General features: G+C 68.6%; 40 protein-coding genes (1 of these 40 only partly in view). 22 read left to right on the forward strand and 18 right to left on the reverse strand.

The window, feature by feature from the left end; genetic code table 11:
* Nucleotides 1-417, forward strand: partial view of an RDD family protein gene (locus AU194_RS09820; protein ID WP_059089012.1) — the final stretch only. It extends 417 nt beyond the left edge of the window; 417 of the gene's 834 nt are visible here — the last part of the coding sequence; its start codon lies beyond the left edge, outside the window; its stop codon occupies nucleotides 415-417.
* Nucleotides 418-421: 4 nt separating this feature from the next.
* Here the strand turns inward: AU194_RS09820 and AU194_RS09825 are convergent, their stop codons facing one another.
* Nucleotides 422-1,759 (reverse strand): carotenoid oxygenase family protein, encoded by a 1,338-nt coding sequence (locus AU194_RS09825; RefSeq protein ID WP_059089087.1) that lies wholly within the window; start codon nucleotides 1,757-1,759, stop codon nucleotides 422-424.
* Nucleotides 1,760-1,880: 121 nt separating this feature from the next.
* Here AU194_RS09825 and AU194_RS09830 point away from each other — a divergent pair, with 121 nt between their 5' ends.
* The 5 genes from AU194_RS09830 (at nucleotide 1,881) to AU194_RS09850 (ending at nucleotide 6,561) form a co-directional block, all read left to right on the forward strand.
* On the forward strand, nucleotides 1,881-2,588 hold the full coding sequence (locus AU194_RS09830; RefSeq protein WP_059089088.1) for a GntR family transcriptional regulator: 708 nt from the start codon (nucleotides 1,881-1,883) through the stop codon (nucleotides 2,586-2,588).
* Between the two features lie 115 nt (nucleotides 2,589-2,703).
* Nucleotides 2,704-4,260 (forward strand): NCS1 family nucleobase:cation symporter-1, encoded by a 1,557-nt coding sequence (locus AU194_RS09835; RefSeq protein ID WP_059089013.1) that lies wholly within the window; start codon nucleotides 2,704-2,706, stop codon nucleotides 4,258-4,260.
* Nucleotides 4,261-4,320: 60 nt separating this feature from the next.
* Nucleotides 4,321-4,848: a PadR family transcriptional regulator gene (locus AU194_RS09840; RefSeq protein WP_059089014.1), complete on the forward strand. Its 528-nt coding sequence runs from the start codon at nucleotides 4,321-4,323 to the stop codon at nucleotides 4,846-4,848.
* Nucleotides 4,849-4,932: 84 nt separating this feature from the next.
* Entirely contained in the window at nucleotides 4,933-5,613 is a 681-nt protein-coding gene (locus AU194_RS09845) for a PadR family transcriptional regulator (protein WP_059089015.1), read from the forward strand.
* A gap of 69 nt (nucleotides 5,614-5,682) precedes the next feature.
* Nucleotides 5,683-6,561: an oxidoreductase gene (locus tag AU194_RS09850; RefSeq protein ID WP_059089016.1), complete on the forward strand. Its 879-nt coding sequence runs from the start codon at nucleotides 5,683-5,685 to the stop codon at nucleotides 6,559-6,561.
* 4 nt (nucleotides 6,562-6,565) lie between these two features.
* Here AU194_RS09850 and glpK read toward each other — a convergent pair whose 3' ends face one another.
* On the reverse strand, nucleotides 6,566-8,032 hold the full coding sequence (gene glpK / locus AU194_RS09855) for a glycerol kinase GlpK (RefSeq protein ID WP_059089089.1): 1,467 nt from the start codon (nucleotides 8,030-8,032) through the stop codon (nucleotides 6,566-6,568).
* Nucleotides 8,033-8,132: 100 nt separating this feature from the next.
* Between glpK and AU194_RS09860 the strand changes: the two genes are divergently transcribed.
* Nucleotides 8,133-8,897: a class I SAM-dependent methyltransferase gene (locus AU194_RS09860; protein WP_059089017.1), complete on the forward strand. Its 765-nt coding sequence runs from the start codon at nucleotides 8,133-8,135 to the stop codon at nucleotides 8,895-8,897.
* Between the two features lie 58 nt (nucleotides 8,898-8,955).
* A complete protein-coding gene (locus AU194_RS09865; RefSeq protein ID WP_059089018.1) occupies nucleotides 8,956-10,272 on the forward strand; it encodes an MFS transporter in 1,317 nt (438 codons plus the stop codon).
* A gap of 3 nt (nucleotides 10,273-10,275) precedes the next feature.
* Here the strand turns inward: AU194_RS09865 and AU194_RS09870 are convergent, their stop codons facing one another.
* Entirely contained in the window at nucleotides 10,276-11,934 is a 1,659-nt protein-coding gene (locus tag AU194_RS09870) for a catalase (protein ID WP_059089019.1), read from the reverse strand.
* Nucleotides 11,935-11,984: 50 nt separating this feature from the next.
* Nucleotides 11,985-12,788, reverse strand: coding sequence for an MBL fold metallo-hydrolase (locus AU194_RS09875; protein WP_059089020.1), 804 nt, complete (start codon nucleotides 12,786-12,788; stop codon nucleotides 11,985-11,987).
* A 60-nt stretch (nucleotides 12,789-12,848) separates the two neighbouring features.
* Between AU194_RS09875 and AU194_RS09880 the strand changes: the two genes are divergently transcribed.
* Both AU194_RS09880 and AU194_RS09885 read left to right on the forward strand, forming a co-directional pair.
* Entirely contained in the window at nucleotides 12,849-14,327 is a 1,479-nt protein-coding gene (locus AU194_RS09880; protein ID WP_059089021.1) for a hypothetical protein, read from the forward strand.
* 9 nt (nucleotides 14,328-14,336) lie between these two features.
* Nucleotides 14,337-15,011: a class I SAM-dependent methyltransferase gene (locus AU194_RS09885; protein ID WP_059089022.1), complete on the forward strand. Its 675-nt coding sequence runs from the start codon at nucleotides 14,337-14,339 to the stop codon at nucleotides 15,009-15,011.
* Nucleotides 15,012-15,033: 22 nt separating this feature from the next.
* Here AU194_RS09885 and egtE read toward each other — a convergent pair whose 3' ends face one another.
* The 13 genes from egtE to AU194_RS09950 all read right to left on the reverse strand — a co-directional run bounded on the left by egtE (nucleotide 15,034) and on the right by AU194_RS09950 (nucleotide 27,694).
* The gene (gene egtE, locus AU194_RS09890; RefSeq protein ID WP_059089023.1) at nucleotides 15,034-16,158 is read right to left on the reverse strand and encodes an ergothioneine biosynthesis PLP-dependent enzyme EgtE; all 1,125 of its coding nucleotides are present in this window, start codon (nucleotides 16,156-16,158) and stop codon (nucleotides 15,034-15,036) included.
* A complete protein-coding gene (egtD, locus tag AU194_RS09895) occupies nucleotides 16,155-17,120 on the reverse strand; it encodes an L-histidine N(alpha)-methyltransferase (RefSeq protein ID WP_059089024.1) in 966 nt (321 codons plus the stop codon). The genes egtE and egtD overlap by 4 nt, the downstream gene beginning before the upstream one ends.
* Complete coding sequence (gene egtC, locus AU194_RS09900) at nucleotides 17,117-17,809, reverse strand: ergothioneine biosynthesis protein EgtC (protein ID WP_059089025.1); 693 nt, start codon at nucleotides 17,807-17,809, stop codon at nucleotides 17,117-17,119. The genes egtD and egtC overlap by 4 nt, the downstream gene beginning before the upstream one ends.
* Nucleotides 17,809-19,101, reverse strand: a complete 1,293-nt coding sequence (gene egtB, locus AU194_RS09905) for an ergothioneine biosynthesis protein EgtB (RefSeq protein WP_059089026.1) — start codon at nucleotides 19,099-19,101, stop codon at nucleotides 17,809-17,811. Before egtB ends, egtC begins: the two co-directional genes overlap by 1 nt.
* On the reverse strand, nucleotides 19,098-20,372 hold the full coding sequence (gene egtA / locus AU194_RS09910) for an ergothioneine biosynthesis glutamate--cysteine ligase EgtA (protein ID WP_059089090.1): 1,275 nt from the start codon (nucleotides 20,370-20,372) through the stop codon (nucleotides 19,098-19,100). Before egtA ends, egtB begins: the two co-directional genes overlap by 4 nt.
* Nucleotides 20,373-20,506: 134 nt before the next feature.
* Entirely contained in the window at nucleotides 20,507-21,145 is a 639-nt protein-coding gene (locus AU194_RS09915; RefSeq protein WP_059089027.1) for a sensor domain-containing protein, read from the reverse strand.
* 5 nt (nucleotides 21,146-21,150) lie between these two features.
* Nucleotides 21,151-21,579: an organic hydroperoxide resistance protein gene (locus AU194_RS09920; RefSeq protein WP_059089028.1), complete on the reverse strand. Its 429-nt coding sequence runs from the start codon at nucleotides 21,577-21,579 to the stop codon at nucleotides 21,151-21,153.
* Between the two features lie 45 nt (nucleotides 21,580-21,624).
* Entirely contained in the window at nucleotides 21,625-23,169 is a 1,545-nt protein-coding gene (locus AU194_RS09925) for a catalase (RefSeq protein ID WP_059089029.1), read from the reverse strand.
* Complete coding sequence (locus AU194_RS09930) at nucleotides 23,166-23,636, reverse strand: Fur family transcriptional regulator (RefSeq protein ID WP_059089030.1); 471 nt, start codon at nucleotides 23,634-23,636, stop codon at nucleotides 23,166-23,168. The genes AU194_RS09925 and AU194_RS09930 overlap by 4 nt, the downstream gene beginning before the upstream one ends.
* Nucleotides 23,637-23,694: 58 nt before the next feature.
* Nucleotides 23,695-24,081 (reverse strand): hypothetical protein, encoded by a 387-nt coding sequence (locus AU194_RS09935; protein ID WP_059089031.1) that lies wholly within the window; start codon nucleotides 24,079-24,081, stop codon nucleotides 23,695-23,697.
* Nucleotides 24,082-24,238: 157 nt separating this feature from the next.
* Nucleotides 24,239-25,369 carry a DUF4185 domain-containing protein gene (locus AU194_RS09940; protein ID WP_059089091.1) on the reverse strand — a complete coding sequence of 377 codons (1,131 nt, stop codon included), beginning with the start codon at nucleotides 25,367-25,369 and terminating at the stop codon, nucleotides 24,239-24,241.
* A gap of 22 nt (nucleotides 25,370-25,391) precedes the next feature.
* Nucleotides 25,392-26,426 (reverse strand): aspartate-semialdehyde dehydrogenase, encoded by a 1,035-nt coding sequence (locus tag AU194_RS09945; protein WP_059089032.1) that lies wholly within the window; start codon nucleotides 26,424-26,426, stop codon nucleotides 25,392-25,394.
* 2 nt (nucleotides 26,427-26,428) lie between these two features.
* Nucleotides 26,429-27,694 (reverse strand): aspartate kinase, encoded by a 1,266-nt coding sequence (locus AU194_RS09950; protein ID WP_059089033.1) that lies wholly within the window; start codon nucleotides 27,692-27,694, stop codon nucleotides 26,429-26,431.
* A gap of 84 nt (nucleotides 27,695-27,778) precedes the next feature.
* Between AU194_RS09950 and AU194_RS09955 the strand changes: the two genes are divergently transcribed.
* The 10 genes from AU194_RS09955 to AU194_RS10000 all read left to right on the forward strand — a co-directional run bounded on the left by AU194_RS09955 (nucleotide 27,779) and on the right by AU194_RS10000 (nucleotide 38,462).
* A complete protein-coding gene (locus AU194_RS09955; protein WP_059089034.1) occupies nucleotides 27,779-28,378 on the forward strand; it encodes a nitroreductase family protein in 600 nt (199 codons plus the stop codon).
* Between the two features lie 178 nt (nucleotides 28,379-28,556).
* Entirely contained in the window at nucleotides 28,557-29,810 is a 1,254-nt protein-coding gene (locus AU194_RS09960; protein ID WP_059089035.1) for an ammonium transporter, read from the forward strand.
* A 110-nt stretch (nucleotides 29,811-29,920) separates the two neighbouring features.
* A complete protein-coding gene (gene glnT, locus AU194_RS09965; RefSeq protein WP_059089036.1) occupies nucleotides 29,921-31,231 on the forward strand; it encodes a type III glutamate--ammonia ligase in 1,311 nt (436 codons plus the stop codon).
* Nucleotides 31,232-31,253: 22 nt separating this feature from the next.
* On the forward strand, nucleotides 31,254-32,150 hold the full coding sequence (locus AU194_RS09970) for a glutamine amidotransferase (RefSeq protein WP_059089037.1): 897 nt from the start codon (nucleotides 31,254-31,256) through the stop codon (nucleotides 32,148-32,150).
* Entirely contained in the window at nucleotides 32,138-32,821 is a 684-nt protein-coding gene (locus AU194_RS09975) for a protein glxC (protein WP_059089038.1), read from the forward strand. Before AU194_RS09970 ends, AU194_RS09975 begins: the two co-directional genes overlap by 13 nt.
* Nucleotides 32,821-34,134: an FMN-binding glutamate synthase family protein gene (locus AU194_RS09980; RefSeq protein ID WP_059089039.1), complete on the forward strand. Its 1,314-nt coding sequence runs from the start codon at nucleotides 32,821-32,823 to the stop codon at nucleotides 34,132-34,134. Before AU194_RS09975 ends, AU194_RS09980 begins: the two co-directional genes overlap by 1 nt.
* Entirely contained in the window at nucleotides 34,134-35,321 is a 1,188-nt protein-coding gene (locus AU194_RS09985) for an FAD-binding oxidoreductase (RefSeq protein ID WP_059089040.1), read from the forward strand. Before AU194_RS09980 ends, AU194_RS09985 begins: the two co-directional genes overlap by 1 nt.
* Before the next feature lie 9 nt (nucleotides 35,322-35,330).
* Entirely contained in the window at nucleotides 35,331-35,984 is a 654-nt protein-coding gene (locus tag AU194_RS09990) for an XRE family transcriptional regulator (protein ID WP_059089041.1), read from the forward strand.
* Between the two features lie 168 nt (nucleotides 35,985-36,152).
* Complete coding sequence (leuA, locus tag AU194_RS09995; protein ID WP_059089042.1) at nucleotides 36,153-37,958, forward strand: 2-isopropylmalate synthase; 1,806 nt, start codon at nucleotides 36,153-36,155, stop codon at nucleotides 37,956-37,958.
* A 21-nt stretch (nucleotides 37,959-37,979) separates the two neighbouring features.
* Nucleotides 37,980-38,462 carry an NADPH-dependent FMN reductase gene (locus tag AU194_RS10000; protein ID WP_059089043.1) on the forward strand — a complete coding sequence of 161 codons (483 nt, stop codon included), beginning with the start codon at nucleotides 37,980-37,982 and terminating at the stop codon, nucleotides 38,460-38,462.
* Here AU194_RS10000 and AU194_RS10005 read toward each other — a convergent pair.
* Nucleotides 38,454-39,443, reverse strand: a complete 990-nt coding sequence (locus tag AU194_RS10005) for a DEDDh family exonuclease (RefSeq protein ID WP_059089044.1) — start codon at nucleotides 39,441-39,443, stop codon at nucleotides 38,454-38,456. The two genes, AU194_RS10000 and AU194_RS10005, sit on opposite strands and share 9 nt — an antisense overlap.
* Before the next feature lie 73 nt (nucleotides 39,444-39,516).
* Between AU194_RS10005 and AU194_RS10010 the strand changes: the two genes are divergently transcribed.
* Both AU194_RS10010 and AU194_RS10015 read left to right on the forward strand, forming a co-directional pair.
* Nucleotides 39,517-40,740: a Mur ligase family protein gene (locus tag AU194_RS10010; protein WP_059089045.1), complete on the forward strand. Its 1,224-nt coding sequence runs from the start codon at nucleotides 39,517-39,519 to the stop codon at nucleotides 40,738-40,740.
* A complete protein-coding gene (locus AU194_RS10015) occupies nucleotides 40,737-41,453 on the forward strand; it encodes a type 1 glutamine amidotransferase (RefSeq protein ID WP_059089046.1) in 717 nt (238 codons plus the stop codon). Before AU194_RS10010 ends, AU194_RS10015 begins: the two co-directional genes overlap by 4 nt.
* The last annotated feature ends 78 nt before the right edge of the window (nucleotides 41,454-41,531 follow it).

The following is a 41,531-nucleotide window of genomic DNA, read 5'->3' on the forward strand; positions in this document are numbered from 1 at the left end:
AAGCGGATCGGCGACATCTTCGCGGGCACGGTGGTGATCAGCGAACGCGCGCCGCGGCTCAGCGCACCGCCGATCATGCCGCCGCCGTTGGCGTGGTGGGCGGCGTCGCTGGAACTGTCGGCGCTCAACGCCGAGCAGGCCGAACTCGCCCGCCAATTCCTCGCGCGCGCAGACCAACTCGACCCGCGGCTGCGCGACCAGATGGGCTACCGCATCGCCGGTGAGGTGGTCTCGCGCATCTCGCCGCCCCCGCCGCCCGGCACACCGCCGCAGTACGTGCTGGCCGCGGTGCTGGCCGAACGCCACCGGCGCGAACTGGCGCGGCTGGTGCCCACCCACACACCCGGCCCGCCGCCGGCGACGCCGTCGTATGCGGCGGCGCCGCCGCGGGATTCGGGTTTCACCCCGCCGGGCTGAGGCCCTACCCCTCGATCCAGTTGCCGTGGAAGCCGTACGGAACCCGTTGCGGCATCGCGATCTTCGCGACCGGCGGCGCGGTGAAGTCGGCGGCGTCGAGGATCACCAGATCGCTGCCGTCACGTTCGGCGTCGTAGACGTAGGCCAGATACCAGCCGTTGCGCTCGTCGGCCGGACCCGATGCTGCGGGGACGAACACCGCCTCTCCCGGTCCGCCCGGCGCGTCGGCGGTACCGAACGGGTGTTCCTCGGCGGCGCCGGTGCTCAGGTCGTACCGGACCAGCTTGTGGTCGCCCACCGACACCGCGTACCGCGCAGGCAGCCCCGCCAGCCGGTCGTCGATGCGGGGGAACTCCACCGGTCGGTCGTCGAGCGGCCCTTCGCGCACCACCCCCGTCGTCAGGTCGACCGACCAGCTCCACAGCACACCGTCGGTGTCGAATCCGCCTGTGCCGCGCCAGAGTTCGGGGTACCGGACAGCTTGAACCACCAGCGTGGTGCCGGTTTCGTAGGCATTGGCGACGTGGAAGATGTAGCACGGGTCGATCTCGAACCACCGCACCTCGCCGAACGGGTCGTCGCGGCGCAGCACCCCGAGGCGGGCGCCGTAGGTGTCGTCCCATCGGTAGGGCATATCGCCCTTGCCCTGCAGCGCGATGTCCATGTTGAACACGATCGGCAGGTCGAGGAACACGACGTGCCCGCTGGTCATCGCGAAGTCGTGCATCATCGTCAGCGCCTTGACGTCGAGTGGTCGGTTGACGGTCAGGTTCCCGTCGGCGTCGGCGCGGTGGTAGGTGACGTGCGGTTCGAAGATGTTGCCGTAGCCGAAGAAGTGCAGCTCCCCGGTGGTGGGGCAGATCTTCGGGTGGGCGGTCATCGAATCGTTGAGCAGCCCGCCGAAGTCGTAGACCCCGACAGTCTCCAGTTCGTTGGTGATCTCGTACGGCAGCGAGGATTCGACGAGGGCCAGCGTCCTACCGGCGTGGCTGACGACGTGTGTGTTGGCGACGCTCGCGCGCAGGTCGCGCGTGCCGTCATTGCGGTAGAGCGGGAACGGTTCGATGAAGCTCTCCGTGCGCACCCACCGGTTGCGGTACCAGGCGGCGCGACCGTTCTCGATGCGCACGCCGTGGATCATCCCGTCGCCGGTGAACCAGTGTGCGGTCTCCGCGCGCGGGTTGGGGCCGTTGCGCAGGTACCAGCCCTGCAGATCCGCCGGGATCTGCCCTTCGACGGGCAGGTCGAAGGCGGTGAGTTCGTCGGCGACGGGTGCGTAGTTGCCGCGTTTGAAGAACTGCTCCTCGCCGAACAGCGTGGACGTGTCGGTGGTGTCGGTCATGTCGGACTCCTCGAGGTCGCGGGGAAAGTCTGCCACCAGACTGACACTCCTAATATGACATGTCAATAGTGGAATGTGTTCGAGGCGGCGCCCGGCGGCCTGGCGGAGGAAGATGTCCACCATGCCCGGTCGTCGACGCTCCGCCCTGTTGACGAACCTGGCGGCCAATCGATCCCCGGAGTCGCGTCGCGCCGTGGTCGACGAGTTGCGCCGCGTCATCCTCGACGGGGGCGCACCACCCGGATCGCCCATCCCGGTCAACGAGGTCGCCGAGGTGCTCGGCGTCAGCGCCATCCCGGTGCGCGAGAGCCTCAAGACGCTCGTCGCCGAGGGCCTCGTCGCGCACCAACCCAACGTCGGCTACAGCGTCGCGCTGCTGACCGCCACCGAACTCGCCGAGATGTACATCGTCCGCGAGACGCTCGAGTCGGCGGCGCTCGCCGCGGCCGTCGCCAACGCCTCGGAGACAGATCGCACCGCGGTGGCCGCAGCGCACCGCCTGCTGCAGCGCGCCGTTCTGGAGGACGACCGGCACGCCTACCACCGCCAGAGCCGGCATTTCCACATCGGCATGGCGCGTCCGTCGGGGATGCTGCGACTGGTGCACATGCTGGAATCCGCTTGGAACGTCACCGAACCCGTGCAACTGATGGTGCACGTCGAACCCGCCGAACGGGCAGCGCTGCACACCGACCACGGCCACATGCTCGAAGCCTTTCTCGACCGCGACGTCGATGCGCTGCTCGACACGAGCCGGGAACACCACCGACGGCTCAACTCCGTGGTCGCGACCCTTCCGCCCGACACCGGATTGGTGTCGCGCGGCTGACCGCACGCCAATGAGTCGGCCATGTTGCCGAAGGCGCCCAAATATATTTGCGGCGCAACGACGGTGAAACACATCGACGCTACGTTCCGTTCATCCCGATGGACAGGAACGCACCATGACAGAAACTCGTGACCTCCCGCCGAGCGCCGTCGTCGGCGCGGGCGACATCGTCGAAGCCGCAGGGCATCCCGTCGGCAGCGGGGTGATCAAGGAGCACTACGACCCGCGGCTGACCAACGAGGACCTCGCGCCGCTGGGCAAGCAGACGTGGTCGTCGTACAACATCTTCGCGTTCTGGATGTCCGACGTGCACAGCGTCGGCGGTTACGTCACCGCGGGCAGCCTGTTCGCGCTCGGTCTGGCCAGTTGGCAGGTGCTGATCGCGCTGCTCGTCGGCATCGTGATCGTCAACGTGTTCTGCAACCTGGTCGCCAAACCCAGCCAGCAGGCCGGGGTTCCGTATCCGGTGGTGTGCCGCAGCTCCTTCGGCGTCCTGGGCGCCAACATCCCGGCCATCATCCGCGGTCTCATCGCCGTGGCCTGGTACGGCATCCAGACCTACCTGGCCTCGGCAGCGCTCGACATCGTGCTGCTCAAGCTGTTCCCGGGGCTCGCGCCGTACGCCGACGTCGACCAGTTCGGCTTCACCGGCCTGTCCCTGCTCGGCTGGTGCAGCTTCATGCTGCTGTGGGTGTTGCAGGCCTGCGTGTTCTGGCGCGGAATGGAGTCGATCCGCAAGTTCATCGACTTCTGCGGCCCCGCCGTCTATGTCGTGATGTTCATCCTCTGCGGCTACCTGCTGTGGAAGTCGGGCTGGCACGTGAGCCTGACCCTCGGCGGGGAGAAGCAGGGCAACACCCTGGTGGTCATGCTCGGCGCGATCGCGTTGGTGGTGTCGTACTTCTCCGGGCCCATGCTGAACTTCGGTGACTTCGCCCGCTACGGCCGCAGCTTCGAGGCGGTCAAGAAGGGCAACTTCCTCGGCCTGCCGGTCAACTTCCTGATGTTCTCACTCCTCGTCGTCATCACCGCTGCGGCGACGGTGCCGGTGTTCGGCGAACTGCTGACCGATCCGGTCGAGACCGTCGCCCGCATCGACAACGTGACCGCGATCATCTTCGGCGCCCTGACGTTCACGATCGCCACCATCGGGATCAACATCGTCGCCAACTTCATCAGCCCCGCATTCGACTTCTCCAACGTCAGCCCGCAGCGCATCAGCTGGCGGATGGGCGGCATGATCGCCGCGGTCGGTTCGGTGCTGCTCACTCCGTGGAACCTCTACAGCAACCCGGAGGTCATCCACTACACGCTCGAGACGCTCGGCGCGTTCATCGGCCCGCTGTTCGGTGTGCTGATCGCCGACTTCTATCTCGTGCGCAAGCAGAAGATCGTCGTCGACGACCTGTTCACCATGACCGATACCGGGAACTACTGGTACAAGAAGGGTTACAACCCGGCCGCCGTGACCGCCACGTTGGTGGGCGCGGTTCTGGCCATGGCCCCGGTGCTGCTCGGCGGCGTCGTCTTCGGCATGGCCGGCGCTGCGCAGTACAGCTGGTTCATCGGTTGCGGGGTGGCGTTCGCCATCTACTACGGGCTGGCGACCCGCGGCCCGTGGCGGATGACGGCCCTGCGCGTCGCCGAGGGAGCCACGCTGGTGTCCAACTAGACGACGCGACACACGTGCGGTCCGACATTCCACCCATGGAATGTCGGACCGTACGCTTTCGTGGTGAGCCTCCGATTCGCCACCCTCGGCCTTCTCGCCCAGCATCCCGGCAGCGGGTACGACCTGCTCAAGCGCTTCGAGAAGTCGATGGCCAACGTATGGCCGGCCACCCAGAGCCAGCTCTACGGCGAACTGAACCGGCTGGCCGACGCCGGGCTGATCGAGGTCACCGACGTCGGTCCCCGTGGCCGCAAGGAGTACCGGGTGACCCCCGAGGGCCGCGCCGAACTCAGGCGTTGGATCACCGACTCCACTGACGACCCGCCGTTACGCAGGCCCGATCTGTTGCGGGTGTTCCTACTCGGTGAACTCTCTCCGGCGGCAGCCCGCAAGTACGCAACGGGGTTCGCCGAGCATGCCCGGACAGAACTCGCACGGCTCGAGGCGCTGCGCGATTCACTGCGCTGGGACGACGATGCTGCCGCCTTCTACGGCCGCGCCGCACTGGAATACGGGCTCCGACTCGCCGCGATGGAGGCGGAGTGGGCCGACGGACTGACTGCCGCAATCGACTCACAGCGCGATTGACCGTTGCATCGCGATAGCTTCCGATATATCGTCAACGTATCGGAAGCGCAGTCCGTGCTTCCCGCACACCAAAGGACTTCCCTCATGAGCAACCCCTTCCCCCCACCCGGTCCCTTCGGATTCGGTTTCGGCCCGCACGATCGCCGGCAGGCCCGTCGCGCCTTCCGCGACCACGTCCGAGCCCACGTCGGCGAGCACGGCGTCGAGGTCGGTCCCGGCTTCGGCCGCCACCCCGGCCGCGGCCCCGGTTTCGAGTTCGGCTTCGATCCACGCGGCGGATTCGGCTTCGGCCCCGGCCCGCGCGGACCCCGCGGCGGTGGCCGTGGACGCGGCCGCCGCGGCGACGTACGTGTCGCGATCCTCGCCCTGCTCGCCGTACGGCCCATGCACGGCTACGAGATGATCCAGCAGATCGCCGAACGCAGCAACGGCCTCTGGAAACCCAGCCCCGGCTCGGTCTACCCGACCCTGCAGCTGCTCGTCGACGAGGGCCTGATCGTCGGCACCGAGACCGAAGGCAGCAAGAAGCTCTTCGAGCTCACTGACGACGGCCGGGCGGCCGCGGACAAGGTCGAGACCCCACCGTGGGAACAGATCACCGACGACGCCGGCCCCGACCACGCCAACCTGCGCACCGCGGTCGGCCAGCTGATGGGCGCCGTCGCGCAGTCGGCGTACGCGGCGAACGACGAGCAGCGCGCACGCATCCTCGACATCGTCAACAACGCCCGCCGCGAGATCTACGGCGTCCTCGGCGAGGAATAGCCGCGATTTCGGTGTCGTTGGTTGCGCTGGACGCCACGAACGACACCGAAATCGACAGAAGAAGAGAGTATGCAGACCTTCCCGCTCGGATCCCACACCGTCCATCGCATCGGTTTCGGTGCGATGCAACTGCCCGGACCCGGGGTGTTCGGCCCGCCCCGCGACCACGATCAGGCACTCGCGGTGCTGCGCCGGGCGGTCGAACTCGGCGTCGACCACATCGACACCGCGGAGATCTACGGGCCCACGGTGGCCAATCAGCTGATTCGGGAGGCGCTGCACCCCTATCCCGAGAACCTCGCGCTGGTCTCGAAAGTCGGTGGCAGGCGCGGTGAACGGGGCGAGTGGCTGCCCGCCCAGGAGCCCGACGGCCTCCGCAGGCAGATCGAGCAGAACCTCGAAACCCTCGGCACCGACCGGTTGGCCGCGGTCAATCTGCGGCTGTTCGCCCGCGACGGCGGCGACGCACCGACCCACATCGAGGACCGCGAGCTGTTCGACCGTCAGCTCACCGTGATGACCAAGGCCCGCGACGAGGGTTTGATCGACGGGATCGGGCTGTCGAATGTCTCGCTCGAGCATCTGCGAGTCGCGTTGCAGCACACCGAGATCGTGTGCGTGCAGAACGCCTACAACCTGCTGGACCGCACCGCAGAGCCCCTGCTCGACGCGACCACCGAACACGGCATCGCGTTCGTGCCGTTCTTCCCGCTCGGTTCGGGCTTCTCGGCTGACAACCCGGTGCTCGGCCATCCCGTCGTCACCCGGGAGGCGCACCGGCAGGGCCGCACCCCGGCGCAGATCGTGTCGGCGTGGACCCTGACCGTCGCCCCCAACGTGCTGCTGATCCCGGGCACGTCCTCGGTCGCCCACCTCGAGGAGAACCTCGCGGTGCGCGACATCACGCTGCCCGCCGACGTCGTCACCGAATTGAACTCGGCCGCTTAGCGGTTCACTCCACGTCGACCCAGTCGAGGGTGCGTTGGACGGCCTTCTGCCATCCGGCGTACCCCTCGGCGCGCTGGTCGTCGTTCCATGCCGGGCTCCAGCGCTTGTCCTCCTGCCAGTTGCTGCGCAGATCGTCGGCGCCGTCCCAGAACCCGACCGCCAACCCGGCCGCGTAACCCGCTCCGAGCGCAGTGGTTTCGGCGACCACGGGACGCACGACGTCGACACCGAGCACGTCGGCCTGGATCTGCATGCACAGGTCGTTGGCGGTGATGCCGCCGTCGACCTTGAGCACCTCGAGGTGCACACCGGAGTCGGCCTCCATCGCGTCGACGACATCGCGGCTCTGGTAGCAGATCGCCTCCAGCGTCGCGCGGGCGACGTGGGCGTTGGTGTTGTACCGGGACAGCCCGACGATCGCGCCGCGGGCATCCGAACGCCAGTACGGCGCAAAGAGACCGGAGAACGCGGGCACGAAGTACACCCCGCCGTTGTCGTCGACCTGCCGCGCCAGCGCCTCACTCTGGGAGGCGCCGCTGATGATGCCGAGCTGATCGCGCAGCCACTGCACGGCCGACCCGGTCACCGCGATCGAACCCTCCAGGGCGTACACGGGTTTCGCATCACCGAACTGGTAGCAGACCGTGGTGAGCAGCCCGTTGTCCGAGCGGACGATCTTCTCGCCGGTGTTGAGCAGCAGGAAATTGCCTGTGCCGTAAGTGTTCTTGGCCTCGCCCGCCGACAGGCACACCTGTCCGACCATCGCGGCCTGCTGGTCCCCGAGGATGCCCGTGATCGGCACTTCGCCGCCGAGTGGGCCGTCCTCGCGGGTGACGCCGTGGCAGTCCGGACACGACGACGGTTTGATCTCGGGCAGCATCTGACGGGGAATCCCGAAGAACGACAACAACTCGTCGTCCCAGTCGAGGGTCTCCAGATCCATCAGCATCGTGCGGCTGGCGTTGGTGACGTCGGTGACGTGTACTCCACCGCGCGGCCCGCCGGTCAGATTCCACAGCACCCAGCTGTCAGCGGTGCCGAAGATCGCGTCACCCTTCTCGGCGGCCTCGCGCACCCCGTCGACGTTGTCGAGGATCCACTGCACTTTGCCCGCGGAGAAATACGTCGCGGGCGGCAGGCCGGCCTTGCGCCGGATCACGTCACCGCGGCCGTCGCGATCCAGGGCGGTGGCGATGCGGTCGGTGCGGGTGTCCTGCCACACGATGGCGTTGTAATACGGGCGCCCGGTGCGGCGGTTCCACACCAGCGCGGTCTCCCGCTGATTGGTGATGCCCAGCGCGCACAGATCGCTCGCCGACAGATTGGTCCGGTTGAGCGCCGACTGGATCACCGATGCGGTGCGCTCCCAGATCTCGACGGGGTTGTGCTCGACCCACCCGGCGCGCGGCATGATCTGCTCGTGTTCGAGCTGATGGCGGCCGACCTCGGCGCCGTCGTGGTCGAAGATCATGCACCGGGTGCTGGTGGTGCCCTGATCGATGGCGGCGACGAACTGGCGGGACTCGGCCACACTTCTCCTTCGTGTCCTTCACGCGTGTCAGTCGTCCATCATGGACCACATGGCAACGCAGATCGCCGACATCGACCGGATGCCCCGCGGCGGACCGCGCGCCTCGTGTCTGGACCGGCTGCTGGAGACGGACCGGCTCGAATACCTCGACCGCGATGACGTCGACGATCGGGTGAAGCGCAGCGTGGTGCGCGCCCTCGAGCGCACCGGCGAGCTGTTCGGCAACCACGACAAGTACGCCGAGATCGCGCTCGCCGAGATCGCCGACGTGCCCGACCCGAAGGTCCTCGAACTCGGCGCAGGCCACGGCGGGCTGTCGCGCCGGCTCCTCGATCAGCACCCCACCGTGGAAGTGACCGTCACCGACCTCGACCCGACGTCGGTGGCCGCGATGGCGGCCACGGACCTGGGCAGCCATCCGCGGGCCCGTGTGCAGGTGATGGACGCGACCGCGATCGACGCCCCGGACCGGGCCTTCGCGCTCGCGGTGTTCGCGCTGTCGTTTCACCACCTGTCCCCCGCGCAGGCCGCCGGCGCGATCGCCGAAGGCGTCCGCGTCGCCGACAAATTGCTCATCATCGACCTGCCCCGGCCGCCCGCGCCGCTGCATCTGGTCCGCCTGCTGACGATGCTGCCGCTCGCGCCGTTCGTCCCGTTCGTGCACGACGGGGTGATCAGCTCGCTACGCTGCTACAGCCCGTCGGCGCTGCGCGCACTCGCCCGCCACGCCGACCCGGCGATCGAGGTGGAGCTGCGGGGCGGTCTGGTCAGCGAGCAGATCCTGATCGCACGGAAACCCGACTAATAATCACGGCGCGCACAACTCTTGCGCGGACGCGCGAAGCCCGGGCTAATGGTCCAGCGTGACTATCGCCGACCTGCCCATCGCCGACGACACAGGCACCGACGACCGTCGGGTACGCACCGCCCTGCTGTCGAGCCTGGTCGGCACCACGATCGAGTGGTACGACTTCTTCCTCTACGCGACCGCCGCGAGCCTGGTGTTCAACCAGGCGTTCTTCCCCGACCAGAGCTCGTTCGTCGGGACCATGCTGTCGTTCGCGACCTTCGCGGTCGGCTTCGTGGTGCGCCCGATCGGCGGATTCGTCTTCGGGCACATCGGCGACCGGATCGGCCGCAAGCGCACGCTGGCGCTGACCATGTTCCTGATGGGCGGTGCGACCGCGCTGATGGGTGTGCTGCCGACGGCCGCGCAGATCGGCGTGCTCGCCCCGGTCCTGCTGCTGTTGCTGCGGGTGGCGCAGGGCTTCGCGCTGGGCGGTGAATGGGCCGGCGCGGTGCTGCTGGCCGTCGAGCACAGCTCACCCAAGCGGCGCGGCTTCTCCGGCAGCGTCCCGCAGATCGGGCTCGCGCTGGGCCTGGCGCTGGGCACCGGTGTGTTCGCGCTGCTGCAGGTGGTGCTGCCCGACGACGCGTTCCTGTCCTACGGATGGCGCATCGCGTTCCTGGTCAGCGTGATCCTGGTGATCTTCGGCGTGGTGGTGCGGCTGAAGGCGGAGGAGACGCCGGCCTTCGAGAAGGTCCGCGACGACGACAACCGTGCCGCGGTGCCGGTCAAGGAGATCTTCAAACCGCCGGTGCTAAAGACGACGGTGCTGGGCATGCTGTCACGCTGGGGCGAGGGTGCGGCGTTCAACACCTGGGGCGTGTTTGCGATCTCGTATGCCACGGCGACGCTGCACTTCGAGAAGGTGCCGGTGCTGATCGTGGTGACGGCCTCAGCGTTGCTGATGGCGGTGTTGCTGCCCGTCTCGGGCATGCTGGTCGACCGGTACGGCGCCAAGGTGGTCTACGGCTCCGGTATCGCCGCCTACGCGGTCGCGGTGTTCCCGGTCTTCGCGCTGTTCAACACCGGCAGCATGGTGGCCTACACGATCGGCATGATCATCGTGTTCGGCGTCATCCACGCCTGGTTCTACGGCGCCCAGGGCACGCTGTACGCGTCGCTGTTCCCGACGCCGATCCGCTACACCGGGCTGTCGACGGTGTACCAACTCTCGGGTGTGTATTCGTCGGGGCTCACCCCGCTGATCCTCACCGCGCTGATCGCCGCAGCGGGCAACACACCGTGGCTGGCGTGCGCATACCTGGTGGCCACCGCGCTGATCAGCATCGTCGCCACCGCGCTGCTGCGACCCCGGCCCATCGCCGAGCTCTGAGCGCTACCCGGCGACGACCACGCGCTCGTTCGGCACGCAGTGCGTCATCTTCAGGCCGTCGACGTCGCGGGGTCCGTTCTTACCCAGCTTCGCGCGACGCTGCTCCTCCTCGTCGGAGAGGGTCTGTGACTTCAGCGGTTCCAGCTCCCGCACGTCATCCGGTGAGATTCCGAGGCCCTCGCCGACCCGCAGGCCCAGTTCGTCGTCGCACATCAGGAAGTGCCACACCATCCGCTCCTGCACCTCGCGGGTCGCCTCGGAGATGTTCGTGACGAAGTTCTCGACCAGGTCGTCCTTCTCCCACTGCTCCATCAGCTGGTATCGCTGTCCGGCCTGCTCGTAGTCGTTGGTGCGCGGTATCCGTTTGCGGGTGATGCGCCCGCTGAACTCCGGCCCGTACTCGTCGACGGTCGGGGCGGCGGCCTCCCGCAGGCCACCGGTGATCGACGGCTCGTAGTTGACGTGCGGGTTGGCGCCGTTGTTGTCGACGCCGTACTGCATCTGGCCGCCCTGCTGGTTCGTCGAGACCTTAGCGTTCTTCGGCTGGTTGACCGGCAACTGCAGATAGTTCGGCCCCACCCGGTAGCGCTGGGTGTCCGAGTAGGAGAAGGTGCGGCCGATCAGCATCTTGTCCTCGGAGAAGTCCAGCCCGTCGACCAGCACACCGGTGCCCAGAGCCAGTTGCTCGTTGTCGTTGAAGAAGTTGTCGACGTTGCGGTTCAACACCATTCGTCCGACCAGCTTGGGCGGAAACTCGTTCTCCGGCCACACCTTGGTGTCGTCGAGCGGATCCCAGTTGAGTTCGGGATGTTCGTCATCGCTCATGATCTGCACGAGCAGTTCCCATTCGGGGTAATCGCCGCGTTCGATGGCCTCGTAGAGATCCTTGGTGGCGCTGCCGAGTTCGGTGGCCTGGATCGCGGCGGCGTCCTCCTCGGTCAAGCTCTTCACGCCGACCTTCGGCATCCAGTGGTACTTCACGAGGTGGGTCTGGCCGTCGGCGTTCACCCAGCGGTAGGTGTTGACGCCGAAGCCCTGCATGGTGCGGTAGTTGGCCGGGATGCCGCGCGGCGAGAACAGGTTGACGAGCATGTGCATCGCCTCGGGAGTCTGCGACATGAAGTCGAAGATGCGCGCGGGCTCCTGATGAAACGTGACCGGGTCCGGTTTGAGCGAGTGGATGACGTCGGGGAACTTGATGGCGTCGCGGATGAAGAAGACGGCCAGGTTGTTGCCGACCAGATCCCAGTTGCCGTCCTCGGTGTAGAACTTCACCGCGAACCCGCGCGGGTCGCGGGCGACCTCGGACGAATCGCGCCCGCCGATCACCGTCGACAACCGGATCGCCAGATCCGTCCGCTTGCCCGCGGTGTTGAACAGCTTGGCGCGGGTGTACCGCTCGATCGGCTCGTCACCCCATTTACCGGTGGCTTCGAAGTAGCCGAACGCCACCGCGCCGCGGGCGTGCACCACCCGCTCCGGGATGCGTTCCCGGTCGAAATGGCTCATCTTCTCCAGGAAGTGGTAGTTCTCCATCGTCGCCGGGCCACGCGCCCCGACGCTGCGCTGGTTCTGGTTGTCGAAGATCGGATGGCCCTGCCGGTCGGTCAGCACATCGCGATCGTCACCGGGGTCGGGCGGCTGGGAGGACACATCGGTCATATCGGACTCCTTTGTCGGCGATGCGGGCGCCGTACCCACCGCCGAAGCCCTCAAACGGTGACCGAGGCGCCGCGGTCGAGTTCGATGACGCGCTCGGCCAGTCCGCGCTTGCGCATCTCGGTGACGAAGTCCGACAGCGGGGAGGCGAAGACCCCGTAGTCGTTGAAGTGCACGGGGATGATCTTCGGCAGGTTCAGCAGTTCTGCCACCCCCGCGCCCTGGCGGCCGTCCATGGTGACGGTCAACCCGATTGGTAGATGCCTGCCGAACGGCAACCGGGTGCCGCCGAGGTGCAGCACACCCGCGTCGATGTCGGGGAACCGGCGCGGGATCTCGTCGAGCTCCTCGATCAGCAGCGTGTCACCGGAGATGTAGAGCCGACGGACCGAACCGTCGGCGCCGGACACCTCGACCATGGACCCCATCACCGGCGGCAGGAACCGGTTGATCGGGGTGGGGGCGTGCCTGCCGGGCAGCGCGGTGACCGTGACGGTGGTGCCGCCCTTACTGATCGTGTGCTGCTGCCAGGTCTCCAGGGCGACGGAGTGGGAGAACCCGCGGTGCTTGAGCCGTTTGGCGGCGTGCGGGGTGGTCAGCACCGGCAGCGAACGGTCGAGGTTGTCCTGCGCCACCCGGTCCCAGTGGTCGCCGTGCATGTGCGAGAGCAGCACCGCGTCAAGCGGGGGTAGCTGGTCGATGCCGAGCGCCGGATCGTGCAGCCGCTTCGAGAGCAACCCGTAGCCCAGGTAGGCGTGCTGACCGGCGTGCAGGAAGTTCGGATCCGTCAGCAGGGTGATCCCATCGGCGGTGATCAGAGTCGTGGCGTTGCCGATGAACGTGACGGTGATGTCCATGACGCTCAGCTACCCGCGTTACCGCCGGATATGCATGCACTCGTCACTAGCATCAGCGGAGTGGGCGAAGAAGTGAAGCAGGCGGACTTCAGCCGGGAACACCGACGCGAGTACCGCCGCAAGGTGCAGCTGTGCCTCGACGTGTTCGAGACGATGTTGGCGCAGTCGAGTTTCGAGTTCGAGCGTCCACTCACCGGCATGGAGATCGAGTGCAACCTCGTCGACGCCGACTACCAGCCGGCGATGAACAACTCCGAGGTCCTCGCCTCGATCGCCGATCCGGCGTATCAGACCGAATTGGGCGCCTACAACATCGAATTCAACGTGCCGCCGCGGCCGCTGCCCGGCCGGGCAGCGCTGGAGCTGGAATCCGAGGTGCGCGCGAGCCTCAACGCGGCCGAGGGCAAGGCCGACTCCGACGGCGCTCACATCGTGATGATCGGCATCCTGCCGACGCTGATGCCCGAACACCTCGCCAGCGACTGGATGAGCGCGTCCACGCGATATCAGGCGCTCAACGATTCGATCTTCACCGCGCGCGGTGAGGACATCCTGATCGACATCGCCGGCCCCGAACGGCTGAGCATGCAGGCGGCGACGATCGCCCCCGAGTCGGCGTGTACGAGCATGCAGCTGCACCTGCAGGTCTCCCCCGCCGAGTTCGCGCGCAACTGGAACGCCGCGCAGGTCATCGCCGGACCGCAGCTGGCGCTGGGCGCGAACTCGCCGTACTTCTTCGGCCACCAACTGTGGGCCGAGACCCGGATCGAACTGTTCACCCAGGCCACCGACACCCGGCCCGACGAACTCAAGACCCAGGGGGTGCGCCCGCGGGTGTGGTTCGGCGAACGGTGGATCACCTCGATCTTCGACCTGTTCGAGGAGAACGTCCGCTACTTCCCGTCGCTGTTGCCGGAGGTCTCCGACGAGGATCCCGTCGCCGAACTCGCCGCGGGCCGCACCCCGAAACTGTCGGAGCTGAGGCTGCACAACGGCACCATCTACCGCTGGAACCGGCCGGTCTACGACGTGGTGAAGGGTAAACCGCACCTACGGGTGGAGAACCGGGTGCTGCCCGCGGGCCCGACGGTGATCGACATGCTGGCCAATTCGGCGTTCTACTACGGCGTGCTGCGCACGATGTCCGAGGAGGACCGGCCGCTGTGGACGAAGCTGAGCTTCGCCGCGGCCGAGCACAACTTCCGCGACGCCGCCCAGCACGGAATGGACGCGCGGCTGTACTGGCCGGGGCTCGGCGAGGTCACACCCGACGAGTTGGTGTTGCGCCAGCTACTGCCGATGGCCCACGAGGGACTGCGCCGGTGGGGGGTCGCCGTCGAGGTGCGCGACCGCTATCTCGGGGTGATCGAGGGCCGCGCCAAGACCGGCCGCAACGGCGCGACCTGGCAGGTCGATACCGTGCACGCGCTACAGGAACGCGGGATGGCGCGGCCCGCCGCGCTGGCCGAGATGCTGCGGTTGTACTGCCAGCGCATGCACAGCAACGAGCCCGTGCACTCGTGGGACGGTCCCGCGTAGTTTGGCTGTATGACGTCTGACGTGATGGATTGGGACAGCGCATACCGAGGTGACGGCGTCTTCGACGGGCCGCCCCCGTGGTGCATCGGTGAGCCCCAGCCTGAACTGGCGGCGTTGCATCGCGCCGGCCGGTTCCGCAGCGACGTGCTCGACGCCGGGTGCGGACACGCCGAGTTGGCGCTGGCGCTCGCCGACGACGGCCTGACCGTGGTCGGCCTCGACATCAGCCCCAGCGCGATCGCCGAGGCCAACAAGGCCGCACAATTGCGGGGGCTGGCGAACGCGAGTTTCGCCCAGGCCGACATCACCTCGTTCACCGGTTACGACGGCCGGTTCAGCACCGTGGTCGACAGCACGCTGTTTCACTCCCTGCCGATCGAGGGCCGTGACGGCTACCTGCGCTCGATCCACCGGGCCGCCGCGCCGGGTGCGCACCTGTTCATCCTCGCCTTCGCCGAGGGCGCCTTCCCGGCCGAGCTCGAGACAAGACCGAACGAGGTCTCCGAAGCCGAACTGCGCGAAGCGGTTTCGCGGCACTGGACCGTCGACGACATCCGGCCCGCGTTCATCCACGCCAACCCGGTGGCCGTTCCGGACGCACCCGTCGAGATGCCCCACGACCTCGATGAGAAGGGCCGGCTGAAGTTCCCGGCGTTCCTGCTCACCGCGCACAAGGACGGTTAGGGACTCTTCGTCGCCGCTCGGCTCACACGTCGATGTCGGCGAGCGCCGCGGCGACGTCCGCCAGTTCGTCGTCGGTGACGTCGACGTGCGGCGACAGCCGCAGCACCGGCACCGTCAGCTCACCCGGTGCGCGCCGCGCGTCGCACGCGGTGGTGACGATCCGGCGTTCGGCGATCAGCCAGGCCCGCACCCGGTGCGGATCGACGCCGTCCGGCGGGACCAGGGTGGTGATCGCAGTCGGTTCGTCGACGGGTTCGACGACCCGCCAGCCCGCGACGCCGGCCATCGCCGTCCTGGTGGTGCGGCCCACCTCGGCCAGCCGGGCCCGCATCTCGCCGCCACCGAACGTGGCGTACTCGCCGACGGTCACCGAAAACCCCACGTGTGAGGCGACATTCGCCTCCCCGTGGGCGAGTTGCTGCAGTACGGTCATCGGCGCGTCCGGGGTGGACGGTGGGTATCGCGGTCGCAGCGTCGCGGCGAAATCGGGTCGCAGCGCGAGGATCCCGACACCGCGCGGGCCGGCCAGCCATTTGCGCGACGACGAGTAGATCGCGGCCGGTGCGACCGCACAGTCGAGGTGGCCGAGCGCCTGGGCGGCATCGACCGCCAGCGGCAGGTCCAGGTCGCGGCAGATCTCGGCGAGCGCGTGCAACGGTTGGGCGATGCCCCGGTGGCTGGCCAGCGGCGTCAGGTGCACCAGCGCGGGCCGGTCCCGGCGCAGCACCTCGGCGACCGCGTCGACGCGCAGCCGTCCGGCTTCGTCGGTGGGCAGGGTCGAGACCCGAAAACCGTTGGCCGCGAACAAGGCGAGGTTCGGCCCGTACTCCCCCGGCACACATGCCACGGATCGGTCCCCGTCCCAGCTGCGCAGCACCAGGTCCAGCGCGTGGTTCGACCCGGTGGTGAACACGACGTCGGTGGGCGCCAACCCGACCAGCGCCGCGACGGCGGCGCGTCCGGCGTCGAGCACCGGGGCGGCCGCCTCCACCGCCACGTAACCACCCATTTCCGCCTCGTGCCGGGCGTATTCGGCGGCGGCGTCGATGGCCGCGAAACCCTGCCGCGAGCACGCCCCGCTGTCGAGGTGGATACCTGCGACCGCCGGTCGGGCGGCACGCCAGCGCTCCGCCAGGGTCGCGGTCACTTCACCGCCAGCGACAGCCCGAAGTCCCCGGCGGCGTCGGTCCACCAATGGGTGCGGCGCAGACCCGCGGCGGCCAGTTCGGCGGCGACGTCGTCGGGCCGGAACTTGCACGACACCTCGGTGAGCATCTCCTCGCCGTCGGCGAACTCGACGGTGAGGTCGAGCTGTCCGATCCGCACCCGCTGCGGACCCGTCGCGCGCAGCCACATCTCGATACGTTGTTCGTCGGCGTTCCAGCGGGCGACGTGCGCGAACTTCTCGACATCGAAGTCGGCGTCGAGCTCGCGGTTAACCACCGCGAGGACGTTGCGGTTGAACCGCGCCGTCACGCCCTGGCTGTCGTCGTAGGCGCGGACCAGACGGTCGGTGTCCTTGACCAGGTCGGTGCCGAGCAGCAGCGCGTCGCCGGGCGCCATGACGTCGGCGAGGGTGGCGAGGAACTCCGCGCGCGGGCCCGTCGTGAGGTTGCCGATCGTCGAGCCCAGGAACGCGATCACCCGGCGGCCGCCCTGCGGGATCTTGCCCAGATGCTCCTCGAAGTCACCGCACACCGCGTCGATGTCGAGGCCGGCGTATTCGGTCTCGAGTGCCGTTGCAGCACTGCGTAATACGCTCTGGTCGACGTCGAACGGGATGAACCGTTGCAGGGTCCCGTGCTCGCGCAGCGCCGACAGCAGCATCCGGGTCTTCTCCGACGTACCGCTGCCCAGCTCGACCAGGGTGTCCGCACCGGTGACGGTCGCGATCTCGGCGGAGCGCTCCCGCAGGATCTCCGCCTCGGCGCGGGTGGGGTAGTACTCGGGCAGCCGGGTGATCTGATCGAACAGGTCGCTCCCGGTCGCATCGTAGAACCACTTGGGCGGCAATGACTTCGGTGTGGCGGTCAACCCCTCGCGCACGTCGCGACGCAGCGCATGGGCGGCCGAGTCCGCCGCGAGGTAGGTGGCGATGGTGAACGTCATACCGGTCCTTTCAGCGGGGTCGACTCGACCGTCGACCCGTCGGTGCGGATCAGGTGCCGGTCCGGGATATCCCGCCAGCCGGGGTCGTCGTCGTAGGGTTCGCTGGCCAGGACCACACCGTCGGCGGTCTGCAGCACCGACAGCGTGTCACCCCATGTGGTGGCGACCAGTTCGGATCCGTTAGCGGCGAGGATGTTCAGTCGGGCGGCGGAGTCACGCGCGGCGACGTCGACGACGGTGTCGCCGAGGTCGCCCATCCCGCGGTCGAAGATCAGCGCGGCGAGCAACGCACTGTCGACGGTCGATTCGGCGTTCTCCGACAGCGGCAGCACGGCGCGGTCGACGAGCCCGTTGTGCGACAGCAGCCACGTCCCGTCGGTGAACGGCGCCGATGCGGTGGGTTCGATCGGCATCCCGATGCTCGCCGAGCGGACCGCCCCGAGCACGCAGGTACTCCGCAGTGCCGGCGCGACCGACGCGAATGAGGCGTCACCCCACAGCGGGGCGGCGCTGCGCCACCGCCGGGGCACCCCGTTGTCGTAGAAGCCCACACCCCACCCGTCGGCGTTCATCAGCCCGTGTTTCTGCCTGCGCGGTGCGTAGGACTGCACCAGTAGCCCGTACGGCGGGTCGAGCAGCAGTTCGCCGACGCTGCGCAAGGCCCCCACCCAGCCGAGGTGGCGGCACATCAGGCGTCTTCCGACCAGGCGAGCCGGACCCCGGAGAAGATCTGCCTGCGGATCGGGTGGTCCCAGTTGCGGAAGCTGGGCCGCAGGATGCCCGGCGCCACCGCCCACGACCCGCCGCGCAGCACCCGATAGTCGCCGTTGCCGGCGCCTTCGAAGAACGGCTGCGAATAGCGGTCGTAGATCATCGGGGTGAACCCGGGCCACGGGCGCAGCGGCGAAGTGGTCCACTCCCACACGTCGCCGAGCATCTGTTCGACCCCGTACGCCGACGCCCCGTCCGGATACGCGCCGACCGATGCCGGTCGCAGCGCGTCACCGCCGAGGTTGGCGACCTGTGTCGTCGGCGCCGCCGAGCCCCACGGGTAGCGGCGGCGCTGTCCGGTCGCCGGATCCCACGCGCAGGCCTTCTCCCATTCGACCTCGGTGGGCAGCCGCGCACCCGCCCACGTCGCGTACGCCTCGGCCTCGTAGAACGTGACGTGCTGGACCGGTTCGTCAGCGCGGATCTCCTCGACGTGGCCGAACCGGGTGCGGGTGCCGTCACCGTTCCAGAACTGCGGTGCGGTGAGCCCGGCGTCCTGGCGGTGCGCCCACCCGGCGTCGGACCACCACTGCCGCCGGTGGTAACCGCCGTCGTCGATGAACTGCTGCCATTCGCCGTTGGTGACCGGCACCCGGCCGATCCGGAACCCGGGTACGTCGACGACGTGCGCGGGCCGCTCGTTGTCCAGGGAGTGCGGTTCGGTGGCGGCGTCGACGCCGAGTACGAACGGGCCACCTGGAACGGCCACCGACGTGCCCGCGACGCCGGCCCGCCCCGCAGGGAGCGGCGTGCCCGCGGACAGCAGCGGTGCTCCGGTGCGCAGGTTGAGCGCAGCCAGCATGGTCTCGTCGTGCTGGTGTTCGTGGCTGATCACCAGGGCGAAGCGGAAGTCGGCCTGGTCGTCGGGCAGCGCGTCGAGCGTGTCGAGCACCTTGCCGCGCACCGTCGCGCAGTACGAGCGGGCGTCCGTCGGCGGCAGCAGCGGGAGGTTCACCCGGCTCGCGCGGGAGTTGACGAATGCGTCGTAGAGCCGTTCGACGCCGGGGGCCAGCATGCCCGGCCGGTCCGGGTTGCCGTCGCGCAGCAGCCACAGCTCCTCCTGCTGGCCGATGTGCGCGAGGTCCCAGACCAGCGGGCTCATCAACGGGCTGTACTGGCGCCACAGTTCGGCGTCGTCGAAGTCGACGAGGCGCAGCGTGCGGTCACGCGCCCGGGTCAGTTCGTCGGCCAGGAGGTCACGTGAGGTCAAGACTCACCTTTCGCGAGTTGGCGTACGGCCGGAGCGATCCCGTACGCGACGGCCCGGTCGGCGAAGTCGTCGGCCGGGGACCTGCCCTCTTCGACCGAACGCGCGAGCAGCTGCATCGATTCCATGATCGGCGCGGGCGCCCGCTCCGCGGCGGCGGCCACGCAGCGCACCGCCGCGGCGTGCAGCCGCCTGTCGCCGAGACCGGCACGCGCCGCACGGTCCCATGCGGTGGCCACGGGTTCGGTGGCCTCGGCGGCGATATCGGCGGCTGTCGGATCGTCGAGCAGGGTGGTCACGGTGTACGCAACAGCAGGCCACAGCGCATCGGAAACCGCGTCGAGATAACGGATCTCGAGCCACCGCCGCGGCCGGACCGGCGGGAACAGGGTGGTGAGGTGGTACTCGAGGTCGGCGCGGGTGGGGCGTCGGCCGCCGAGGATCGCGCGCCCGTCGGCCCAGTCGGCGAACGGCACCCAGTTCGTCACCGCGACCGGTTCGGGACTGTGCACCAGCATCACCGGCGCCCGCAACGCGTAACGGGCCCAGTCGCTGGCCGGGTCGTCACCGCTGGCGCCGAGGATCGGACCGCACCTGGCCTCGTCGAGTTCGCCCCACACCCACTGCCTGCTGCTGCGCCACCCGGAGAACCGGCCGGCCAGCAGCGGGGAGTTGGCGGTGACGGCGATCATCGTCGGACCGAGCGCATGTGCCAACCGGACCCGGTCGGCCCAGCCGTGGCGGGGGCCGGCGTCGAGGTTGACCTGGATCGACGCCGTCGCCGTCATCATGAACGCGCCCGCCGCACCGGTGCCGCTCGCGCTGAAGAACGCCTCCATCGCCGAATACCTGGCTCCGGGGTTGACGCGGCGCGGGCGGCGCAGCGGGTCCGCGCCGAGCAGCACGAGCCCGAGTCCCCGTTGTGCGAACGCGGCACGCAGCACCGAGCGGTCGACGGTCATCGCGGTGATGGCGTCGAGCGGTCCGTCGGCCGGCGGGCCGGACAGTTCCACCGCGCCACCGGGTTCGACGGTGATCCGGCTGCCACCCGGCAGCGCGGGCACGCCGGCGATCGCGTCGGACACCTCGGCCCAGGTCAGCCGCCGGTGGGGGTCGGCCAGGTCGTAGGAGTGCGCCTCGATCTCGAGGCCCACCTTTCCGACGGGGCCGTCGTACAGGCAGTGCGCGGTGATGTACTCGGCGACCTGGGCCGCCGAGGTGAATTCGTCGGGTGCTGCATCGCACCCCGGGTCGCACGTGATGGGAAGGGTCACGTCAACCATCCCTCCGGGTCCGGGCCGCGGGATCGGATGATCACCGCATCCGTCCTCATTGTCCAGAGCGGACCGACAGATTCACCTCATTTACCGGTGACGGCTGGGTGACATCTGCGCGTACCCGCGGGCCGTCATTGCCCCAGGGTGTTCTGCATGGCCCCGGCCAGCACGTTGACAGCCGGTCCACCGTTGCCCGATTGGCATACCTTCGCTTGCAGGAGCACGTTCTCGCGCTTACGGGTGGTGGTGAAACAGCGCCGGTCGGTGCCGGCCTCCTGTTTGACCCAGTCGGCGTCGGCCGGCCCGGCGGGACCACCGGTGAACGTCCACACCTGTGTGGCGAAGTTGTCCAGATGCATCGCGGTGGTCTGCCCCGCACACCCCGTGGTGCGGTCGACGACGCGGCGGTAGGCGCGTTCGGCGGCGTCGGTGGTGGCGTACACACCGACGGCCTGCTTGACCAGGTGGGTGGCGTCGGTGGCCGATTCCTGCGCGACCGCGCCGTTGAACGACGCGAGGTCGGGATCGTTGTAGACGTCGGGCAGACCGACGTCGGCCCAGTTGTTGCACGCGGGATTGTCGACGTAGAACGCCTGCACGGGGTTGGTGAAGAACGACTCCCAGCGCATCGCGGCGCCGACGATGTTGCCCACCGAACCCTTGCCGAGCACGGCGTAATTGACCACGCCGGGATCCGACGGGCGGGCCTGCGCGGGCGCCGCCGCGGCCAGTACCAGACCGGCCGCGGCGACGCCTGCGAGCAAGCGCATGGGCGCTAGACCTTCGCCGACAACTTCACGTCGATGTTGCCGCGGGTGGCCTTCGAGTAGGGGCAAAAGGCGTGGGCCTTCTCCATCAGATCGTCGGCGACGGACTGCTCGAGTCCGGGCAGGTAGCCGATCAAGTGCGCGGTCAAACCGAAGCCGCCCTCGGAGTCGGGACCGAAGCCGACCTGGGCGGTGATGGACGACGCCTCGTCGATCTCGATGTCGTTGTTCTTGGCCTGCAGGCGCAGTGCGCCGAGGAAGCAGGCGGAGTAGCCGGCCGAGAACAGCAGCTCCGGGTTGACGCCTTCACCGCTGCCGCCCATCTCCTTCGGGGGCCGGGTGTCGAAGTCGATCTTGTCGTCGCTGGACTTCACGTGGCCGTTGCGTCCGCCGCCACTGGCCGTCGACTCTGCGGTGTACTTCACTTCGATGCTCATGGTCACCGATCATGCCAGCCTGGCCGCAGAGTTCAACAGCCGCGCTCAGGCCTGCGCGCCGACCTCGATCTTCGGTTCGGCGCTGTCACCGGCCACCGCGCTCTGACCCTCCTGCGGGGGCTGCTGCGCGGTGCCGATCTTGGCCTTCACCCCGGCCTCGACCTTGGCGCCCAGGTCGGCGTCGACGTTGCGCCAGTACTGGTACACCCGCTCGAGCACCTCGGGGGTGACGCCGTTGGAGGCGTGCCCGATGATGTTGTGCGCCAATCGCTCCCGCTCGTCGTCGGTCATGACCTCGCGCACCAGCGTGCCGGCCTGGCCGAAGTCGTCGTCCTCGGCGTGCTGGATGTAGCCGGCGCGCACCGCGGTGCCGTCGAACTCCCACTGCCCGGTGTCACCGGCGCGCTGGGGATCGGCGTGCGGACCGCCGAAGGAGTTCGGCGCGTACACCGGAACCTCGGGGCCATTGAACGTGTGCCGCATGGCGCCCTCCTTGGAGTAGGAGTTCACCTCCGCGGCGCGGGCCCGGTTCGGCGGCAGTTCGGCGTAGTTGGTGCCGATGCGGTACCGCTGCGCGTCGGCATAGGAGAACACCCGGCCCAGCAGCATCTTGTCCGGCGAGAAGCCAATGCCTGCAACGATGTTCGACGGTGCGAACGCGGCCTGCTCGATTTCGACGAAGTAGTTCTGCGGGTTGCGGTTGAGCGTCCACGTGCCGACCTCGATCAGCGGGTAGTCCTTGTGCGACCACACCTTGGTCAGGTCGAACGGGTTGAACCGGTAGGACTCCGCCTCGTCGACGGGCATGATCTGGACCTTCAGCGTCCAGCTCGGGTGGTCGCCACGCTCGATGGCGTCCCACAGGTCGGCACGGTGGAAGTCCGGATCGGTGCCTGCGAGCCGGTCGGCCTCCTCCTGGGTGAGGTAGTCGATGCCCTGGTTGGTCTTGAAGTGGTACTTCACCCAGAACCGTTCCCCCTCGGCGTTGACCCACTGGTAGGTGTGGCTGCCGTAGCCGTTCATGTGGCGGTAGGTCTTCGGCAGACCACGGTCACCCATCAGCCACGTCACCTGGTGGGCGGTCTCCGGACGCAGCGTCCAGAAGTCCCACTGCATGTTGTGGTCGCGAAGTCCGTTGCCGGGCAGACGCTTCTGGCTACGGATGAAGTCGGGGAACTTGATGGCGTCGCGGATGAAGAACACCGGCGTGTTGTTGCCGACGATGTCGTAGTTGCCGTCTTCGGTGTAGAACTTCACCGCGAAACCGCGCGGGTCACGCCAGGTGTCGGGGCTGCCCTGTTCGCCGGCCACCGTCGAGAACCGCACCAGGGACTCGGTCCTGACGCCGGGCTGGAACAGTTTGGCCTTGGTGTAGTTCGCGATCTCGGGGTTGGTGACGACGAGCTCGCCGTAGGCGCCTGCACCCTTGGCGTGCACGATGCGCTCGGGCACGCGCTCGCGGTTGAACTGGGCGAGCTTCTCGATCAGATACCAGTCGTGAAGCAGGACCGGACCCTGTGGGCCCGCGGTCAGCGATTCGTTGTCGCTCTCGACGGGGACACCGGTGTTGCTGGTGGTGGGTTTGGTCATTCGGCGAACTCCTCTTGCTGATGGAATGAAATCTGTTGCCGCGCCCGGCAATCGGAGCAGGTGCCCCAGAAGACGACTTCAGCCTCGTCGACGGTGAAACCGTCGTCGACGCCGACGGGGTGCAGACATGGCGCGGCGCCGACGACACAGTCGACGTCGGTCACCCGGCCGCAACCGCGGCACACCAGGTGGTGGTGGTTGTCGTCGATGCGGGTTTCGTAGCGCGCCGACGAACCCGCGGGTTCGATGCGGCGGACGAGGCCGGCGGTCACGCAGGCGCGCAGGACGTCGTAGATCGCCTGGGTGGACACGGAGCCGAGCGCCTCGCGCACGCGGGCGGCGATGTCGTCGGCGGTCGAGTGGGGCGCCCCATCGAGGGCGGTCAGCACTGCGAGCCGGGGTGCGGTGACGCGAAGCCCCGCCGCCCGTAACCGGGCTGCGGGGTCGACGTCGTGGCTGGGACTCATACCATCGAGTATGCAACTTTTCTGGATTCAGTCAAGATTAGATCTGGAATGATTCCAATCACGGTCGCGGCGGCGCGGGGGTGGCGGGGCTGCCCGTCTGGGTCTGCTGCGGCGGCTGCATACCCGACTGACCAGGCATCATCGGGCGTTCGAACTGGCCGCGGGGTCCCATCATCGGCGGCGGGCCATCGCGGTGGAACATCATCTGGCCGTGGCCCGGACCGTCGCCGCGGTGGTGGTAGCCACCGCCGCCGGAGCTCTTGCCGAGGATGAAACCGGAGAAGAAGACGACGGCGACGATGAAGACGACGCCGGCGACGATGCCGACCCAGGCCGCGACGGTGGTGACGCGGCCGGGGCGGCGGCGCTCGGTGGTGACGGGGGTGACGACGGGCTCGGTCTTGGGGTCGGGGGTGGCTGGGGTTTCGGTCATGTGCCTGATGATGGCGGCGCTGCTGATGTGGCGGTTCGGTATGCGCTATGAATCCGCTATGAGCGTCGTGGGGGACGGACCTGCCGCCGGGCCACTTACGTAACGCTGTGGCGGAAATCGGCCCCGAAAACCGCCATGGCGTTACGGAAACGGATAGGGGCCATCCGCTTCACCGCGGCACCCACGGCAGCAGGTCCCCGGGCTCATACGGGTTCACCGCGAACTGGATCACCCGATAGGGCGCATTGTCGCCCATCGGCGTCGTGTTCCACTGGCTCACGAACACCCGTACCTCGTCCAGCGTCGATCCCGGCGAGATGTAACCGCCGTACGGCTGCGCCAACCGGTTGACCTCCGGCGGCGGCAGGAAGTCCGCCTGATCGGGCCAGTCCCCCGCCACCACGACCGTCGTCACCGGCGCGCTGCCCAGCCCGATCGGACTGTCCGCCACCCGGATCTCCATGTTGCCCGTGCTCGCATTGAAATACGACAGCACCGTCTTGCCGTCGATCTGCCGCACGCTCATCTCGCCGACCCGGTCCGGCCACAGCGGCGTCGGCTGAGCGCCCCACCCGGACTCCGCCGACCATCCCTGCCACGCATCGCGGTCCGTGAACACCTCCGGCGCAACACGATACAACACCACCGGGCCGCTGCGGTCGAAGTTGTTGGCCACCATGTACACCCACCCACTGGGCGAGTCCGCGGTCGGAATCGGGTCGTAGTAACCGCTGATCTGCGACTGCCGCCCCTCGGCGTATTCCGCGGCCCGCGAAGAGCCCGGCACCGTCTGCCAACCCGACTGTCCCGCTTCGGCTTTCACCAACCGCGACGCCTGAGGGCGCAGATCTTTCGTCGTGGTCACCAGCATGTAGTTCTCGCGGTTGATCTGCACCACCCCGGCCGGCAGTTGCGACGACCCCGGCGGCGTCGGCTCCGCCAGCAGCGGTGCGCTCACCCCCGTGACCCCGTCGTAGCGCACGCCGCCCGGATCGAGGATCGACTCGGTCTTCACGTGCAGAGCGATCGGCGAATACCACCCGCCGAAGCCCACGCCCTGCCCGGCGAAGCTGTCCCCGCACACCTGAAGGATGCCGCTCGGGAACTCCATGAACTCACACAGGTCGGTCGCACCGATCCCGTAATCCCGTGTCGGCGTACCGGTTCCGGCTGTCGGGCCGATCCGTACCACCTGGCCCGGCGCCAGCGGCGGCAGCACCGGGCCCGGTACCGGGGCGGGCGGCTGCGCATGCGCCGTAGGCGTGCACAACGCGGCAGCCAGCACCGCGACGGCGGTCAGACGGCCCCCGTACACCCGCCCGTCAGAGCTGGGCGGCCAGCAGTTCGGCGATCTGAATCGTGTTGAGCGCCGCGCCCTTACGCAGGTTGTCCCCCGAGATGAACAGCGCGAGCCCGCGGCCCTCCGGAACGCCCGGGTCCTGCCGAACGCGGCCCACCAGCGATTCGTCCACACCCGCGGCGGCCAGCGGCGTCGGCACGTCCACCAGCTTCACCCCCGGCGCATCTGCCAGCAGCTCCTGCGCGCGCTGCACCGAAAGAGGTTGCGCAAACTCGACATTGATGGACAGCGAATGCCCGGTATACACGGGCACGCGCACGCACGTCCCGCTGACCGCCAGCTCTGGGATGCCGAGGATCTTGCGGCTCTCGTTGCGCAGCTTCTGGTCTTCGTCGGTCTCACCGGAGTCGTCGTCGACCAGCGATCCGGCCAGTGGCACCACGTTGAACGCGATCGGCGCGACGTACTTGTTCGGCGCCGGGAAGTCGACGGCGCCACCGTCGTGCACCAGGTCGCGGCTGCCCGAGACGACGGCGCTGGCCTGACCGAACAGTTCCTCGACGCCGGCCAGCCCGCTGCCCGACACCGCCTGATAGGTCGAGGCGATCATCCGCACCAGACCGGCCTCATCGTGCAGGGGCTTGAGCACCGGCATCGCGGCCATGGTGGTGCAGTTGGGGTTGGCGATGATGCCCTTGGGACGATTCCCCGCATCGCGCTCGAAGTTGACCTCCGATACGACCAGCGGCACCTCGGGATCCTTGCGCCAGGCCGACGAGTTGTCGACGACGACGGCGCCGGCTGCGGCGAATCGCGGCGCCTGCACCCGCGACATCGTCGCGCCCGCGGAGAACAGCGCGATGTCCAACCCAGACGGATCAGCGATCTCGGAATCCTCGACCTCGATCTCCTGCCCACGGAAGCTCAACTTCTTCCCGGCCGAACGCGCAGACGCGAAAAACCGCACGGAAGTCGCCGGGAAGTCGCGCTCCTCGAGCAGCGTGCGCATGACCTGGCCGACCTGGCCGGTCGCGCCGACCACACCGATGTTGACCATTGCTACCGTCCCGTCCCTGCGTAGACAACCGCCTCTTCGTCGCCGCCGAGGCCAAACGCCTCGTGCAACGCGGCGACGGCCTTGTCCAATTCCGTGTCCTTGACCAGGACCGAGATGCGGATCTCCGACGTCGAGATCAGGTCGATGTTCACGCCGACCTCGGCGAGCGCCTCACAGAACGTCGCGGTGACGCCCGGATGGCTGCGCATGCCGGCGCCGATCAGCGACACCTTGCCGATGTGGTCGTCGTAGAGCACCCGGGTGAACCCGATCTCGTCCTGCAGCGAAGTCAGCTTCTCCACCGCGGTCGGGGCGTTGTCCCGCGCACACGTGAACGTGATGTCGGTCTTACCGTCCTCGATCTTGCTGATGTTCTGCAACACCATGTCGATGTTCACGTCGGCCTCGGCGACCGCGCGGAACACCTTGGCGGCGTAGCCGGGCACGTCGGGCAGGCCCACGACGGTGACCTTCGACTCGCTCCGGTCGTGAGCGACTCCGGTCAGAATGGCGTCTTCCATGGCGATGTCCTCGATCGATCCTTTGACGATGGTGCCGGGCTTGTCGGTGTACGACGAGCGCACGTGGATGGGCAGGTCGTAGCGGCGTGCGTACTCCACACAGCGCAGCATGAGCACCTTCGCACCGCACGCGGCCATCTCGAGCATCTCCTCGAAGGAGACGGTGTCGAGCTTGTGGGCGTTGGGCACGATGCGCGGGTCGGCGGTGTAGACCCCGTCGACGTCGGTGTAGATCTCACACACGTCGGCGCCCAGCGCGGCGGCCACCGCGACGGCGGTGGTGTCCGAACCCCCGCGGCCCAGCGTGGTGACGTCCTTGGTGTCCTGACTCACACCCTGGAAGCCGGCGACCAGCACGATCTGGCCCTCGTCGAGCGCCGACCGCAGCCGGGTGGGCGTGACATCGATGATCTTGGCGTTGCCGTGTGTGCCGGTCGTGACGACGCCGGCCTGCGATCCGGTGAACGAGCGGGCCTGGGCGCCGAGCGATTCGATGGCCATCGCGACCAGGGCGTTGGAGATGCGCTCACCGGCGGTGAGCAGCATGTCCAGCTCGCGCGCGGGCGGCGCCGGGCACACCTGTTTGGCGAGGTCGAGCAGATCGTCGGTGGTATCGCCCATCGCCGAGACGACCACGACGACGTCGTTGCCTGCCTTCTTGGTCTCGACGATGCGCTCGGCGACGCGGCGGATGCGCTCGGCGTCCGCCACCGAGGAACCACCATATTTCTGGACGACGAGCGCCACTGAACTAGCCTTTCGCGCGGGAAAAAGTCCCACCAAGGATAAGGGCTCCGCGCACCTGCTTTTTCCCGCCGGTAACTTCGGGGCGTGCCCCACCCGCCCGCCGACCGGCGCGCCGACACCCGTGTCCCCATCCATCCGCACCTCGCCGAGCGGTGGAGCCCGCGCGCGTTCGACCCCGCGGCGGTGCTGGACGACGACGCCCTCACCGCGTTGTTGGAGGCCGCCCGCTGGGCCGCCACGTGGGGTGGCCGCCAGCCGGTGCGCTTTGTCGTCGGGCGCCGCGGTGATGCGACCTTCGAGGCGCTGGCCGGCGTGCTGCGGCGCGGCAACAGCTACGCGAAGGCCGCGAGCGCGCTGATCCTGGTGTGCGCCGACGAGGGTGAGGATGAGCGGACCGCGCGGTACGCCGTCCTCGATGCGGGCGCCGCGATCGCCAACCTCAGCGTCGAGGCGCTGTCCCGGTCGCTGATCACTCATCCGATGGCCGGCTTCGACGTCGACGCGGCGCGGGCGGCGTTCGCCATCCCCGACAAGGTGACACCCCTGGCGGTCGTCGCGGTCGGAGCGCTCGGCGACTACGGGACCGTCGACGACGCGATCGCCGAGCGTGACTCCCGCCCCCGCGAGCGGCTCCCGCTCGAGGAAATTGCCTTCGCAAAGACCTGGGGCTCGTCCGCCCTCTGACTTTCATCGAGACTGCTGGGAGATCACGCATTTCGCCGATTTCACGATCTCCCCGCAGTTTCGGCGCGGGATGACAATTAACGGCGTCGCAACACAAATGGACCTGTCTCTGTAACAGAAACGTCGCCTACTGCCAGTGGTCGGCCGCGTGGGCCGCTTACCGCAGAGAAGGTTTCGCATGGATACAGGAACCACAGCCTTCATGCTGTGTTGCATCATCGGCCTCACGCTGATGATCCCCGGTCTGGCCCTGTTCTACGGCGGCATGGTGTCCGTCAAGAGCTCGACCAACATGATGATGATGACCTTCGGGGCCGTCGCAGCCGTCGGGCTGCTGTGGGTCCTGTTCGGCTTCTCGATGGTGTTCGGCACCTCCTACGGAGGCTTCGTCGGCAGCTTCACCGAGTTCGCCGGGATGAAAGACCTCCTGGAGCCGATGACCACCGTCGACGGTCTGCCGGTCAGCCTGTTCGCGGTGTTCCAGGCGCTGTTCGCGGCGATCACCGTCGCGCTGATCTCGGGCGCGGTCGCCGACCGGATGAAGTTCGGTGCGTGGATGGGCTTCGCGACCCTGTGGGCGGTGCTGGTGTACTTCCCGGTCGCCCACTGGGTGTTCGCGTTCGACGGTGTGGTCACGGAGAACTCGGTCGGCGGTTGGATCGCCAACACCCTCGGGGCGGTCGACTTCGCCGGTGGCACCGCGGTGCACATCAACGCCGGCGCCGCGGCGCTGGCCGTGGCGATCGTGCTCGGCAAGTCGGCGATGTTCGGCCAGCTGCGCAAACCGCACAACGTCCCGCTGACACTGCTCGGCGCGGGTCTGCTCTGGGCCGGTTGGTATGCGTTCAACGGCGGTTCGGCCCTGGCGGCGGGCAACTCCGCGGCCATCGTCATGGTGACGACGTTCGTGGCCACCTGCGCCGCGGTGCTCGCGTGGCTCGCCGTGGAGAAGATCAAGGACGGTCACGTCACCGGTGTGGGCGCGGCCTCCGGCGCCATCACCGGCCTGGTCGCGATCACCCCCGCCTGCGGTGCGGTCACCCCGGTCGGTGCGATCTTCGTCGGCGGTATCGCCGGCGCGGTGTGTGTGTACGCGGTCGGGCTGAAATCCCGCTTCGGATACGACGATTCGCTCGACGTGGTCGGCGTCCACCTCGTCGGCGGCGTGATCGGCACGCTGCTCATCGGCTTCTTCGCCAGCGAGGGCATGCCCAACGGCGTCAACGGCCTCTTCTACGGCGGCGGTGTCGACCAGCTCTGGAAGCAGGCGGTCGCCGCCGGTGCGGTGATGATCTACTCGTTCGCGGTCGCGTACCTGATCGCCTTCGCGCTCAAGAAGACCGTCGGCATCCGCATCTCGCCCGACGAAGAGGAACAGGGCATCGACGCGAAATTCCACCGCGAATCCTCGTACGACATGCAAGCCGTCTGACCCGAACTGCGGCCGACGCGGCGTAGATCACTCCGCGTCGGCCGCATTTTCATGCCCGTCGGGTTTCCTGCAGTGATACAGTGATTCATCTCAAGAGACAGAGGTTAGAAATGTCCCCCGATCTCGCCACCCTTGCCGAGCAATCCGGCACCAAGTTCATCCTCGCGTTGTTCGTCGATCTGCGCGGAAAGCCCTGCGCCAAGCTCGTTCCCGTGGAAGCGGTCGAACAGCTGGCGACCGAGGGGGTCGGTTTCGCCGGCTACGCCGTCGGCGCCATGGGCCAGGAGCCCAAGGATCCCGACCTGATGGCGATCCCGGATCCCGCGTCGTTCACCCCGATCCCGTTCGTCAAAGAGGGTCTGGCGATCGTGCACTGCGACCCTCACGTCGAGGGCAAACCCTGGCCCTACGCGCCGCGGGTGATCCTCAAGACCCTGGTCCAGCAGGCCGCCGACGCCGGCTTCGAACCGTGGGTGGGCGCCGAGGTCGAGTACTTCCTCTTGACCCGCAACCCCGACGGCAGCCTGGCCACCGCCGACGCCGCCGACACCGCGGCCCAGCCCTGCTACGACGCCCGCGGCGTGACCCGCATGTACGACCACCTCACCACGATCTCGTCGGCGATGAACCAGCTCGGCTGGGACAACTACGCCAACGACCACGAGGACGGGAACGGTCAGTTCGAGCAGAACTTCCAGTTCTCCGACGCGTTGACCACCGCCGACCGCGTCATCACGCTGCGTTACCTGCTGTCGATGATCGCCGCCGAGCGCGGCATGGTCGCCACATTCATGCCCAAACCGTTCGGCGACCGTACCGGCAGCGGCCTGCACTTCCACCTGTCGCTGACCACTGGCGGAACCCCGGTGTTCCCGTGCGATTCCGACAGCAAGGGCCTCGGACTGTCCGACACCGCATACGCGTTCATCGGCGGCATCCTCGACCACGCCTGCGCACTGCAGTCGGTGATCGCGCCAACCGTGAACTCCTACAAGCGAACCGGCGCGACGAGCACCGCGTCGGGCGCCTCCTGGGCCCCGCGGCGCGCCACGTTCGGCGGCAACGACCGCACCCACTACATCCGCGTCCCCGACTCCCAGCGCATCGAGTTGCGCGGCGGGGACGGATCGGCCAACCCCTACCTCGCGGTCGCGGCGGCGCTGGGCGCCGGACTCGACGGCATCAAGCGGTCGGCCGACCCAGGCGCGGTGGGCGCGGTCGCCGAGAATCGTTCGACGTTGCCGCCGACGCTGCTGCACGCGGTCGAGGAACTCGAGGCGGATCCGGTCGTCGCCGGAGTCCTCGACGCTGCCGGTGACGGAGTGGCCCGGTATTTCGCCGACCTCAAACGGCACGAATTCTTCGACTACCACGGGACGGTCAGCCCGTGGGAGGTCGAGCAGTACCTGACCGCGTTCTGATTTCGACGAAAGAGAGCAACACATGTGCGGGATCGTCGGGTTGCACCTGCGCAACCCCGAACTCCAACCACGGCTGGGCGAACTGCTCACCGGGATGCTGTGCGAGATGTCCGACCGTGGTAGCGATTCGGCGGGCGTCGCGGTGTACGGCGACCCGACGTGGACGCCGCCCGGCCACGGCGCCGTCTCCCTGCTGGAGGTCGGCGCGTCCCCCGAGGCCGCGGCCGACGCCATCGGGTCGGCACTGGCGGTCCCGGTGGCGGTGACCGTGCTGGACGCGACGTATCTGGTGAGCGCCCCGGTCGAATCGGACACCCTGCTCGCCGCGGCCCGCGCCGCCTTCCCCGATGCGCTCGTCGCCGGGTTCGGCACCGATCTCGCGGTCCTCAAGGGCGTGGGCGATCCGCATACGCTGACCGAGGCCTGGGGCCTGGCGACCGCGCAGGGCTGGCAGGGCGTGGGCCACACCCGGATGGCCACCGAATCGGCGGTCACCCCGTCGGGGGCGCATCCGTACGCGGTGGGCCCCGATCAGTGCCTGGTGCACAACGGCAGCTTCGCCAACCACGCCACCATCCGACGTGAATTGCGCGCTGCCGGTGTGGAATTCGACAGTGAGAACGACACCGAGGTGGGCGCCCGGTTCGTCGCCGCACAGTTGGCCGCGGGCCGCGACGTCGAGACCGCGCTCAAGGAGCTGTGTGCGGTCTTCGACGGCTTCTACACGCTGCTGGTGTCCAACCGCGATTCGTTCGCGGTCGTGCGCGACGCGATCGCATGCAAACCCGCGGTGATCGCCGAGACGGCCGACTGGGTCGCGATGGCCAGTGAATACCGTGCGCTATCCGGTCTGCCCGGCGTCGAGAACGCCGCGATCTGGGAGCCCGAGCCCGAGGTGGTGTACGCATGGACCCGATAGCCTTCGACCTCCACACCACCCCGCTGCGCGACGTCAACACCGCGCTGCATGCCCCCGACCTGTCGGGCGCGTTCGTCATCGAGCACCCCGACGGCGCCCACAACGTCGCGGTCGGTCTCGACGCGCCCGTCCGCGTGACGGTCGAGGGCCATGTCGGCTACTACGCGGCCGGGATGAACCAGCAGGCCGAGGTCGTCATCGACGGCAACGCGGGCACCGGTGTCGCGGAGAACATGATGAGCGGCACCGTGTGGGTGAAGGGCAACGCCTCCCAGTCCGCCGGCGCCACCGGCCACGGCGGCCTGCTCGTCATCGAGGGCAATGCCGCTGCGCGGTGCGGGATCTCGATGAAGGGCATCGACATCGTCGTCGGCGGCGACATTGGCCACATGAGCGCGTTCATGGCGCAGGCCGGCCGCCTCGTCGTCCGCGGAGACGCCGGTGAGGCGCTCGGTGACTCGATCTACGAGGCGCGCCTGTATGTGCGCGGTTCGGTGGCGTCGCTGGGCGCGGACTGCATCGCCAAGGAGATGCGCGCCGAACACCACGAGGAACTCGGACAGCTGCTCAAGGCCGCGGGTTTCGAGGACGACGACACCTCCGCCTATACCCGCTACGGCTCGGCCCGCGAGCTGTACCACTTCCACGTCGACAACACAGGGAGTTACTGATGAGCACCTGGGGTCTGCGCGAGTCGGCGACGTTCGACCGCGCCGCGATCGCCGGTATCCAGCGGGCGGCCGAGACCGGGATCTACGACATCCGCGGGTGGGGCGCCAAGCGGCCACTGCCGCACTTCGACGATCTCCTGTTCCTCGGCGCATCCATGTCCCGCTACCCGTTGGAGGGTTACCGCGAGAAGTGCGCCACCGACGTGGTGTTGGGCGACCGCCACGCGAAATACCCACTGCACCTGGATATCCCGGTCACCATCGCCGGCATGTCGTTCGGCGCGCTGTCCGGGCAGGCCAAGGAGGCGCTGGGCCGCGGCGCCAGCGAGGTCGGCACCTCCACCACCACCGGCGACGGCGGCATGACGCCGGAGGAGCGTGGGCAGAGCAAGCATCTGGTGTACCAGTACCTGCCGTCGCGCTACGGGATGAACCCCGACGACCTCCGCAAGGCCGACGCGATCGAGGTCGTCCTCGGGCAGGGCGCGAAACCGGGTGGCGGCGGAATGCTGCTGGGACAGAAGATCTCCGAACGCGTGGCCGGGATGCGCACCCTCCCCCAGGGCATCGACCAGCGGTCGGCGTGCCGTCATCCGGACTGGACCGGGCCCGACGACCTGACCATCAAGATCAACGAGCTGCGGGAGCTCACCGACTGGGAGAAGCCGATCTACGTCAAGGTCGGCGCCACCCGCACGTACTACGACGTCAAGCTGGCCGTCCACGCCGGCGCCGACGTGGTGGTCGTCGACGGGATGCAGGGCGGCACGGCCGCCACCCAGGAGGTGTTCATCGAGCACGTCGGCATCCCGACGCTGGCGGCGATCCCGCAGGCCGTGCAGGCGCTGCAGGAACTGGGTGTGCACAGGAAAGTGCAGCTGATCGTGTCCGGCGGCATCCGCACCGGCGCCGACGTGGCCAAGGCCCTGGCGCTCGGCGCCGACGCCGTCGCGATCGGCACCGCGGCGCTGATCGCCCTCGGCGACAACCATCCGCGCTACGCCGCCGAGTACGAGCAGATCGGAAGCGCCGCAGGCTGTTACGACGACTTCCAGGACGGCCGCGACCCGGCTGGCATCACCACCCAGGATCCGGAACTTGCCGCGCGGCTGGATCCGGTCGAGGCGGGCCGACGGCTGGCCAACTACCTGCGGGTGCTGACCATGGAGGCGCAGACCATCGCCCGCGCCTGCGGTAAGGCCCACGTCTGCCACCTCGAACCCGAGGACCTCGTCGCGGTCACGATCGAGGCCGCCGCGATGGCCCGCGTCCCCGTGGCCGGCACGAACTGGATTCCGGGAGCGGGGTTCTGATGACCGAGACAGCGGATGTCGTCATCGTCGGCGGCGGGCTCGAAGGCGCCGCCGCCGCATGGGCGCTCGCTGAACGCGGTGTGACGAATGTGGTTGTGGCCGAACGGCACACCGTCGGGTCCGGGATGACAGGTAAGTCCAGCGGGATCGTGCGCTGCCACTACGGGGTCAGCTCGCTGGCGGCGATGGCCGCGGTGGGTCTGGAGGTCTTCGAGAAAGCCGAGGAGATCTTCGGCACCGACATCGGCTTCCGCCAGACCGGCTACGTCGTCGGCGTGGGTGAACAGAATGTCGACGCGATGCGTAAGAGCCTGGCCGCCCAGCGCGCGGTCGGTGTGCAGACCGGGGAGATCGACGCGGCCGAGGTCGCGAAGATGTGGCCCTACGCCGATCTGGAACCGTTCGCCGCATTCGGGTGGGAGCCGCGCGGCGGCTACGGTGACGCCTATCAGACGGCGCAGGCGTTCGCGGTCGCCGCACGCGCCGCCGGGGTGCGGGTCCGGCAGAGCACCCCGGTGCGCGAACTGGTGACCGACGGGCAGCGCGTGACCGGGGTGACACTCGCCGACGGCAGCGAGATCTCCGCGGACACCGTCGTCGTCGCCACCGGCGCCTGGACCCGGCCGTTCCTCGCCCAGCACGGCATCGACATCCCGATCCGCGTGGTGCGGGAACAGATCGTGCTGATCGACCCCGGCGTGACCCTCGGCCCCGTGCCGGTGTTCTCGGATCTTGTTTCCCTGCAATACATTCGACCTGAACCCGACGGTACGGTGCTGTTCGGCAACAGCGACCTGGCCGATAACGAGGAGACCGATCCGGACGACTACCTCAACCGCGCCACCGATGCCTTCGTCGACATCACCGTCGACAAGGTGGGCACCCGCTTCCCCGGGTTCCCGGATGCGTCGATCACCAGCAGCTACGCCGGCTGCTACGACGTCACCCCGGACTGGAACCCGGTCATCTCGCGCACCGACCTCGACGGCCTGATCGTGGCGGCGGGGTTCAGCGGCCACGGTTTCAAGATCGCCCCCGCGGTCGGGCGGTTGGTGGCGGATCTGGTCGTCGACGGGCGCAGCTCCGACCCGCGGATCCCCGAATCCGACTTCCGCCTCTCCCGGTTCGCCGAAGATGATCTGCTCAAGACGCCCTTCCCGTACGTCGGCGCGGGTGAGATGCGTTAGACAGGTGCAGTGAGCTCATCCGACGACCAGCTGCTCCGCAACCAGTCCGGCACCGCACGCGAACGCGACCCGCGCGAAACGGTCGACGACACCGAGTTCGAGGCCGCGATCGGGCGCAACGTGCGGCAGCTGCGCCTGCAGCAGGGCCTCACCGTCGCGGACATGGCGGCGCGCGTCGGCATCTCGAAGGCGATGATGAGCAAGATCGAGAACGCGCAGACCTCGTGCAGCCTGTCGACGCTGGCGTTGCTCGCCAAGGGTTTCGACGTCCCGGTGACGAGTCTGTTCCGGGGTGCCGACGTCGAACGGCCCGCGGCGTTCGTCAAGGCGGGCACCGGAGCGCGAATCGTGCGCAACGGCACCAAGGAGGGCCACGAGTACCAGCTGCTCGGCTCGTTGCGCGGGGAGCACAAGCGGCTGGAATGCCTCGAGGTGACGCTGTCGGAGAAGAGCCGCACCTATCCGCTCTTCCAGCATCCGGGCACTGAGTTCATCTACATGCTCGAAGGGGTCATGGACTACAGCCACAGCCGCTCGGTGTACCGACTGCACCCCGGCGACTCGCTGCAGATCGACGGGGAGGGCGCACACGGCCCCGTCGACCTGGTCGAATTGCCCATCCGGTTCCTGTCGGTCATCGCGTTCCCCGATTCGCAGGTCTGACGCGCGTTTGGGCGCTCGGGGGGCGGCGCGCTACAGTGGGACGATCATGTTTGTGCAGCGGGCGCTCCTTCTCGGCCGCCGCGGCGGGGTCTGACCAGACCGGCTTCCCGTCGCGGGTTTTCGCGATGCGCCGGTCGAGTCCCTCGCAAAACTCCCGGAGCAATCGATATGAACACCCCGATTTCGTCTGACGCCTTCACGTCCGCCCGCACCATCAGCACCCCGTCCGGTGCCCCCAACCCCGGCCAGCCCGCCTGGAACACCCAGCGCGGCTCCTCGATGCCGGTCAGCCGCTACCGCAGCTTCGCCGACGAGGTGGAGAACATCACGCTGCCCGACCGCACCTGGCCCGACAGGGTCATCGACCGCGCCCCGATGTGGTGTGCGGTCGACCTGCGTGACGGCAACCAGGCCCTGATCGACCCGATGAGCCCGCAGCGCAAACGCCGCATGTTCGACCTGCTGGTCCGCATGGGCTACAAGGAGATCGAGGTGGGCTTCCCGTCGGCGAGCCAGACCGACTACGACTTCGTCCGCGAGATCATCGACGAGGGCGCGATCCCCGAGGACGTCACCATCCAGGTGCTGACCCAGTGCCGGCCCGAACTGATCGAGAAGACGTTCGAGGCGTGCCATGGTGCGCCGCGCGCGATCGTGCACTTCTACAACTCGACGTCGATCCTGCAGCGACGGGTGGTATTCCGCGCCGACCGCGAGGCCGTGAAGAAGATCGCCGTAGACGGCGCCCGCATGTGCGTCGAGGAGGCCGCCAAACACCCCGACACGCTGTGGCGGTTCGAGTACTCCCCCGAGTCCTACACCGGCACCGAGCTGGAGTACGCGGTCGACGTCTGCAACGCCGTCGCCGACGTCATCGAGCCGACGCCGGACCGGCCGCTGATCGTGAACCTGCCCGCCACCGTCGAGATGGCCACGCCCAACGTCTACGCCGATTCCATCGAGTGGATGAACCGGCACCTGAGCCCGCGGGACAGCATCATCTTGAGCCTGCACCCGCACAACGACCGCGGAACCGCCGTCGCCGCAGCCGAATTGGGCTATCAGGCCGGCGCCGACCGCATCGAGGGCTGCCTGTTCGGCAACGGTGAGCGCACCGGCAACGTATGCCTGGTGACGCTGGGACTGAACATGTTCAGCCGCGGTGTCGACCCGCAGATCGACTTCTCCAACATCGACGAGATCCGCCGCACGGTCGAGTACTGCAACCAGTTGCCCGTGCACGAGCGCCACCCCTACGGCGGCGACCTGGTCTACACCGCGTTCTCCGGCAGTCACCAGGACGCGATCAACAAGGGCTTGGACCAGATGAAAGTGGATGCGGACGCCGCCGACGCCGATATGGACGACATCCTGTGGCAGGTGCCCTACCTGCCGATCGACCCGAAGGACGTCGGCCGCACCTACGAGGCCGTCATCCGCGTGAACTCGCAGTCCGGCAAGGGCGGCGTGGCCTACATCATGAAGGCCGATCACGGGCTGGTGCTGCCGCGCCGGCTGCAGATCGAGTTCAGCCAGGCGATTCAGAAGATCACCGACGGCGAGGGCGGCGAGGTCTCGCCCAAGGAGATGTGGGACGTCTTCGCCGAGGAGTACCTGTCGCCGATCCGGCCGCTGGAGCGGATGCGCCAGCGCGTCGACGCCGCCGAGATCGACGGTGGCACCGACACGATCACCGCGGTGGTGAAGGTCGACGGCGTCGAACGCGAGATCGTCGGGGCCGGCAACGGTCCGCTGGCGGCCTTCGTCGACGCCCTGGGCGCGATCGGCTACGACATCAGCGTGTTGGACTACTCCGAACACGCCCTGTCCGCCGGCGAGGAGGCGCAGGCCGCGGCGTACGTCGAGGCGTCGGTCGGCGGGACGACCGTGTGGGGTGTCGGGATCGCGACGTCGATCACGACGGCCTCGCTGCGCGCGGTCGTATCCGCGGTGAACCGCGCTGCGCGCGACTGACATCCGTGAGAAAGTGCTCGGGTGACAGTCGTCGTCGTAGGGAATCCGAAGCCGAAGTCGCGGACCCGGGCCGCCGCCGAACTGGTGGCCGAGAGGCTGACCGGCGCTGCCCCCGAGCACGTCATCGATGTCGTCGACCTCGGTGCCGGACTGCTCGGCTGGGGTGACCCGAAGGTCGCCGAGGCCAAGGAGCTCGTGAAGTCCGCCGACTCGCTGGTGGTCGCGTCGCCGACGTTCAAGGCCACCTACACCGGGCTGCTCAAGCTGTTCCTCGACCAGTTCGGCGCGGGGGAACTCGGCGGCGTGCCCACGTTCCCGCTCATGCTCGGCGGGTCGCTCGCCCACTCGTTGGCGCCGGAACTGACACTGCGGCCGGTGCTGGTCGAGATCGGGGCGAGCTGCCCCGCCCCGAGCCTGTACCTGCTCGACTCCGAGTACGAGACGTCACCGGAGCTGGACAAGTGGCTCGACGTCGCGCGCCGCTATGCGCCGCGGTCAGAATAGGGCGAACTGGTCCCCGACGGTCGTGCTGTCGACGAAGTCTTCGATCCCGGTGCCGCCGACGACGTGGTCGAGTGCGCGCATGAACTCGGCGTCGGTGAGCACCGGGACGCCGAACTCCTGCGCCAGATAACCCTTGCCCTGTTCGACGCCGGGCTGGTTGCACAGCACGAGCGACGTCTCGGGATCCACGGTGTCGGTGTAGGCCAGCCCCGCGGTGATCATCCGCTCGATCAGTTCCTCGTAGGTGCGGGCGACCTCGGCCGCGACGGCCACCCGCATCCCCTGCACCAGCGGCCTCCCGGCGACGTAGCGACCCGGATTCAGGTACGCGCAGGGCAGGCGGGCGGCGACCGATTTGAGCGGGTGCAGTTCGTCGTGGGTGACGCGGCCGTTGGGCCAGCGGCGCCGGCTCACCGGACGGGTCGGGAGCCAGGACCTACGCTCCCGCGCGCGGGCCAGCGTCGGCTTGAGGATCTGGGCGAGCACCTGCGCGTCGTCGAGCGCGTCGTGCGGTTTGAGTTGTGGCACACCCCAGTGGTTGGCGAGCGTCTCCAGCCGCAGGTTCTCGGTGCCGAGGTCGAGGCGACGGGCCAGTTCGACCGTGCACATCACCGAATCGATCGGCAGTTCGGCGCCGACGAGTTCGGCCTCGGCGGTCAGGAACGAGTAGTCGAACGCGACGTTGTGTGCGACCAGCGTGCGGCCCGGCAGCAGTTCGGCGAGCTCGCCGACGACGTCGCCGAAGCGCGGGGCGCCGTCGAGCATCTCGGCGGTCAGCCCGTGGACGTGGGTGGGCCCCGGGTCGACGCCCGGGTTCAGCAGGGTCGCGAGGCTCTGTTCGACGTTGCCGTCGTCACCCACCGCGAGTGCGGCCAGGCTCACGATCCGCGCCTGCCCCGGCCGGAAACCCGACGTCTCGACATCGACGACGGCCCAGCCTGTACCGGTGTCGACCGCCGGTCTTCCCCAACCGTGGCTCACCTCCTCAGCGTGGCACGCCCCTCCGACAATCTCGGATCGCAGCGGCGCGTGTCGGCCACCTAAACTGCCGGGGATGGTCACCCCTCGAGGACGCGCCGCCCTGTCGGCCGGAGCCGCCGCCCGCTGGGCGTCGCGTGTCACCGGCCGCGGCGCAGGCGCCATGATCGGCGGGCTCGTCGCGATGACGCTGGACCGGTCGATCCTCGGTCAGCTCGGCGCGGGCAGGCGCACGGTCGTCATCACCGGCACCAACGGCAAGTCCACGACCACGCGGATGACCGCGGCGGCGCTGGGCACGCTCGGCGCGGTCGCCACCAACGCCGAGGGCGCGAACATGGACGCCGGTCTGGTCGCCGCGCTCGCCGCCGACCGCGCCGCGCCCTTGGCCGCACTCGAGGTCGACGAGATGCACGTCCCGCACGTGTCCGATGCCGTCGACCCGGCGGTGGTGGTCCTCCTGAATCTCTCGCGCGATCAGCTCGACCGGGTCGGTGAGATCAATCACATCGAGCGCACGCTGCGCGGCGGCCTGGCCCGGCACCCGAAGGCGGTCGTGGTGGCCAACTGCGACGACGTGCTGATGACGTCGGCGGCCTACGACAGCCCGCACGTGGTGTGGGTGGCCGCGGGCGGCAGCTGGGCCAACGATTCGGTGAGTTGCCCGCGCTCGGGTGAGGTCATCGTCCGCGACGGCCAGCACTGGTACTCCACGGGCACCGATTTCAAGCGCCCGAGCCCGCAGTGGTGGTACGACGACACCCACCTGCACGGTCCGGACGGGCTGTCACTGCCGATGACGCTGGCCCTGCCGGGCGCGGTGAACCGCGGCAACGCCGCGCAGGCCGTCGCCGCCGCGGTGACCATGGGCGCCGACCCGGCGGGTGCGGTCGCCGCCGTCGGAACGGTCGACGAGGTGGCAGGCCGCTACCGCACCGTGCAGGTGGGCGACCACACCGTGCGGGTGCTGCTGGCGAAGAATCCGGCCGGCTGGCAGGAGGCGCTGTCGATGGTCGACAAACACGGCGCCGGCGTCGTCATCGCGGTCAACGGGCAGGTCCCCGACGGGGAGGACCTGTCGTGGCTGTGGGATGTGCGTTTCGAGCATTTCGAGGACACCCAGGTGGTGGCCGCCGGGGAACGCGGCACCGACCTGGCGGTGCGGTTGGGATACGCCGGCGTCGAGCACACGCTGGTGCACGACACGCTCGCGGCCATCCAGTCGTGTCCGCCCGGACACGTCGAGGTGATCGCGAACTACACGGCGTTCCTGCAACTGAACCGGCGGTTGAACCGATGAGCGATTCCACGGTGCGGATCGGGCTGGTGCTGCCCGATGTGATGGGCACCTATGGCGACGGCGGCAACTCGGTGGTGCTGCGGCAGCGGCTGCGGCTGCGCGGTATCGACGCCGAGGTCGTGGAGATCACGCTGGCCGATCCGGTGCCCGCCGAACTCGACCTCTACACGCTCGGCGGCGCCGAGGACTACGCGCAGCGGCTGGCGACCAAACATCTGCAGCGCTATCCCGGTCTGCAGCAGGCCGCCGCGCGCGGCGCCCCGGTGTTGGCGATCTGCGCGGCCATCCAGGTGCTGGGCCACTGGTACGAGACGTCGTCGGGTGAGCGGGTCGACGGGGTCGGGATGCTCGACGTCACCACCACACCGCAGCCGGCACGCACCATCGGTGAGGTGGTGTCCCGGCCGCTGGTCGACGGGCTCTCCGACAGGTTGACGGGTTTCGAAAACCACAGGGGCGGAACCACTCTCGGCTCGGACGCGGCACCGCTGGCCCGGGTGGAGAAGGGTGCGGGCAACCGCGACGGCGACGGGTTCGACGGTGCGGTGCAGGGCAGCGTGATCGCGACGTACCTGCACGGACCGTGTCTGGCCCGCAATCCCGAGCTGGCCGACCATCTGCTCAGCCGGGTCGTCGGCGACCTGCCGCCGCTGGACCTCGACGAGGTGGCCCGGCTGCGGAAGGAACGCCTGGCCGCACCGCGGCGGGCCTAGGTGTACCCGGCAGGGACGTTGTTGACGGTTTGGCTGTGAGAAGGGAGGACCTCCGGGCTTAGTGGAGATGTCTGACGT

This window comes from Mycobacterium sp. GA-2829, from assembly GCF_001499965.1.
Taxonomy (GTDB): Bacteria; Actinomycetota; Actinomycetes; order Mycobacteriales; family Mycobacteriaceae; genus Mycobacterium.

What these genes read in the sequence shown, in the direction of transcription:
- AU194_RS09825 (WP_059089087.1), bottom strand. Translation starts at nt 1,759, where the DNA reads ATGACCGACACCACCGACACGTCCACGCTGTTCGGCGAGGAGCAGTTC.
- AU194_RS09830 (WP_059089088.1), top strand. Translation starts at nt 1,881, where the DNA reads ATGCCCGGTCGTCGACGCTCCGCCCTGTTGACGAACCTGGCGGCCAAT.
- AU194_RS09835 (WP_059089013.1), top strand. Translation starts at nt 2,704, where the DNA reads ATGACAGAAACTCGTGACCTCCCGCCGAGCGCCGTCGTCGGCGCGGGC.
- AU194_RS09845 (WP_059089015.1), top strand. Translation starts at nt 4,933, where the DNA reads ATGAGCAACCCCTTCCCCCCACCCGGTCCCTTCGGATTCGGTTTCGGC.
- AU194_RS09850 (WP_059089016.1), top strand. Translation starts at nt 5,683, where the DNA reads ATGCAGACCTTCCCGCTCGGATCCCACACCGTCCATCGCATCGGTTTC.
- glpK (WP_059089089.1), bottom strand. Translation starts at nt 8,032, where the DNA reads ATGATCTTCGACCACGACGGCGCCGAGGTCGGCCGCCATCAGCTCGAA.
- AU194_RS09860 (WP_059089017.1), top strand. Translation starts at nt 8,133, where the DNA reads ATGGACCACATGGCAACGCAGATCGCCGACATCGACCGGATGCCCCGC.
- AU194_RS09870 (WP_059089019.1), bottom strand. Translation starts at nt 11,934, where the DNA reads ATGACCGATGTGTCCTCCCAGCCGCCCGACCCCGGTGACGATCGCGAT.
- AU194_RS09875 (WP_059089020.1), bottom strand. Translation starts at nt 12,788, where the DNA reads ATGGACATCACCGTCACGTTCATCGGCAACGCCACGACTCTGATCACC.
- AU194_RS09885 (WP_059089022.1), top strand. Translation starts at nt 14,337, where the DNA reads ATGACGTCTGACGTGATGGATTGGGACAGCGCATACCGAGGTGACGGC.
- egtD (WP_059089024.1), bottom strand. Translation starts at nt 17,120, where the DNA reads ATGACGTTCACCATCGCCACCTACCTCGCGGCGGACTCGGCCGCCCAT.
- egtC (WP_059089025.1), bottom strand. Translation starts at nt 17,809, where the DNA reads ATGTGCCGCCACCTCGGCTGGGTGGGGGCCTTGCGCAGCGTCGGCGAA.
- AU194_RS09915 (WP_059089027.1), bottom strand. Translation starts at nt 21,145, where the DNA reads ATGCGCTTGCTCGCAGGCGTCGCCGCGGCCGGTCTGGTACTGGCCGCG.
- AU194_RS09920 (WP_059089028.1), bottom strand. Translation starts at nt 21,579, where the DNA reads ATGAGCATCGAAGTGAAGTACACCGCAGAGTCGACGGCCAGTGGCGGC.
- AU194_RS09925 (WP_059089029.1), bottom strand. Translation starts at nt 23,169, where the DNA reads ATGACCAAACCCACCACCAGCAACACCGGTGTCCCCGTCGAGAGCGAC.
- AU194_RS09930 (WP_059089030.1), bottom strand. Translation starts at nt 23,636, where the DNA reads ATGAGTCCCAGCCACGACGTCGACCCCGCAGCCCGGTTACGGGCGGCG.
- AU194_RS09945 (WP_059089032.1), bottom strand. Translation starts at nt 26,426, where the DNA reads ATGGTCAACATCGGTGTGGTCGGCGCGACCGGCCAGGTCGGCCAGGTC.
- AU194_RS09960 (WP_059089035.1), top strand. Translation starts at nt 28,557, where the DNA reads ATGGATACAGGAACCACAGCCTTCATGCTGTGTTGCATCATCGGCCTC.
- glnT (WP_059089036.1), top strand. Translation starts at nt 29,921, where the DNA reads ATGTCCCCCGATCTCGCCACCCTTGCCGAGCAATCCGGCACCAAGTTC.
- AU194_RS09970 (WP_059089037.1), top strand. Translation starts at nt 31,254, where the DNA reads ATGTGCGGGATCGTCGGGTTGCACCTGCGCAACCCCGAACTCCAACCA.
- AU194_RS09975 (WP_059089038.1), top strand. Translation starts at nt 32,138, where the DNA reads ATGGACCCGATAGCCTTCGACCTCCACACCACCCCGCTGCGCGACGTC.
- AU194_RS09980 (WP_059089039.1), top strand. Translation starts at nt 32,821, where the DNA reads ATGAGCACCTGGGGTCTGCGCGAGTCGGCGACGTTCGACCGCGCCGCG.
- AU194_RS09985 (WP_059089040.1), top strand. Translation starts at nt 34,134, where the DNA reads ATGACCGAGACAGCGGATGTCGTCATCGTCGGCGGCGGGCTCGAAGGC.
- leuA (WP_059089042.1), top strand. Translation starts at nt 36,153, where the DNA reads ATGAACACCCCGATTTCGTCTGACGCCTTCACGTCCGCCCGCACCATC.
- AU194_RS10010 (WP_059089045.1), top strand. Translation starts at nt 39,517, where the DNA reads ATGGTCACCCCTCGAGGACGCGCCGCCCTGTCGGCCGGAGCCGCCGCC.
- AU194_RS10015 (WP_059089046.1), top strand. Translation starts at nt 40,737, where the DNA reads ATGAGCGATTCCACGGTGCGGATCGGGCTGGTGCTGCCCGATGTGATG.